43 protein-coding genes (2 of these 43 running past the window's edge) are annotated in these 57,671 nt (G+C 44.6%); 20 read left to right on the top strand and 23 right to left on the bottom strand.

From position 1 onward, the window contains the following. From BGK61_RS08165 to BGK61_RS08145, 5 genes are all read right to left on the bottom strand, one after another. Nucleotides 1-146, bottom strand: partial view of a GNAT family N-acetyltransferase gene (locus tag BGK61_RS08165; protein WP_014997818.1) — the start only. Its footprint begins 367 nt before the window's first position; only the first 146 of its 513 coding nucleotides appear in the window; its start codon is at nucleotides 144-146; its stop codon lies beyond the left edge, outside the window. Continuing rightward, on the bottom strand, nucleotides 134-916 hold the full coding sequence (locus BGK61_RS08160) for an SAM-dependent methyltransferase (RefSeq protein WP_076011783.1): 783 nt from the start codon (nucleotides 914-916) through the stop codon (nucleotides 134-136). Before BGK61_RS08160 ends, BGK61_RS08165 begins: the two co-directional genes overlap by 13 nt. 36 nt (nucleotides 917-952) lie before the next feature. Then, nucleotides 953-2,236, bottom strand: coding sequence for a pepsin-like aspartic protease (locus BGK61_RS08155; RefSeq protein WP_014997816.1), 1,284 nt, complete (start codon nucleotides 2,234-2,236; stop codon nucleotides 953-955). A gap of 45 nt (nucleotides 2,237-2,281) precedes the next feature. Beyond that, on the bottom strand, nucleotides 2,282-3,436 hold the full coding sequence (gene tyrA, locus BGK61_RS08150; RefSeq protein ID WP_014997815.1) for a bifunctional chorismate mutase/prephenate dehydrogenase: 1,155 nt from the start codon (nucleotides 3,434-3,436) through the stop codon (nucleotides 2,282-2,284). Between the two features lie 76 nt (nucleotides 3,437-3,512). Continuing rightward, a complete protein-coding gene (locus BGK61_RS08145; RefSeq protein WP_014948838.1) occupies nucleotides 3,513-4,601 on the bottom strand; it encodes a 3-deoxy-7-phosphoheptulonate synthase in 1,089 nt (362 codons plus the stop codon). A 427-nt stretch (nucleotides 4,602-5,028) separates the two neighbouring features. Here BGK61_RS08145 and BGK61_RS08140 point away from each other — a divergent pair, with 427 nt between their 5' ends. Continuing rightward, complete coding sequence (locus tag BGK61_RS08140; protein WP_014997814.1) at nucleotides 5,029-5,745, top strand: enoyl-CoA hydratase/isomerase family protein; 717 nt, start codon at nucleotides 5,029-5,031, stop codon at nucleotides 5,743-5,745. Between the two features lie 89 nt (nucleotides 5,746-5,834). On the opposite strand, the gene BGK61_RS08135 is transcribed toward BGK61_RS08140, so the two are convergent. After that, nucleotides 5,835-6,473 carry a trimeric intracellular cation channel family protein gene (locus BGK61_RS08135; RefSeq protein ID WP_014997813.1) on the bottom strand — a complete coding sequence of 213 codons (639 nt, stop codon included), beginning with the start codon at nucleotides 6,471-6,473 and terminating at the stop codon, nucleotides 5,835-5,837. A 155-nt stretch (nucleotides 6,474-6,628) separates the two neighbouring features. On the opposite strand from BGK61_RS08135, the gene BGK61_RS08130 reads away from it, so the two are divergent. After that, nucleotides 6,629-7,513, top strand: coding sequence for a hypothetical protein (locus BGK61_RS08130; RefSeq protein ID WP_076011784.1), 885 nt, complete (start codon nucleotides 6,629-6,631; stop codon nucleotides 7,511-7,513). Nucleotides 7,514-7,583: 70 nt separating this feature from the next. On the opposite strand, the gene rplS is transcribed toward BGK61_RS08130, so the two are convergent. The 5 genes from rplS to BGK61_RS08105 all read right to left on the bottom strand — a co-directional run bounded on the left by rplS (nucleotide 7,584) and on the right by BGK61_RS08105 (nucleotide 10,466). Then, nucleotides 7,584-7,943 (bottom strand): 50S ribosomal protein L19, encoded by a 360-nt coding sequence (gene rplS / locus BGK61_RS08125; protein WP_024015986.1) that lies wholly within the window; start codon nucleotides 7,941-7,943, stop codon nucleotides 7,584-7,586. A gap of 18 nt (nucleotides 7,944-7,961) precedes the next feature. Continuing rightward, nucleotides 7,962-8,723 (bottom strand): tRNA (guanosine(37)-N1)-methyltransferase TrmD, encoded by a 762-nt coding sequence (gene trmD / locus BGK61_RS08120; RefSeq protein ID WP_014948834.1) that lies wholly within the window; start codon nucleotides 8,721-8,723, stop codon nucleotides 7,962-7,964. Beyond that, nucleotides 8,724-9,245, bottom strand: coding sequence for a ribosome maturation factor RimM (gene rimM / locus BGK61_RS08115; protein WP_076011785.1), 522 nt, complete (start codon nucleotides 9,243-9,245; stop codon nucleotides 8,724-8,726). Between the two features lie 23 nt (nucleotides 9,246-9,268). Beyond that, nucleotides 9,269-9,520, bottom strand: a complete 252-nt coding sequence (gene rpsP / locus BGK61_RS08110; RefSeq protein WP_014948832.1) for a 30S ribosomal protein S16 — start codon at nucleotides 9,518-9,520, stop codon at nucleotides 9,269-9,271. A gap of 271 nt (nucleotides 9,521-9,791) precedes the next feature. Then, entirely contained in the window at nucleotides 9,792-10,466 is a 675-nt protein-coding gene (locus BGK61_RS08105; protein WP_014997809.1) for a DsbA family protein, read from the bottom strand. Nucleotides 10,467-10,657: 191 nt separating this feature from the next. Here BGK61_RS08105 and BGK61_RS08100 point away from each other — a divergent pair, with 191 nt between their 5' ends. The 3 genes from BGK61_RS08100 to BGK61_RS08090 all read left to right on the top strand — a co-directional run bounded on the left by BGK61_RS08100 (nucleotide 10,658) and on the right by BGK61_RS08090 (nucleotide 16,766). Next, on the top strand, nucleotides 10,658-12,466 hold the full coding sequence (locus BGK61_RS08100) for an ABC transporter transmembrane domain-containing protein (protein WP_014997808.1): 1,809 nt from the start codon (nucleotides 10,658-10,660) through the stop codon (nucleotides 12,464-12,466). Between the two features lie 132 nt (nucleotides 12,467-12,598). Next, complete coding sequence (locus tag BGK61_RS08095) at nucleotides 12,599-13,657, top strand: efflux RND transporter periplasmic adaptor subunit (protein ID WP_076011786.1); 1,059 nt, start codon at nucleotides 12,599-12,601, stop codon at nucleotides 13,655-13,657. Then, entirely contained in the window at nucleotides 13,650-16,766 is a 3,117-nt protein-coding gene (locus tag BGK61_RS08090) for an efflux RND transporter permease subunit (protein ID WP_014997806.1), read from the top strand. Before BGK61_RS08095 ends, BGK61_RS08090 begins: the two co-directional genes overlap by 8 nt. Nucleotides 16,767-16,985: 219 nt before the next feature. On the opposite strand, the gene BGK61_RS08085 is transcribed toward BGK61_RS08090, so the two are convergent. The 7 genes from BGK61_RS08085 to ffh all read right to left on the bottom strand — a co-directional run bounded on the left by BGK61_RS08085 (nucleotide 16,986) and on the right by ffh (nucleotide 28,741). After that, complete coding sequence (locus BGK61_RS08085) at nucleotides 16,986-18,242, bottom strand: alpha/beta hydrolase (protein ID WP_014997805.1); 1,257 nt, start codon at nucleotides 18,240-18,242, stop codon at nucleotides 16,986-16,988. 33 nt (nucleotides 18,243-18,275) lie between these two features. Further along, entirely contained in the window at nucleotides 18,276-18,668 is a 393-nt protein-coding gene (locus tag BGK61_RS08080; RefSeq protein WP_014997804.1) for a TerB family tellurite resistance protein, read from the bottom strand. 459 nt (nucleotides 18,669-19,127) lie between these two features. Next, on the bottom strand, nucleotides 19,128-20,345 hold the full coding sequence (locus BGK61_RS08075; protein ID WP_014997803.1) for a hypothetical protein: 1,218 nt from the start codon (nucleotides 20,343-20,345) through the stop codon (nucleotides 19,128-19,130). Then, on the bottom strand, nucleotides 20,342-20,977 hold the full coding sequence (locus tag BGK61_RS08070; protein WP_014978725.1) for a condensin complex protein MksE: 636 nt from the start codon (nucleotides 20,975-20,977) through the stop codon (nucleotides 20,342-20,344). The genes BGK61_RS08075 and BGK61_RS08070 overlap by 4 nt, the downstream gene beginning before the upstream one ends. Further along, the gene (locus BGK61_RS08065; RefSeq protein WP_076026047.1) at nucleotides 20,974-24,696 is read right to left on the bottom strand and encodes an ATP-binding protein; all 3,723 of its coding nucleotides are present in this window, start codon (nucleotides 24,694-24,696) and stop codon (nucleotides 20,974-20,976) included. The genes BGK61_RS08070 and BGK61_RS08065 overlap by 4 nt, the downstream gene beginning before the upstream one ends. Before the next feature lie 351 nt (nucleotides 24,697-25,047). Then, the gene (locus BGK61_RS08060; RefSeq protein WP_076026046.1) at nucleotides 25,048-27,114 is read right to left on the bottom strand and encodes a YncE family protein; all 2,067 of its coding nucleotides are present in this window, start codon (nucleotides 27,112-27,114) and stop codon (nucleotides 25,048-25,050) included. A 187-nt stretch (nucleotides 27,115-27,301) separates the two neighbouring features. Beyond that, entirely contained in the window at nucleotides 27,302-28,741 is a 1,440-nt protein-coding gene (gene ffh / locus BGK61_RS08055; protein ID WP_014948819.1) for a signal recognition particle protein, read from the bottom strand. A 298-nt stretch (nucleotides 28,742-29,039) separates the two neighbouring features. On the opposite strand from ffh, the gene BGK61_RS08050 reads away from it, so the two are divergent. Beyond that, complete coding sequence (locus BGK61_RS08050; RefSeq protein ID WP_014997800.1) at nucleotides 29,040-29,831, top strand: cytochrome C assembly family protein; 792 nt, start codon at nucleotides 29,040-29,042, stop codon at nucleotides 29,829-29,831. Between the two features lie 175 nt (nucleotides 29,832-30,006). Continuing rightward, entirely contained in the window at nucleotides 30,007-31,302 is a 1,296-nt protein-coding gene (locus BGK61_RS08045; RefSeq protein WP_014997799.1) for an HlyC/CorC family transporter, read from the top strand. A 37-nt stretch (nucleotides 31,303-31,339) separates the two neighbouring features. Here BGK61_RS08045 and BGK61_RS08040 read toward each other — a convergent pair whose 3' ends face one another. Beyond that, the gene (locus BGK61_RS08040) at nucleotides 31,340-31,534 is read right to left on the bottom strand and encodes a hypothetical protein (protein ID WP_014997798.1); all 195 of its coding nucleotides are present in this window, start codon (nucleotides 31,532-31,534) and stop codon (nucleotides 31,340-31,342) included. 122 nt (nucleotides 31,535-31,656) lie between these two features. Beyond that, entirely contained in the window at nucleotides 31,657-32,172 is a 516-nt protein-coding gene (gene sixA / locus BGK61_RS08035; RefSeq protein WP_232298277.1) for a phosphohistidine phosphatase SixA, read from the bottom strand. Between the two features lie 171 nt (nucleotides 32,173-32,343). Between sixA and BGK61_RS08030 the strand changes: the two genes are divergently transcribed. From BGK61_RS08030 to BGK61_RS19595, 3 genes are all read left to right on the top strand, one after another. Then, entirely contained in the window at nucleotides 32,344-35,091 is a 2,748-nt protein-coding gene (locus BGK61_RS08030) for an insulinase family protein (protein ID WP_076011935.1), read from the top strand. Between the two features lie 225 nt (nucleotides 35,092-35,316). Then, on the top strand, nucleotides 35,317-39,870 hold the full coding sequence (locus BGK61_RS08025; RefSeq protein WP_076011934.1) for an EAL domain-containing protein: 4,554 nt from the start codon (nucleotides 35,317-35,319) through the stop codon (nucleotides 39,868-39,870). A 301-nt stretch (nucleotides 39,871-40,171) separates the two neighbouring features. Beyond that, nucleotides 40,172-40,339, top strand: coding sequence for a hypothetical protein (locus tag BGK61_RS19595; protein ID WP_167369496.1), 168 nt, complete (start codon nucleotides 40,172-40,174; stop codon nucleotides 40,337-40,339). Nucleotides 40,340-40,440: 101 nt separating this feature from the next. On the opposite strand, the gene BGK61_RS08020 is transcribed toward BGK61_RS19595, so the two are convergent. From BGK61_RS08020 to fadI, 3 genes are all read right to left on the bottom strand, one after another. Then, nucleotides 40,441-40,638 carry a hypothetical protein gene (locus tag BGK61_RS08020; RefSeq protein ID WP_044556762.1) on the bottom strand — a complete coding sequence of 66 codons (198 nt, stop codon included), beginning with the start codon at nucleotides 40,636-40,638 and terminating at the stop codon, nucleotides 40,441-40,443. A gap of 206 nt (nucleotides 40,639-40,844) precedes the next feature. Then, nucleotides 40,845-42,986: a fatty acid oxidation complex subunit alpha FadJ gene (fadJ, locus tag BGK61_RS08015; protein WP_076011937.1), complete on the bottom strand. Its 2,142-nt coding sequence runs from the start codon at nucleotides 42,984-42,986 to the stop codon at nucleotides 40,845-40,847. Between the two features lie 19 nt (nucleotides 42,987-43,005). Then, the gene (gene fadI, locus BGK61_RS08010) at nucleotides 43,006-44,316 is read right to left on the bottom strand and encodes an acetyl-CoA C-acyltransferase FadI (protein ID WP_076011933.1); all 1,311 of its coding nucleotides are present in this window, start codon (nucleotides 44,314-44,316) and stop codon (nucleotides 43,006-43,008) included. Between the two features lie 443 nt (nucleotides 44,317-44,759). Between fadI and BGK61_RS08005 the strand changes: the two genes are divergently transcribed. The 10 genes from BGK61_RS08005 to BGK61_RS07960 form a co-directional block, all read left to right on the top strand. Then, the gene (locus BGK61_RS08005) at nucleotides 44,760-45,716 is read left to right on the top strand and encodes an AAA family ATPase (protein ID WP_014948808.1); all 957 of its coding nucleotides are present in this window, start codon (nucleotides 44,760-44,762) and stop codon (nucleotides 45,714-45,716) included. A 3-nt stretch (nucleotides 45,717-45,719) separates the two neighbouring features. After that, complete coding sequence (locus tag BGK61_RS08000; protein ID WP_076011932.1) at nucleotides 45,720-46,694, top strand: DUF58 domain-containing protein; 975 nt, start codon at nucleotides 45,720-45,722, stop codon at nucleotides 46,692-46,694. Further along, nucleotides 46,694-47,329 carry a DUF4381 domain-containing protein gene (locus BGK61_RS07995; RefSeq protein WP_076011931.1) on the top strand — a complete coding sequence of 212 codons (636 nt, stop codon included), beginning with the start codon at nucleotides 46,694-46,696 and terminating at the stop codon, nucleotides 47,327-47,329. Before BGK61_RS08000 ends, BGK61_RS07995 begins: the two co-directional genes overlap by 1 nt. After that, entirely contained in the window at nucleotides 47,322-48,398 is a 1,077-nt protein-coding gene (locus BGK61_RS07990; RefSeq protein WP_076011930.1) for a vWA domain-containing protein, read from the top strand. Before BGK61_RS07995 ends, BGK61_RS07990 begins: the two co-directional genes overlap by 8 nt. Next, complete coding sequence (locus tag BGK61_RS07985) at nucleotides 48,398-50,440, top strand: vWA domain-containing protein (RefSeq protein WP_076011929.1); 2,043 nt, start codon at nucleotides 48,398-48,400, stop codon at nucleotides 50,438-50,440. Before BGK61_RS07990 ends, BGK61_RS07985 begins: the two co-directional genes overlap by 1 nt. Then, on the top strand, nucleotides 50,441-52,261 hold the full coding sequence (locus BGK61_RS07980) for a BatD family protein (protein ID WP_076011928.1): 1,821 nt from the start codon (nucleotides 50,441-50,443) through the stop codon (nucleotides 52,259-52,261). A 205-nt stretch (nucleotides 52,262-52,466) separates the two neighbouring features. Next, nucleotides 52,467-54,320, top strand: a complete 1,854-nt coding sequence (locus BGK61_RS07975) for a DUF885 domain-containing protein (RefSeq protein ID WP_076011927.1) — start codon at nucleotides 52,467-52,469, stop codon at nucleotides 54,318-54,320. 116 nt (nucleotides 54,321-54,436) lie between these two features. Then, nucleotides 54,437-54,994: a sigma-70 family RNA polymerase sigma factor gene (locus BGK61_RS07970; protein WP_014997785.1), complete on the top strand. Its 558-nt coding sequence runs from the start codon at nucleotides 54,437-54,439 to the stop codon at nucleotides 54,992-54,994. Then, a complete protein-coding gene (locus BGK61_RS07965; protein WP_014997784.1) occupies nucleotides 54,987-55,691 on the top strand; it encodes a DUF3379 family protein in 705 nt (234 codons plus the stop codon). The genes BGK61_RS07970 and BGK61_RS07965 overlap by 8 nt, the downstream gene beginning before the upstream one ends. A 205-nt stretch (nucleotides 55,692-55,896) precedes the next feature. Next, nucleotides 55,897-57,671: the 5' portion of a GGDEF domain-containing protein gene (locus BGK61_RS07960; protein WP_076011926.1), read on the top strand. 202 nt of this gene lie beyond the right edge of the window; the window shows 1,775 of its 1,977 coding nt (coding positions 1-1,775); its start codon is at nucleotides 55,897-55,899; its stop codon lies off the right edge, out of view.

The following is a 57,671-nucleotide window of genomic DNA, read 5'->3' as shown; positions in this document are numbered from 1 at the left end:
CCACTAGTCACTCGCTCACTTTCGGCTTTAGTCAGGGGCGTGCCAATTAACCGCATTACTTTCTCATCTTGATACAGAGCTGCCGCCTCTGCAGCCCACTTAGCGTCAAGCAGTTCGCAAGTAAAACGATGCGTTACGAATTGCATAAATTACTATTTGCGGAGTAGTCAGTATCATCAAGCTTCAGTGTTTTTATCGGTGGAATAACCAGCGTTGTATGTTGATTAATTTCGTGTTCATGCAAGTCACCAATAGCAATACTTTCTGCTCTGAAACCTTCAATAGGTAACGTTGCTGCTTCGTACAAAATAGCAGTATCCTCGGCGTTATAAATTGACAGTAATTTATCTGTGAGCTTTTTTCGCTGAAGTGGCGTTGAAGTATATACAGCGCTTGAAAAGTCGCCGACAACACCCACTTGCCATAAAATTAAGTATGCAGCGGTATCTATTTCCCGTTTGAATTTAAGGAATTGGTTTGCTTCATAATGCTGGCAACCAACTGCCCCAGGGTCGACGCCCAAATCAGCATACAGGCACGATTCCGCGGAAATACCAGGTAGCATGTATGCTTCGAAGCCTTTTTGTTTGGCTCTGTTTATTGCATCTAGCGGCGCTTTTGCAAATACACTGGGGTGACCGTAAAACGCCCCAACAACTTTTTGGCCTTGTTGCACCTTATCTAGCATCGCATTTGTCATCTGGGCATACGTTTCGTGACGGTCTTTTCCATCTTCATAGAATGATTGAAGATTGACGGTATTATTGTTCAAAGACGTGATCCACGCTTCCATATAGTGTTCGGCTACGCATACAAATACGACGTCTGCCTGTTCTATATGACTTTGACATAATGGCGACATGTGCGCGCCAACCATCATGCCAGTTCCCACGCAAACCAAACTACCCCGCTGCATTAAAATTCCCTTATTGTTGTTATTTGATGTCAGTTATTATTTTTTAAAAATTTGCTTTAGTGTTTCAACTGTTTGGCCAGCAGTGACTTTGTGTGCGAAGGACACCACGCCAAATTCACCTCGTGCTCTGTCAAAAATTGTATAGTATTGAGAAATCAGCGGAAGCCCCAGAATAGTTTGATTTGGCCAGTGTTTTAAGGGAAACATTTTAAAGGACGCTTCGTTGTATGACGGCGCGTGTATCTGCCAATATGCATCAGGAGGAAGCCTTAGCGCTATGTCTTCCCCGTGCTCCCCCTCAAGTATAAACGTTAGCGTTGGCCATTTTGTAAGATCTAATTCCGTTAATGGAATACCTTGCTCTTGAAACGAAAAAGCCGTGAATGGCGCGAGCAACACATCGGCATTTCTAACGCACGCGTGAATCTGCCCCATCACATCATCATACAGCGACTCCGGTAAGCCTATGACAGTAGCACCTGTATCGACAATAGCATTTGAACACCAGCGAGCTTGATCGGAAGCTTTCAACACCGGCGCATTAGTGGCCACACCCTCGCACTCTATAGCTTTCAACGTGACGTTATAAAACTTGTCGTGAAGTACTTTCGCATTCAACAAAGGAGGCGAATATAAGTCTTTGTGAAATAGGGGTTCACCAACCACAAATAGCCCATAATTTGTTCGATGAGCTAGCGCAGCGGTAAGACAGTTACTGTCGACGTTATAAATACTTGAACGATGCAACCAGAACGCAAACTTATTCGCTGTTATATGTTGTTGCTCAAGATATGAAAAATAACTGGGCAACGTTGTGGCAATCGGCTTATCTACGTTTAGTTCAGCTTGTTCAGTTTCTACAGAATCCGAGAGTAAAACACTATAAAGATCATACTCACTTAGTTTTTCTTTGGTTTCATCACAGTAGCGATAAGCGTGATTTAGTGGTTGATACGCCAACCCCATAATTCCGTCAGCTTTCTTAAAGCAAGGTTGTTCGGGCGAATTTGGCTCTTTTGCAATCGCGACGAAAGTTTGAGGTAGCGTCACACTGTGACCAAAAATGCCAAGGCGCACTGTCGTTTTGACCACAGGGCCGTGCCAACTGCCTTCTGCATATTTTATGGATTGAGAGTAGTAGGTAAACTCAACATAATTATCTTTTTCTACATGATAGTGCGCGTGGCCCAAAGCAAGCGTAGCGCTTCCCGTATCTAGAATCAGATGAACTGCTTGCTGATCCGCGCCTACATGTGCTCTCACACTATAGCCGCCATCAGCGAAAGTATTGGTAATTGGCAATCGAAGAGAGCGAGTCACGTTGGCTACCTTAAATTAGCTTTGGCTCTTAACAGCCTGTTACAACTACTTATCTCTTAAAAGCTGACCATCGTCCGCTTTTAACAACATCTGTTTGCTGTCTACCAAGCATTTTTTGGCATAGTCTCCAAACCATGCGCCAACCTTCATGAACTGTTCGACAAACCCTTTTTTATCGCCATTTTCAAGTAATGACAATGCAATCCCAAAACGTTCATAAAAGCGGCGTAGAAGCGCGAAATTGTCGGGATTATTGAAGATAATATCTGCGTATAGTTGTGGTGACTGAGCGAACAGTCGACCTACCATCGCGAGTTCTAAGCGATATATAGGTGAGCTAAACATGGTGAGTGATTCAAGATTGGGATCTTCACCTTTTAGGTGCTGCCCGTACACAAACGTGTTGAAGTGACGCATTACCTGAATGTAAGCCATGGCTTGGTCATGTTCTTGTGCGCTTGAGTCATGAATTGTAGCTCCCCAAATTCGCATTTGCTCAATCAGCCAGCTGTACTTCTCACTGCCACGCCCATCACACACTACCACTACCTGTTTAATCATTCCGGGCGCATCAGGACCGAACATGGGGTGTAATCCAACAACGGGGCCAGCGTGCGCGGCAAGCATCGCTTCAAGCGGCTTAGCTTTAATACTGGTTATATCTGCAAGCACACAATCTTTTGGCAGCATAGTGAGCTTGCTTATTACAGCTTCTGTTAAGTTAATTGGAACTGCAACTACAACCAATGAAGCACTACTTAATAGAGATACTGCTCTTCCATTGTCCCAGTCATCTTTTTCCACAACCGAAACATTGTAATTACTGCGTTCGAACAAGCTCACGAACACACGGCCAAGCGCCCCTGCTCCACCAATTACAACAACGTTGTCGACATCAGGTTTCACACAGCGATATTTGTTGTTTTGCGTATGATAAGACTCTCGCATTACTCGACGTAATAAGTCTTCGGTGAGTTCGGGAGACACCCCTAGCGCTTCTGCCTGAGCACGGCGGGAGGCGATCAACGCTTTTTCGCGCTCTGGTACGTAAACGGGCATGCCAGCTTCAGCCTTAATTTGGCCGACCTGGGTTGTAATTTGATTGCGTTTTGCGAGTAATTCCACAAGCTGGGTATCCAGCTCGTCGATACCTTCACGCAGCGTATCTAACTTTTTTAAGTGCTGCGATAAATCGGCCATTCTGTCTTATCCTTGAATCAAATGGCACGGTGCTTAGAGGCAATAACTAAATTGCCTCTATGGGCGTTACTTGTACTTATGCCACCGTGCGCTTATTTTGGCGTAAGGGTAACACAGTTATCAACTTATCTCTGGTTTGAGATATTAAGTTCTCTGTGGTTTCCCAATCAATACATCCGTCAGTAATTGAAACGCCATACTCAAGTTCTTCTGGCTTTTTACCTTCAGCTTTTTGATTACCGGGTTTCAAGTGACTTTCCAACATAACGCCAATGATAGACTGATTGCCTTCTAGGATTTGATTAACCACGTTCTGAGCAACCAATGGCTGGCGGCGATAATCTTTCGATGAGTTTGCATGGCTGCAATCCACTACCAAGCCCGCCGTCAAACCTGCATCCTGTAGCTCAATTTCACATTCTGACACGCATACCGAGTCGTAGTTTGGCTGCTTTCCGCCGCGAAGAATAATATGACCATCTGGATTACCGCTCGTTCCGATAATACTAACCTGGCCTTGCTTGTTAATTCCCATAAAACGGTGACCCGATGCGGCAGATTTAAGCGCATTGATAGCAATATCCAAGCTTCCGTCAGTACCATTTTTGAAACCCACTGGCATAGACAAACCACTGGCCATTTCACGGTGTGTTTGCGATTCAGAGGTGCGCGCACCTATCGCAGCCCAGCTAAATAGCTCTGCAAGGTATTGCGGACTAATTGGATCTAGTGCTTCAGTGGCAACAGGCAGCTCTAATTCAGCAAGCCAAATTAACAGCTCTCTTGCTTTACGAAGACCGGTTTCGATATCAAATGTACCGTCAATATGCGGGTCGTTGATTAAACCTTTCCACCCAGTTGTAGTGCGCGGCTTTTCGAAGTACACGCGCATAACAATAAATAGCGTGTCTTTGCATGATTCATGAAGCTCTTTGAGCTTAAGCGCATATTCTTTCGCTGCTTCAACATCGTGTATAGAGCACGGTCCACACACAACAAGTAATCTATGATCGCGGCGATGAATGATGTCTGAAACAATTTTTCTAGACTCTGAGATAGCCGCTAACGCTTTGTCTGACACAGGCAATTCAGCACTAAGCGCTTCTGGAGTTATAAGTACATCTTCTGTACTTACGTGAACATTATTTACGGTGTCCTTGATCATGGGAGCTCTCTTACTCTCTTAACTACAAATAAAAAACGGAAAATAAAACGCCAAAAGAGTGTGCAATCTGCATGTAAACCTTATTGTACAACCAGCTTTTCTATATTTCTTTAACGTCGTTGACTTTTTAGCAACTAAAGCGTAATAGCGCAAGTAATAACGAATAATACTTTAATCTAGGCTAGATTCGAAGGATATGAGCATGACTGAATGTCAATAGCACGCATTAATAGCACAATTTTTAATCGGCAGTGAGGCTTATACGTAGAAACCTCTAGCGCAGAAGCCTTCGTCTACGTAACTCGCTCGCGTGCTTTTTTTGCTTAGCAAAAATAAAAAAATAATTGGCCAACATAAATAAGCTAAATTTCTCTTTCGGTGACAGGATTTTGTATCATTGCGGTAATGGAATAAAAACGAGAAAATAATGCAAAATCTAGCAATTACCTACACTGGCGATGTCGCCCTTTTAACCATGCAAAATGGTGAAAACCGCCATAACCCTCTTTTCGCTAAAGAAATGCTATCGGCTTTAAATACCATCAAAAGTAATGAAAACTGCAAAGCGCTAGTGATCACATCGAACGACGAGAAATGCTTTAGTTTAGGCATAGATACAGATTGGTTGATGCCGGCAATGAAAACCGGCCGTACTGAAGAAATAAAGCAATTCATGCACGATATGGACGAGGTATTTAAAACACTTCTTCTCTTCCCTCTTCCTGTTATTGCTGCTATCAATGGTCACGCCTTCGGCAATGGTGCAATTTTAGCGTGTGCTTGCGACTTCAGATTCATGCGCGCTGACAAAGGGTTCTTCTGCTTCCCTGAAGTGGATCTCTCCATTCCTTTCCTACCCGGCATGATTGAATTCGTTAAAAAAGCGATGCCATATTATAGGTTCAACGAAATGAAGCTATCCGGGAGACGTGTTTCCGGCAAAGAGTTAGAGCAAGACCATGTCGTAGAAAAGGCGTACGACACACAAGAAACACTGCTAGAAGGTGCGCTGAATTACGCTAAGACCTTTGATAAAAAGCGAGGTATTTTTGGCGAACACAAAAAGCGTCTGCACAAACATATTATCCACATTATCGATAGCGAGAATAAGCCTTTAATTGAAGCGCTTGCCCTAATGGCATAAGAATAATAGGCGCTTTGGTGAAGCGTCACTTAAGACGCTTCACCGATATTTGCTAATAAGACTCTTCACGGGCATATCAATGTTGGGCTCTATACTGTTTTTTTAGGTCTTGGTGTTCTCTTCCTAAAAAGATCGACTTTAACCCCCCAATGCAACGATGCAATTCTCAGTAAAACTGTTACAGAGATAGAGCCTAAAATGCACCAAATGTAAGGGATGTCTAGGGCAAACAAGGCGGCGTAGGTGAGACCACCTGCAAAACATGCACTTGCATAAACATCTCCACGCATAACGTAAGGTACTTCTCTGCAAACCACATCGCGCATCAAGCCCCCGAAGATACCGGTTGTCATGCCCATCGTTAAGGCGACAATCATTCCGGTTCCACTAATGAGTGCTTTCTCGATGCCTACGACATTAAAAATAGCAAGCCCTATGGTGTCGATAAGTATAAAGTAAAAATTGGAAGGTGAAGGCATATAGCGAATGAATAAGACTGTCGCGAATATAGCTGAATAAGTTGCTAGCAGATACTCTGAGGTTTCGACCCAGAAAATTGGTTTTCCTAATAGGAGGTCTCTTAAAGTACCTCCGCCAAGGGCTGTCATTACGCCGACAACAACAATGCCAAACCCATTGATACTTTTGTCATGCCCCAGCAATGCGCCCGATACAGCAAAAAATGCGACGCCAACGATATTTAAAAATAGAAAGTAGTCAGAACTCATAGTCTACTCAATGCGAAAATTTAATCTTAATGTAGTAGTAGTAACAGAGAAGTTCAAAAAGTCGATCAACTTCAGATAGCCTCAATTCAAACTAATTGTTAAACGAAAATGCTGAGTTGCCGATAGACTGATTATAAATTACAAAGAGAAAAATAATGAAAGAACAATTTCTGATGGAAAAAAATCCTTGGATCTCAAGGGCAAGCGATGGTCGATTTAGCGAAACACAACTAAGTGAAACATTGCTTCAACGATTGCGTGCTGAAGCAGTAAAAGAGGCTATTTGCTTTTATTCCAGTTTTTTTTCTGTGGACAAAAGAGCACTGAATGTACATGAGTTATGTGAAGCCTATAATCACTACCACTCTGAAGCAATACAACTTGGGCTATTTAAAAAGGGGGGAGTTCGAGAAAAGGACCATTTAAATTTTTGGTGCTTAAGTAAAGTGCTAAACCCTGATTTTTATGTAGAGTCAGGTGTATTTATAGGTAGCTCATTACATGCTTTTATAGATAATGAATCTCTTAAAAAAGTAGTAGCGATAGACCCGGACTTGTCAAAACTAAAACTTCCACTCGCAAAGGGCGAAAAGTTTACATTGATCGATGACAAAGATTTTTCCGAGTTGAGCTTCAATAACCTTCCTAGTAATTCTTTAGCCTACTTTGATGATCACATTGATTCAGCCAGAAGAATTATTCAATCTCAACGCTACGGTCTTAAATACATTATTTTTGATGACTCTACGGGAATGCAAGGTCTTACACAGAGGCTGTACCCAGCTTTTCCAACGATACCAATGATTTTAAAAAGTGAACTTTTTGAAGAGGGTGAAGAAATTAGTTGGTCGTTTACGCATCCCCAAAGTGGTATTACTAGACAAACCGTTACCATATCAGAAGAGTTGTTAGCGCATTGTCGCACAGCTGAGAAGCTTATCAAGCGAGTAGCCAAGCTTCCCGACTTAGGGGACTACATACCGTTGACTACGCCTACACCAATGTACGATATGACAAAGTACATAATTGAGCTTTATTAGTCTCAAACACAAAAAAGCCCGCTTGAAGCGGGCTTTTTCGAAGTTAACAATAACGCAAGGATTAGTAATCTTAGTTAAGCTTCTCTTTGATACGTGCAGATTTACCTGAACGCTCACGTAGATAGTAAAGCTTAGCACGACGAACCGCACCGCGACGTTTAACTTCAATTGAAGAAACTGCCGGGCTGTGTGTTTGGAACACACGCTCAACGCCTTCGCCGCTAGAAATTTTACGCACGGTAAAAGACGAGTGCAGACCACGGTTACGTTTAGCGATAACAACACCTTCATAAGCCTGAAGACGCTCTTTGTCACCTTCGGTAACGCGAACTTTAACAACTACTGTGTCACCTGGACCAAACGCAGGAACATCAGTCTTTAGCTGTGCTTCTTCGATTTTTTTGATGATATCTTGACTGACTTTGCTCATCATATCCTCTCGTCCTAGTTAACTGTCATCTTGCTGCAGTTGCGCTTGGAATAATTCAAGCAAACGCTGCTGCTCCTCAGTCAGAGCTAGGTGATTTAACAATTCAGGGCGACGCTGCCAGGTTCTACCTAATGATTGCATCAATCGCCACTGCCTAATTTTTTCATGGTCCCCACTTAACAACACATCAGGTACCTTTTGACCATCGAGTATTTCGGGCCGCGTATAGTGCGGACAATCCAAAAGACCGTCAGTGAAAGAATCTTCAACTGCTGAGGCTTTATGCCCCAACACGCCAGGAACTAATCGAGCAACCGCGTCCATAAGGACCATTGCTGGCAGTTCACCGCCGCTTAGCACGTAATCACCAATAGAGACTTCTTCATCTACATGGCTTTCGATTACTCGCTCGTCGATGCCTTCATATCGGCCGCAAATTAAAATTGTGCGGTCAATATTAGCAAGGCGCTGTACGCCTGCTTGGTCAAGGGGCTTCCCTTGTGGTGATAAGTAGATCACCTTACTTTTTTCGCCACCAACTTTCTTGGCAGCTTGTATTGCGTCGGTTAGCGGTTTTACCATCATCAGCATACCGGGTCCGCCTCCATAGGGGCGATCGTCTACTGTACGATGGCGATCATGTGTAAAGTCACGGGGGTTGAAGGTGTCAACCGATAACGTTCCAGACTTAACTGCTCGACCTATCACACCCTGTTGGGTAAAAGGGGCAAACATATCTGGAAACAGGCTAACAACGCCGAACCACTTTTCCGGTGTCACTTAAAACCCCGGGTCCCAGTCAACTTTAATGACCTTCGCTTCCTTATCCACCTCTTGTACGACTTCGTCGAACACAAAAGGCAATAGTCTTTCTTTTTGACCAAAAGCATCGCCTACATTCGCTTTAACGTGAATCACGTCGTTAGCACCTGTATTAAACACTTCTTTCACCAGACCCAAGTCGTAACCTTGCGTTGTTACCACTTTCATGCCGGTGAGCTCACGCCAATAAACCCCTTCGTCGCCTAAATCAGGCAGCTGTGAAGCGTTTATGTTGATATCCAAGTTTTTGATACGCTCGGCATCATCTCGACTATCAACGCCCACAATTTTTGCAACGAGATTTTTACCGTGCGGTCGCCACTGGTCAATTTGGTATTCTTTTTCATCGCCAAGAAACCATGGCGCGTACTCAAAAATACCTTCTGGCGTTTCTGTATAGCTGTTGATTTTGACCCAACCTTTAACACCGTACGGTGCGCCAATTTTGCCAACAATCACTTTGTCAGACGCTAGACTCATCTATACCACCAGTTAATAGCAGCTTACGCTGCAGATTTTTTCGCTTCTTTTACCAAGCTAGAAACGCGATCTGATAAGCTCGCGCCTACGCCAACCCAGTATTCAACACGCTCTAGATCTACGCGAAGACGTTCCGCTTGACCTTGTGCAGTTGGGTTGAAGAAACCGATGTTTTCAATGAAACGACCGTTTCTTGCACGACGGCTATCAGCCACCACTAGTTGATAAAATGGACGCTTTTTCGCGCCACCACGCTGTAAACGAATAGTAACCATAAATGCCTCAAACTCGTTGTAGCGTTACCGTTAACTTAAGCCTTCAACTCACGTCTAAAAATTAGACGCCAATTAGAAGGCCGCCGAATTATACGGATATCGCCACTCAATGCAAGTAAAAGTCTTGCTTAACTTATAATTAGCGCGTGCTCGGTGGCATTGCCTTAATCATTGCCGATAGCAGCACCACAACAAGCCAGGCTCAACAAATAAACAATTAACAGCAGGATATTTGTTGTATTCGTATTGAGAAAGGTAATCTCAGGAAATTTCAAAGACTCCGCAGGGTTACACTTGCGTCATTATAATCGTAGGGAACGTTTTGCCATTGGGCGCTTTTTACGTTTTTTGCTTTAACACCGTCTGCCTCGGCAAGTTTGTTCGAGTTGAGTATTAAACTGGGAAAGCCTTGTGCACCGATGCTGCGTGATAACTGAATTTCTTCTTTTAATTTCTCAATCGTACTTTCACTATTAAGCTCTAACTCAAAACGCTTAGCATCAAGCCCTATTTCTCTAGCAAATGCTATCAAGGTATCAAAATCCGAAGGGTTTCTTGCGTTCAAGTAATACCCTTCTTGAATTGCCTTGATTATTGCTTGCTCTAATACTTTTGCTTCATCACTATCTTTAGCCTGCGCTTTTGCTGCAAGAACCGCGCGACAAGAAGGATAGGTTGAACGACGAGGCTGACATTGCGTCCAAAAATCATAGTTGAATTGTGTTCCAGGCACACGATCTTGAATAGTTTGCCAATAGCCTGCAATAGTAAGTTTCATTTGTTCCGGCATAGGTAAATCACTATCCGGTGCGAGCCCGCCAAGCAAGTAGACAACCTCAATGTCGTTGGGTAACTCACGCTGTATTTGCTCCCAAGTAGGAACGAATGCCCAACACCAACTGCACATTGGATCATGAACATAATACAAAGTACGTGTTTCACTCATCGTTATTTTCCCGTTTTAACTATTTTGCTTCGTTTCAGCCACACTAACTTTCATCCCAGCTTAAATACTGCCGCTGTAATCGCATTGCTTACGTCCAATGTACATGCTTTACCGTATAATCCAAACAACGAATTATATTAAGCGTAGCGAAATCAACGCTATGAATAAGTTATGCGCATAAAGAGGTAATTTTGACAACACCACTCGCCAGTGTATCAACCAAACAAGTCTTACAGTGGATTGGCTCACATTTGCTTCGCTACAAAATGCGCGTTGTAGGTGCGGTTATAGCACTTTTTACGGCCGCAGTTGCATGGCTTTTACTTGGGCAAGGCATTAAGTACGCTATCGACAGCGGCTTCATAGAAAACGCAGCGGATACGTTAAACAAAGCCACAGTATTAGTGCTAGCCATTACTATCGTGGCCTGTTTAGCAACATACGCGCGCTTTTACTTAATGACTTGGCTTGGCGAGCGGGTTAGTGCTGATATCAGAAACCAGGTATATGCGCACTTGCTGTCTCTTCCGCCTTCATTTTTTGCGGAACTTAGAACTGGCGAAGTCATTTCTCGATTTACCAGCGACACCACAATTATACAGACCGTGGTGGGAATGAGTTTGTCGATGACCCTTCGCTCGGTTGTAACTTTCGTTGGTGCACTGGCGCTTATGACGTTTTCCAGTCCCCTACTTACCTTCTGTGTAATTGTCGCAGTTCCAGCTGTATTGGTTCCTATCAAGGTACTTGCGCCTCAGGTGCGCCGTTATGCCAAAGAGAGCCAAGACAAAGTGGCAGACTTGGGCGCACGAATTGATGAAAGTCTTCATGAAATTATGACTGTACAGGCCTATACCGCTGAAAATGCCGAACGACTACATTTTTCCAAAAAAGTAGAGCTTGCCATGGATGTGGCTAAAAAGCGTATTCACTATCGCTCACTACTTATCGGCTGCATCATGTGCATCAGTATGACGGCAATCATCTTTATTGCTTGGGTAGGGGCAAGACAAGTATTAGACGGCACTATGACAGTGGGTGAACTTTCCGCTTTCCTTTTTTATGCCGTAATGGCAGGCGGCAGTGTGGCCACAATCAGCGAAGTCATTGGTGAAGTACAGCGAGGTGTTGGTGCAAGTGAGCGTTTGTACGAGCTATTCACTACTGAGCCTGCTATTCGCTCTTTGAATGCTGACACAGCTGAAGCCTCTACTTCTTCAAAATACCCAACATTAAAAGAAGCAAGCGCTAAACCGATAATTTCCAAAGCAGCACCAAAAATAGAACTGGAAAATGTCAGCTTTGCTTACCCCAACAGCAAACCTTTGTTTAATAATTTGAACATTAACATTCAAGCGGGAGAACGCCTTGCTTTAGTGGGTGCAAGTGGAGCAGGAAAAACAACGCTGTTTCAATTATTAATGCGCTTCTACGACCCAAGTGCAGGACAAATACTGTTCAATGGAGCACCAATCAACAAAATGCCTGTAGATGTTCTGCGCCAACATATTGCCATAGTTACCCAAGAGCCCGTGGTATTTGCTGATACCGTGTTGGAAAACATTCGCTACGGCAGCCCACTTGCAAGTGACGACGCAGTGATTAATGCGGCGAAGCAAGCATTTGCCCACGAGTTTATCGATAACCTAGATGAGCGCTACAACACACAATTAGGCGAACGAGGCGTAAAACTTTCTGGCGGTCAAAAACAACGTATTGCTATTGCTCGCGCTATTTTGGCTGACCGCCCAATTTTACTCCTTGACGAAGCAACCAGTGCGCTTGATGCGATGAGTGAGCGTATGGTTCAGCGAGCCATAGATAGGCTTATGGTGGGCAAAACAAGTATTGTCATTGCTCACCGACTTGCGACAGTGCAGCACGCCGATCGCATATTAGTTATGGATAAAGGACAGGTTGTGGGTAGCGGCGATCACGCATCATTAATGAAAAGCGATACCTTGTACAGGGAATACGCTGAACTGCAATTGCTTAGCTGAACCGCCTGTGGTGCTATACGGTACAAATAACGGGTCGGCCAATCGACTACAAAACATACGTATTGGTAAAACAAAAATAAAGGGCCAGCAGATTTTTTTCTGTACCGGTTCTAATAACGCTACGGGTTTAAAATGAAAAATTCATTCTATGGTGCATCGAAGACATGGACAGTTCTTTGCGCTCTTCTTTTGGTGATGGTGCCAACTGCAAATGCACAATTTATGGGGGACAGACAAGCTAAACTTGTTGTAACCAAGCCCATTGAATTTATGAACGAAACGCGCAAAGTGGAAGCTGTAGGCAGTGCAGAAGCCGTTCGTTCAATCGTGTTATACCCTGCCGTTTCCGACGAAGTTACAGAAATTAACTTTGTACCCGGCCAAGCGGTGGAAAAAGGCAAAGTACTTGTTCGCCTTGACGACAGACGACAGCAAACGGCGTTAAAACGCGCAAAACTCACTTTGGAAGATGCGCAGCGCACTGTAGAACGATTAGCTTCAAGCTACAAACAAGGCGCAGTACCGGTTAGCGAATTAGATTTAGCTCGCACTCAACGCGACCTTGCAGAAGTTGCTCTGGAAGAAGCTCAGGCAGATTTAGAAGACAGACACATTGTTGCACCGTTTGACGGTGTGGTGGGCATTACCGACGTTGAAGTAGGCGACCGAATAAACGAACAAACGGTGATCACCACCTTGGACAACAGAAGTAAACTCTTTATTAACTTCAAAGCGCCTGAAGCTGCATTGCCTGTGTTACTTAACGCGCCAAATGTAACGCTGGAGCCTTGGAGTGATAAAGAGAAAGTAGTGAAAGCTGAAATAGCACAGGTCGATTCACGTATTAGTGAAACTGACAGAACCCTTCGCGCAAGAGCCCTACTGGATAACTCTTCTGATCAGTTCCGTCCTGGTATGAGCTTTCGAGTTAACTTAAGCATTGAAGGCGATCGCTTTGCTGCTATTCCTGAAGCTGCACTATTGTGGGGTGCTACGGGCGCTTATATTTGGCTTGCTGAGGACGGTAAGGCCAAGCGCGTAGATGTGAGCGTTCACCAACGTCTTAGAGGTACTATTCTTGTTTCGGGTGACATTAAAGAGGGTAACACACTAATTTCCGAAGGCGTACAGCGCTTACGTACCGGACAAGAAATTACCACCGAGCTGGCCGGAGGGCCTCAAGGTGAGTGATCCTAACCTATCTTCTTCAGTTAGCGACTTACCGTCTCTATCTATCCGACGCCCTGTACTGATTGTTGTATTAAACCTGCTTATTGCGATAGCCGGTTTAGCTGCATTAAGTGGTCTTGAAGTTCGTGAATTACCTGATGTAGACACTCCTCGCGTTACAGTGACTGCGGAATTTCCAGGCGCGTCTCCTGAAACGGTAGATGCGGAAGTTACTGGCCGTCTTGAAGGTGCTGTTGCACGCGTAAGTGGAGTGAAAGACATATACGCGCAAAGTGAAGAAAACTCAGCCCGCGTCCGCGTTGAATTTCGTCCCGGCGTTAATTTGGAAGACGCGGCTAATGAAGTGCGAGAGTCGGTCAGTCGAATACAGCGACAACTTCCAGAAGATGTCGAACAAGTCTCTATTATCCGAGCCGACAGCGACGCTCAGGCTGTTGTCAGCCTTGCTATTTCAAGCGATACATTGGACATGGAAACCCTCACCGAGCGCGTCGATACCGACGTTGCACCTTTATTCTTAAGTATCCCAGGCGTTGCCGATGTTACGTTAGATGGAGACAGAGAACGTGTGCTACGTGTTTCGGTAGACCCTCTGCGACTAACCAGTTTCGGTCTTTCAATGAGTGATATTGCGAATGCGCTGTCGCTTGCTCCCTTTGACGTGCCTGCGGGCAGTATTCAGTCTGCCGAGCAAGCACTCATAGTACGTGCAGATGCGACTTCGGTATCTGCAGAGGATGTGGGCAACATTGTTGTTAGCGGCGACATTCGCATTAATGATGTCGCGAGCGTGTACTTTGGTCCAGCCGACACCACCAGCGTAGTTCGCTTAGATGGAACACCGGTAATAGGCGTTGGTGTTATCCGTCAGGCTAGCTCCAATACTATAGAAATTTCAGACGAAGTGCTGGCCATGGTCGCAGACCTCGACCAGCGCTTCACTGATATGCACATCGTAGTCACCGCAGATGACGCAGAGTTTATCCGCGACTCAGTAAAAGAGGTGGTTGTCTCTCTCAGCCTTACCGTAGCGCTGGTTGTTGTTACATTGTTAGTATTTATCGGTTCGTGGCGCGCCACCATCGTACCTGCACTTTCAATTCCTGTATCACTTGCAGGCGCACTGGCAATTATTTGGGGTATGGGATTTTCCATTAATATCCTTACCCTTCTTGCCCTTGTATTAGCTACTGGCATGATAGTGGACGACGCTATTGTGGTTTCTGAAAATATTCAGCGTCGCAGAAGTATGGGTTTAGGCGCTCGTGCCGCAGCCGTGGTGGGCACACGCGAAGTTTTCTTCGCAGTGGTAGCAACAACCGCAGTACTCGCCTCGGTGTTCATTCCCATCGCTTTTCTTCCATCAACTGCAGGGCGTTTATTTAGGGAATTTGGTGGCGTGTTAGCTGGCGCCGTTGTTATTTCTTCCTTTGTCGCACTTTCACTGGTACCGGCGCTGACCGCTCGCCTTAAAGTGAAAGAAGCGAAAGAAAGTGGTCTGTTTAGCAAAACTTTCGGGCGCTTTGGGAATGCTTGTTTACGCCTGTATCAAGCCTCACTATTAAAAGCGCTCAAATATGGCTGGGTAGTCGGTATATTAAGTTTGGCAGCAGGCGGAGGCGCTTATATTTTATCGCAAAATATCGATAATGAATTACTGCCAAGTGAAGACAGAGGCACAATTCGTATTTTTGCACGTGGACCAGACGGTGCAGGCCTTAACTTTATGGACAGACAAGCCGAGAAAATGGAAGAGCTGCTGCTTCCCTATGTAGACAATGGCACTATAGATTCAATTTATACCGTGGTTGGCTCATGGGATCCCAATATCGTTTTTATCACAGCGCCTTTGAAGCATTGGGATGACCGAGATAAATCCCTTCAAGACGTGGTTAATGAAATACGTCCTAAGCTTCAGCAAATTCCTGGAGCGCCAGGTAGTGCCTTTGGCGGCAACAGCTTAAATCTGCGCGGTCAAAGCGGCGGACTTGAAATAGCGTTAACCGGCGATACTTATGAAAATATTTTCGAAGCTTCACAAGCATTCTCTCGTCAGATTGAAGAAGCACTACCTGAGCTAGGTAGACCGAGAATAAGTTACGACCCTACCCAACCTCAAATGAGGGTAAATATTGACAGGCGTCGCGCTGAAGAACTCGGCGTGCCGCTTACCGACATAGCAAGCACCCTGCGCGCTGCTGTAAATGGTGATGATATCGCTGACTTAAATGTAGGCGACCAATCTATCCCTATCATGCTGCAAACCAATAACCGCAGTACATTAGATCCATCCGAGCTTACTAGCTTGTATGTGAAAAGTACCGATGGAAATTTGGTGCCCCTTTCAAGCGTTGCGTTTATTAGTGAAGAAGGGGTTGCTGCTGAATTAGAGCGTCAGGCGCAGCGCCGCGCAATTAAACTGGAAATGGAGTTACCTGAAGACATAGCACTTAGTGATGTGGTCGAGAATATCCGCGATTTAGCTGCCGAGTCGTTACCTAGTGGTATAGGACTTGTGTTTCTTGGTGAGGCGCAAACTTATGAAGAAACGTCTAAGCAAGTAGCACTAACCTACGTCTTGGCTTTCGTTATCGTACTGCTTGTATTAGCTGCACAATTTGAGAGTGTGAACAGTGCGGTGGTGGTTATGCTTACCGTTCCTTTCGGTATTGCTGCCGCGGTCTACGCCCTGTTTTTAACGGGCACCAGTATCAACATTTACTCTCAAATTGGCTTAGTAATGTTGATAGGTCTTCTTGCTAAAAACGCTATCCTACTCATTGAATTTGCCGACCAGCTTCGCGATAAAGGCTATGATATTTACGACGCTATTGTTGAGGCCGGTAAAGTGCGTTTGCGCCCTATAATGATGACGTTGGTTTCAACAATTTTAGGCGGTCTACCGCTCATTCTATCTACTGGCGCTGGCGCAGAAGCTCGCAATGCTATTGGCTGGGTCGTATTTGGTGGATTGGGTATAGCCGTGGTATTTACCCTTTACCTCACGCCAGTGTTATATCTCGCTCTTGCCCGCTTTACCAAGCCTCGTGCAGACGAAAGCGCTAAACTTGAAAGGGAAATGGAAGAAGCAAACGCACAGCACTCATAGTATTGCGCCGCTTTAGTTGGCACTATGCTGGCTTAATAGCCGCTGTGTCGACTAAAGTGGTCATAGTACAGCTTAATTTGCTTCGAGCATTAGAAATACGCCCAAACCAACCGAGTGTTAACAGCCATCAACGCTGTTACACGCTTTGTGGCTTGGGCTTTTTTGTAATAGCTTGGAAAGGGTACACTTGAAAATGAACCTAACTTAGCCCCTTAGCATCTAGTAAGTTTTACAGAACGCTTTGACTTTGGCTTTACCGGTAAACGCCAGCAGTTGGTCGACCATCCTGCCGAAGTAAGGGTTATAAGTTAGCCTTGCGTACACTTTTTCATGCTTGCTATATGCCACCGTTTCATCAGTTTTGTCGGGCTTAAATCCCCACGGCCCGTACCACACTTCCTCGCCCGCTTTGCAGCGCGCTTCAGCTTCATTACCCTGCCCGTTATCACATATGCGAAAGTCACTCGCAGTACCATATAGCGGGTTCTTATCTGAAAAAAGTGTACTCATATGAGAGGCTGCGCTAATTCGCTGTTCGGGAACATTCATGGTTTGCATGATGAGCGTATTTTCAGGCACATCAGGTGTATCCTCACCCTGCCACAATAGACACTTATGGGGATGAGTAAAATTATCTCTGAACTGCGCAGCTACTTTTAAGGTATCAACTACACTGTCTTTTTCTGCCACCACCATAAGTACAGGTAAGTTCAATGTTCGCTTAGCTAACTCCGTTTGAGAAAATAAATCTTGAAGCACATTTACACTTTCTTGATAGGCAGCGAAACCCGGCATTGCGGTGGAGTTATAGCGACTTGGGTTATCTTCCTCTTCTACATTAGGCCAGGGAAATAATGAATCGATATAGGGTGCTAAACGAGATACAAAGAAGCGTGACTTAAAGGCTGGAGAAAAGTGCATTAACCCCTTTATTTCAATCTCCTCGGCCATCGTGAAGCTTGCAATAGTGGTCAAGTTAGCGCCCGTAGAAAAGCCGCCAATGTAGAGGTTGTCTACTTCTTCGGAAAATAGTCGTATGTGATGATTAGTTTCTGCCTGCCACTGCTGATAGCTAACGTTTAACATGTCTCCAGGTTTCGAGCCATGTCCCGGCAACAAGATGGTTCTTACGTGAATCCCCTCATTACACATGGCGTTGGCTACATCACTGAAAAAGTAAGGTGAATCACCTAATCCATGAACTAGCAAGACGCCGATGTTGCGGTATTGTGTTCCACATTCAAACGGCATGTTCATGGACATTTCTTGTACTTTATTGTCAGTAATAAACGCCCGATGTTCAAGCAAGTAACGTTCAACTTCATTTAGGTAATTATCGAAAGGCTGCACACCAACCGGGAAGGCCTGTGCACTGGCACTGAACTGAGAACTGTGTGACGAATGGCAACCGCTCAATAAGAACAGCGCAAAAGAAGCAGCACATAGGTGTGCCGCTTTGATTAGAAAGTTTGGCATTATGTATATAAAGATCTATGACTATAAAAACGATTATTGCAGAGTATCTTTACCCGAAACCAGTGCCTTGGCGAGTAATTTATGGGTAAGTAATGATAGAAGCTCGGTTTCTTCTTCGCTTCGCTCGCCGTCAACGCCCGTAATAGCCATCGCTACCTCTAGCGTTTTCTCGGCGTCAAACGACAGGTCCTGTTTTAAGCTACGTAAAAACGTAATTGCACCACCTGTGTCGATGGCCTTCCGAGTTTGATAAATCGTATCGTTTAGAAACGCTTCGCGGCAAATTGGACTTTGCCAGTCCAACGACTCCACCATCGCATTGAGGTAGTCTTGTTCCGACAACGTAACCATTCCGTCGACTTGATAAAGTAATACTGAAAGCTTGATAAGGGCTTGGTTAAAACTTTGTTGTTCTGATAATTGCATAACACTCTTCCTCTTCGTACTGTACGCGGCAGTACCACAACATGCTCTGCATCCTAGCAGTAGCGATAAATTTCAGTGTCTACACTAAGATATTCAACACCGGAATAATAAAAGCCGCTGATTAACAGCATTAGTACCAGAAAGCTTCACTGGTAGTGTAAAGGCTTAAGGAACTAACAATGTAGACCGCTGAATTGACGGTAGTGTTACGCAGCGATGAAGCTTTTAGTTCACAATGTTAAATAAGTGTAAACACCTATTGCATTATAGGTCTTTTTCAACAGGTTCCAAGTGTCACATATCGCAAAAAATGGCAAACAATTGATTAGAAAGTCAGTGATTAATTAGGGTAACAGAGGGATTAGTTAAAACCGCTAGAATAAGATGAAAGTCTGGCACACCTTTGTACACGTGGGCCAGACCCAATTTGTAGTCGATAGGTAAGATTAAAAAGACCCGTTAACGCAAGCCTAACGTGATATCGTTTATATAAAAATTACCCGTATAGACTTTATCGTTATTACCGTGAGATTCTAATGCAAAAAACTGCTTATCTTCATCGTTCAGGGCTTGATACCCCCCGATCACCTGATAAATCCACACTTCAGGGTCAAAGTCTAAAGCCTGTTCGTCAAAGTAATCCAGCGCCGTTTTAGGCTGACCGGAATCGATGACTTCACAGAAATACGCTTCTACCGCTTGCTGCAATGGATCTTTTTCAAGCGACAAAGTTGATTGCTCAGTCACATCAATGTCGACCGGTTTCGTGTCTTCGTGCTTAGTCTGACGTTTGTGTACGTGGGTTAACGACGCCACAATATTTTGATAATCGGCTTCATGCTCAACGTTGTTCACGTCTGGTGCTGCGTTAGCAATAATCGTGTCCGATTGATTAAACAACACAGGTACGTTAGTCAGGTTGGCGTAGTTGCCAGGCGCAAAATCAGGCTGCTGCTCCATATGTAGCAAGAAACCTTTAAGCAAGCGTGTACGGCCTTGGAACTCTCTAAACCGGCCTAACAAATCTAATAAGCGTGCTTGTACTACTGATAACTCCTGTGCGGCCTTGGCAAAGCGCTGCTGTAGCGACACCACCAGCAAGTGACGAAGTTCACGGTTAGAACCCGCCAGTTCACTTAACTCATCGAAGCGGAAACACTCAAGCTGGGCAAGTAAGTCGGTTACCTGTCCTTGCGCTAGCTCATTTTCGCGAATTTTAGCTTCAACCGAAGACACGTAGCCAAACTCATTGTTAATACGGCCAAACATGACACGCACGCTATTACTCAATGATTCTGAAAGTTGATAGACATGCTCGGTCAAATCGCCCATGTGGGCTGCCGCTTCATTGTACTTGTTGTAGTGAAGGGCTTCTTTATAGTGCTCGGTTAGGGTTTTAAGGCTTGCCAGCGACGCACCAATATTGGCGTTGATAGTTCGGTTGCGCTCGTCTTGTAAGCTCCCCTCTAAAAGGGTTCTCACCGCGCTTTTCAAACGCAGTTCGCTTTGCGCTTCTGGGCGCCACAGCACACCTAATTGAATAAGCTGTTCTAATACCTTAGGGCTGTGATCACGCTCTTTTACTGAACCATTAACGTACGCCTGCATGATAAGGTCGCTGTGACGCCCCAATGCGTTTAATAGTTTAGTTCCTGCCTGAATTAACACCTGGCTCATATCAAGCTACCTTGCGAAATAGCGGCCTCCGCCTGCTCAGATAAGCTCAGCGCTTCAGTTTCATCAATGAAACGTAGCATTTCGTAAAGGTGTTCAATTTTGCCAGTGCCCAAATAAATCTGTTTATCTGGGTTTGGCTTAATCAGATAACCCATTTCAGTTAAGCGTTTAAATACCTGCTTTAGCTGACCATCCAAATTCACACTGGTAGAACCAAACATGCGATAGCGCGATATTTTCTCTAACTGCTCAGCATAGGCGGGGGTGTCTTCAATGGTAGTTTGCAGCTCGTTTAATCGAATCGCGCTACCCATGGTAATGGGCATATCGGATTCATTGGCTTGCTGAACTAGCAGCAACCACTCTACCAGAGGCACTAGGTTAGATGCTGTATCTTGGAACTGCTGTGTAAGCACTTTGCGCTCGTTCTCACCAATAGTGAGGAAGCTGGCAAAGAATACGTCACCCTCAGCGGTGGTCGATAATGTACGATTTAATAACGCTAAATGAGGTTCTAACTGAGCAGCGTTGTCTCTTGATTTAAGAAAACGCCATGCCTCTTCATCGGTCACCTGACAAATAAACGCGCCTTGTAAAAGTGCACTCAGTACACGGCCTTGTTCTGTCATCATGCTGATGCCTCCTCACCTGCTACTTTACTGTTCTTTTCTGCTTCTTTTTTCAGTTTAATACGCGCCACTATTGAGCTTGCTTTTGGCTGAACCACCTGCAGTTGGCGGGTTACCTTATCTATTAAGTAGCGGTTTTCAAAAAGCGTCAATACTTCTGATTCTGGGTTAGGGAATGCGCCAACTACGCTGATGTTATTGTTTTGACACGCTTCAAAGATTTTCTTCACGTTGTTTTGGTGAAGTGTACCGAGTTCATCGATAGGCCAATGCACTGTGGCGTCGGCATCGCCGCGCAGCAGACGGGTGAAAGCGAGTAAGAATTTACACAGAATAAGGTAGGCCATACCGTGGCTTGATGACTCGTTAAGCTGGCGGTCAGTACGAATGACAAGGTCACTTTTACCCTCACGAAGGTGTAGCTCGATATCAAGTAGCTTGCTAATGCCGCCCGTAAGCGCTGCACGGCCAAGAATATCAAGAACCCGGCGCATACTTTGACCGTACTCTTCCTCTGGTAACTCGTTGGCCCCCTCTTCCATCCAGTGCTCATAGAGTTTTCTGAATTGCTCAAGTTCGGGCCAGAATTCAAGTTCACTAATACGTGAGCGAATTTTAACAGCCGAGTCTGATACACCATCAAGAGAAAGGTCGCCGTCGACCTCTTGGGTAATACGGCGGCTTTGCGACACAATGCGTTTGTCGATATCGGCAAGTACAAAGTAGTATTGCGAAAGATCGGCACCAAAGATACGGCCTTGCTCACGCAAGCCCTGTAGCTTCTGCGGAACGATCACGTTTAAAAGCTGTGCTAAATGCGACACCATACGGCGGTGATCAAAGCTCTTCACGCCGTGGGCGTTCAACGTTGCGCACTCTTCACGGGCGCGCTCCCACGTATCCGACAAACCTGTGCCCGCTTGCGCGGCAATAAGCTGATCGAATCTTTCTACATAGGCGCGAATATCGCTTAGTAAGTTTTCACGCTCTTGAAGCTGGCTTTGCACTTCTGAGATACGCTGACCAATACTTACATCGTCATGCTTAATTTCAGCCGTTTCATCACCCGCTTGAAGCGTAAGCTTGGCGAGAGATTTACTTAAGGTTTTAACCTGTTCCAGGTGCTCACTGGCAGTTTTAAGCGTAGTTTCAAGCTGCCCGTGCTGCTCTTGAAGCTGTTCGCGGTTAGCTTTATAGGTTGCTTGTTTACTGGCTAAATTACGCTCAGATTCGCCCAATAACTTACGCGACTTAGACAAGCCTTCCTGCCATACCACTTTTTGCTTAGTAAACACGTTAGTGTACCAACGTTCGTAGTCGGCCACTTTATGACGATGGGTTTCAGTGCGAGTAATGTCTTCTTTAAGCTTATTGATTTGCTTTTTAAGCTGACCTATTTCATCAACATCCACGCCGCGATTACTTAATTCGCTTTCCAGCCAGCTCTGCATATCTTTGCGGTCTTGTGCAGCGTTGTCTTTCGCCTTACGCATGTCGCTATCAAGCTGAGATATACGTGCTTCACTATCAGCGATAAGCTGCTGCCAATGGAATTTGTGTTCGGTTTCCGCTTCGCGCTGCTGATCTTTGATTTCGTCACGACTAAGCTCAAATTGTGCCTTCGCTTGCTTTTGCGACTGTTGATTCGCTTCAAGCTTAGTTTTGGCTTTTTGCTTACGTGCAGAAAGCGCCTGCTGATATTCGCTAAGTACCGTATCGCGGTCTTGCTGTGAGCGTTTACGGCTGGCTTCGGCACTTTTAACAGCGTTGTCTTTTTGGGTAACCACAAGCTCGGCGTTGCGCACATCTTCGTTCGCTTTCGCCAAGCGCTGTTCACATTCGTTTTGCGCGGCTAGGGCAGCGGCTTGACGAATTTCAGCTTCTTGCAGTTGCTGCTTAAGCGCTTGCTCGGTAAAAGCGTAATCTGGGGTATCAAGTTCAGTAAGTGCTAACTTAACACCCATAAAGGTATGGCTGTCGCCTTGTGCATCCTTTGCCATCAAAGGTGCTAAATCAGTGCGCTCTAGTAGCTCAGGTCGAATAACTTTACCTAAGGACAACTCCCAGTCATCAACGTTGGCACGCAAGAACTCAAGTAGCGAGCCTTCGCCAGGGTAAAGAAGCGCATTAATTTTGTTAACCGCTTTTTCTTCTTGTTGAAAGGCGTTGCGCGCTTTATCTAACGCATTTGAACATCCTTTGCGAAACTCAACTGATTTACTGTGCGCCTGTTGCGCTTGTCGCAGCTCACCGCGCGCTGCATCTTCATTGATAGATGCTTCTTTGATGGCCGCATCAAGAATATCTAGCTGAGATTGTTCAAACTCGTTGTAACCTGCATTGCTAAGTGACGCTTTAAGTTCAGCTTCAGCAACTTTTAGCTCATTCAAACTATTTTGGTAATCGTTCTGAAGCGCGCTTAGCTGGCTATTGTAGTCGCTCTGAATGCGACTTAATGCTTCACGCTCGCTCTGCTGCTGCTCAGCTTTATTCTCTGCAGCTTCTTGACGTGCAGCTGACATTTCTTCCAGGGTAATTGACAGCTTTTCACCTAGCTCAGCTAAGCGCTTGTTGTAGGCCGACTCAATATCTTGGTGTTTTTCAGTAAGCAGCACATAGCGACTATCGGCCATGGCCTTTTCATTTTGCCACTGCGACAAATTTGCCACATCTTCTTTAAGCTGCTCAATATTTTGGTCTTGCCACTTATCGAATTCACGCTCTACCGTATCAAGTTCACTGGTGAACTTCTCAACATCGGCGCGAGCAGATGAGATAACCTGATTTAGGTGATCGCGGGTATCACCCCACTCGCTGTCCGTTTGTTTGCGCTGGAAGCTATTCTCATCCAGTTCATTCTTTGTTGTTTCAACGCGCGCAGCCAAGTAGGTCTTATCAAGCTCGAAGCTATGCTTAAGGTTAGCAAGCACTTGCTCTGTTGTGGTTAGCGCCATGTCAGCTTGTTCGAGTTTAGAAAACTCAGGGCGAATTTTGTCGAATTGTTTAATTAAATGACATTCTTTAATCCAGTCATCGACGCGGTGGCGGCTTAGGCCTGAAGTAGGTGGCGTAACGCCATCCTCTTCTAAAATGGCGGCAATCATGGCCTTGATAGTTTCCATCTTGCCTTCTTTAGAGTGAACCGCTTTAGCCAACTTCTCAATGTGGCGCATGTGTTTCGACGGTTCGCAAAGGCTAAAGATTTTAGCGTAGCCTAATAACTCACGGGCATTGTTACTCTGGTTAAGCACACCGTGATCGTTTTGGATGATTGCGCGGAAGTCTTTCGTATTAAGTAAGCTCGTAACCAATATGTTGTTACGCTTCATGGCACGTGCAAGCTCGGCGCTGCTTACACTGGCGTGTTTGCCGTTTTTTTGCTCTATTAAGTAGTCACTGATTTCAAATGGCTTGCCGATTAAACGGTAATTAACGCCGGTACCACTTGAGCTTAACACTGCTTGGCACAGGTCACCTTCAGCACGCGTGTATTCATAGATAATAAAGCTAGACAAACGAGGCAAATACCAGCGTTCAAAGCTGTCACGGGTTGCCGGTACCACGCGACTTGGGTACTCGCCGTAAAACACGGGAATAAGTCGTTGAAGCGTGGTTTTACCCGACGCATTGGTACCACAAATATTGGTGTGTCCATCAAGCTTTAGTTCGACTACGCCTGGTAAATGCGTGTCGATAAGAATAATACGTTTTAAGCCTGCCATAGTGTTCCTGTATCAATAACTCTGCCGCGTGAACGCTCACACAGCACAAAACTGTACCTGCTTTGATAGGGTAAAAGTTGCCTACCTGAAAGAAAGCGAGCACATGCGCACGATGTAGCCCGTCAGTGTATTATGAATTCACGAATTTGCACAGATGCGCGGTGACTTGTTGGTTATAAAGCGCACTATTATTTAGAAGTTTCATTAACAACGCTTTTGATACCTAAATAACGCCACATAAATATAAAGCGGCACGTACTGATTAGGTACGTGCCGCTTTAGCGAAAGCATTGAGCTTTCATAGAACAGCGATGGAATGAACTGTTTCTACAAGGCTGTCTATCAGCTGTTTTACTTCACTGACAATACATTTACCGACTCTGGTGCGGGATACATCATGCTAAAGCTGGGCGTAATATCACCCGAGGTTGCATTTAGAATATTGTCGAAGCGCAGGATCATGCCATTTGATTTTTCAGCAACATATACATGACCATTGCTGAGCATCAAGTCTACCGGATTACCCAACATTGAGTTCGGTCCTGCAATATTAACCGATACATCAGTTATGCCATCGGCACTGCCTGCGCCAGGAATCAAGTACAATTTACCGTCAGTAGCATCCGCTGCGCTGCCTACATCGGAAATGACCAAGCTATCGCTTTGGCTATCATAGTCTATGCCATGGATGTTGGTCGGCGCGGCAAATGCTGTCCCACCACTTGCAGGAACAATCAGCCTGTCTTCACCCGTAATTACGGTTTCACCGCTTTCCATTTTGCGCATCACTTCTTCAAACACGGCAACCGAACCGTTAGTTAACGCCAGATAGGCGCTATCAGTCGATGGGTCGTAATCCACATCCCAAGGGCGCGCCCCGTTGGCCGCTTCAAGTGTTAATAGAGGCGCAACATTGCCTGACGCACAAGGCGAAAATACGCGAACGGCAGGAGTAGCTTCGTTGACATCTGCCACAAATACCACACCTGCTTCTGAGGCAATGTCTAACCCTTTAGGTGCAATCAGTCCGGTATCGCTACCCATAATCATGTGGTCGTAGCTATCGCTGTACGTCATTCCATTGCGCATAGTTTTCAAGCGGTTGATTACTAGTAAGCCACCTGTTGAGCTATCCACATCATCAAAGGTGATAACACCATCACCACTTGCGGTGAAAGCGGCACTCTCAATGCTCATACCAGCGTCAAAGGTGCTTAGCTCACTGGAAAGTACTGCGCTGTATTGCGCTACTTGCCCCGTGGTTGCACCTTCGCTTGCAGGGTTACTTGATACCGAAAGGCCCATAATAGGCATGGTTGTTATGCCATCGTCCGATGCGTCTTTCATCTCGTTCAGTTGAGTTAACTCGGCCAACGACTCTGGTTTTACTGAAGGCGTTGATAGCGTTGGTGCAACGTCGCCACTAGCACCGTTGAATATGTTTGAGAACACCAAAATGGCGTCATTGGATTTTTCCGCCACACGAAGATCAGAACCGGTTAAGACAATGTCTACCGGATTACCGAGCTGGGTCGATGCGCCGCCAATCACTCTGCTTGGTACCACAGCCCCATCAGCCGTAGAGACATTTTCTAAAACAAAAATTTGACCATCATCAGCAGTAGCAGCGTCACCTACGTCAGATAACACCATACGATTGGACATAGGCTCATAGACAATACCGTGCAGATTAATCGATATTTGATTTCCGTCTGCATCTGAAGGCACCACTGAACGCATAACTGTGGGCGAAAAATCAGAACCAGCGACATTATCGTAAACCGCAAGTGTCCCATCGGTCAGTGCAACAAATAACCTATCGCTTTGTTCGTCGTAGGCCAAATCCCACGGTTTTGCTGACGTCATTATTTCTGCAATCGGTGCAACATTGCCTGCTGCTTGGCCACCGAATACGCTAACCTTTTGACCATTAAAGTCTGCCACCATAACTAAGCCTGCATTTTCAGCAAAGGCAATACCTTTCGGGTTAACAAGCTCCGTAGTTGCGCCCGTTATCTCGTGCCCTGTACTCATCATGTAGTCGGTTTGAGCTTCAAAATTACAAAGCGTTCTTAATAACGGTAAATCACTGTCGCCAGCTTGTACCAAGCTTCCGCTTTGCGTGAATACAATACCCTCATTGGCTCCTGTGGTTACCGTGGATAAGGCGTTCGCGTTTTGGTCAATCGAGGTAACCGTATTGCGGTTGTCATCGCCATTGTTTGCGACCAAGAAAGTCGCTGACGCAAAGCCTGGGGTTCCATCCTGACCCGGTGCACCATCTTGGCCAGGCGCGCCATCAGTCCCATCGACACCATCTGTTCCGTCGTCACCGTCGCAGGCACTTAGCGCGAGAACCATTGCCGTCGCCAACAGTGACAGTTTTAATTTTTGCTGTGATGTTTTATTGAATTCCATCCTCATCTCCGTACTTGTTGATTCGTGAAGAGACGTCACTTAAACGCGCGATGCGATAAGTACTGCTCACGTCCTGTTCAACAAGCCAAACGATTGATGAGTGATACTGGATGCAAAAAAATAAAAAAACCTCAATGCATTGCTGCGATTGAGGTTTTTAAGCATTGCTAAGTAATGCGACAGCCTTTTAACGTGGTGGGAAGCCACCGCCTCCGCCAAACCCGCCAGGACCGCCGAATCCACCTGGCCCGCCTGGACCACCAGGGCCTCCAAAACCGCCACCCGGAGGCATCATGCCTTTCATCTGGCGCATCATCTTCTTCATGCCGCCGCCAGACATCTTTTTCATCATTTTCTGCATTTGCGTAAACTGTTTAAGCAAACGGTTTACGTCTTGAATTTGCGTACCTGAGCCTGCTGCAATACGGCGCTTACGCGACCCTTTAATCATATCTGGGCGCGCACGTTCAGCCGGTGTCATTGAATTAATGATGGCTTCCATTTGGTTGAACTGCTTGTCGTTTGCCTGATCTTTGATTTTATCAGACATACCGCCCATGCCAGGCAGCTTATCAAGCATCCCCATCATGCCGCCCATGTTCTTCATTTGCTCTAGCTGATCTTTAAAGTCTTGCAGGTCGAAGCCTTTACCTTTCTGTACCTTCTTGGCCAGCTTTTCCGCTTTCGACTTATCAACCTTACGCTCAACCTCTTCGATAAGGCTAAGTACGTCGCCCATGCCCAAGATACGAGACGCAATACGCTCAGGGTGGAAAGGCTCAAGTGCATCAACTTTTTCGCCCATACCGATAAACTTGATAGGTTTACCCGTGATGTGACGAACCGACAGTGCAGCACCACCTCGTGCATCACCATCAGCTTTGGTCAGTATTACACCCGTTAAAGGCAGTGCATCGTTAAACGCCTTTGCCGTATTCGCAGCATCCTGACCGGTCATGGCATCAACCACGAACAGAGTTTCAATTGGCTTAACTGCAGCGTGAAGCTCTTTAATTTCGTCCATCATGTCGTTGTCGACATGCAAACGACCCGCGGTATCTACTAGTAGAACATCGAAGAAATTTTTCTTCGCTTCAACAATAGCGTCGTTAACGATATCAATGGGCTTTTGTAAAATCGTAGACGGATGGAAAGCTACGTTCACTTCACCGGCGAGTGTTTCAAGCTGCTTGATAGCGGCCGGACGGTATACGTCGGCACTCACTACCATCACTTTCTTTTTCTCGCGCTCGGTTAAGTACTTGGCAAGTTTGCCTACAGACGTGGTTTTACCCGCACCTTGTAAGCCCGCCATAAGCACAACAGCTGGAGGTTGAGTTGCGAGGTTAAGCTTTTCGTTCGCCTCCCCCATCACCGACTCTAGTTCAGACTGAACGATTTTGATAAATACTTGGCCAGGCTTGAGGCTTTTGGTTACTTCGGTACCAACTGCACGTTCTTTTACCTGTGCAACAAACGCTTTTACTACGGGTAGCGCAACGTCGGCTTCAAGTAGCGCCATACGCACTTCGCGTAGCGTTTCTTTAATATTGTCTTCAGTAAGACGCCCTTTACCGCTGACATTTCGTAATGTCTGGCCTAAGCGTTCTGATAAATTCTCAAACATAGTATGAAACTTCTTTTTATTTCAGACGTAATGCCCGCATTGTAACGTAAAAGCGAACGGTAACGTACCCACAATTGCGGTTAAATTTTTAAACTTTTGCGCTAAGGGCTGTCGAACTTTGATGTACAAATTTCGAATTCAACATGGAGTAATAATTGGCTGTCCATGAACCTATACCCACACTAAAAGTGGGTGTGAAACAAACAAAATCAAGGAGATGGTTGAATTTACTTGCAAGTTGCAGTATCAATACCGACTCAGTCGGTGAAGACATCACCTACCTATTACAGGACGCATCATGAACACCCTTTTCGCCATTTCTGCTGCTTTACTCTACGCATTAGCTGCGGCAGTACTTATTGGCAAATTCGTACACCAAGACGGCCCGAATAAGCGATTAGGGCTATCCATCGCTAGTCTTGGGGCAATTGCACATATCGCTTTTCTTACTAAGGTTATTATTGTCGCGCCTGGGCAAGACATGAGCGTAACCAATGTGCTGTCATTAGTGTCGTGGATAATCACCGTTTCCATGCTTATTTTTGCCCGCGCCATTCCTAACCTGATTTTACTTCCTGTTGTATTTGGCTTTGCAAGCCTAACGGTGCTCGCATCGCAGTTTATTCCCGTGTCCTACATCATGCACATAGAGTTGCAGCCTGGTTTGGTTATCCATATTAGTTTGTCGTTGTTTGCTTACTGCACTTTGGTCATTGCATTCTTATACGCGCTGCAAATGTCCTACATTACCTACCGGTTAAAGCAAAAAGGCGCGGCGTTACTACACTCATCGCTGCCCCCTCTAATGCTGGTAGAAAATATCTTATTTAAGCTATTACTTGCGGGCACTTGTTTATTGACAGTTTCGCTTATTAGCGGGTTTGTTTTTTTAGAGGATATGTTTAATAAAACCTATGCGCACAAAACAGTGCTTTCCGCTGCAGCGCTTGTGGTATTTCTTATCCTTCTTATAGGCCAAAAGCTTCGAGGGTGGCGCGGACGACAGGTCATTGTAATGACAGTGTTGGGCGTGACTTTATTGTCTCTTGCGTATTTTGGTAGCAAGCTAGTTCGCGAGTTTCTTCTTTAAAACTCCCTGTATTTATTGCTAAGCTCGCTGCCGGGCTGGCTTTTTAGGCGGCTCGGCGGCGCTTGTCACTTTTTGGTGTTATCTAGTTAATTAGGGGCATATCAGCAATTTTCCCTTGAAACTCGCACTTCAAATCAATACATTTGAAGCCTAAGTTAAGACAGGAACCCATTAATTGGACGACATATCAACGAGTACGCTGTTTATCGCGCTCGGCGTACTCATATTACTATCTGCGTATTTTTCCAGTTCAGAAACTGGCATGATGTCGATAAACCGCTATCGACTCAAGCACTTGCAAGGAGAAGGCAACCGCTCAGCTATACGCGTTGCTAAACTTCTAGAACGACCTGATCGCCTTATAGGCCTTATTCTCATCGGTAACAACTTAGTAAACATTGCGGCATCCTCGCTTGCAACCATACTTTGTATTCGTTTATTCGGTGATTATTGGGGGCTTTTTGCTGCCACATTTGGCCTAACGCTAGTGTTACTTATTTTTGCAGAGGTAACACCTAAAACACTCGCTGCACTTTACCCAGAAAAAGTGGCGTTCCCTAGCTCTATCATTCTGCTTCCATTACTTACGCTACTGTACCCTTTCGTAGCCGCTATAAACGGTATTACCAACGGTATTCTTGCGCTTCTAAGAATTAGTCCAGCGAATGGAAGTGACGACTCGTTAAGTCGAGAAGAATTAAGAACCGTGGTTTTCGAAGCCGGTGCCATGATCCCTAAGCGACACCAAGATATGTTGGTTAGTATTCTAGACTTAGAGAGCGTAACTGCCGAAGACATCATGGTGCCGCGTGCTGAAATTTTTGCTATCGACATTAACGACGATTGGAAAAAAATTCAGAAAGCGTTGACCCATGCTCAGCACACTCGTGTTTTGTTATACCGCGACAGTGTTGATGATGCTGTAGGCTTTGTGCATGTGCGTGACGCCCTGCGTCTTCTATCAAAAGACCAGTTTACTAAATCAAGCTTGCTTCGCGCAGTTCGTGAGATTTATTACACACCTGAATCTACCCCGTTGCATACTCTGATGTACAAGTTTCAAGCTGAGAAAGAGCGTATTGCGCTAGTTGTGGACGAATACGGTGACATCATGGGTTTGGTTACCTTAGAAGATATTCTTGAAGAGATTATTGGTGACTTTACAACGAGTATGGTTCCTGATCACAGTAAAGAAGCCCACGTTCAGCAAGATGGGTCAGTACTGGTTGACGGAAGTGCTAACGTACGTGAGTTGAATCGAGAAATGGATTGGAACTTGCCGACGGAAGGTCCTAAAACCCTTAATGGTTTGTTACTTGAGTATCTCGAGGAAATTCCTGAGAACAAGGTAAGCGTACGTTTGGCGGGTTATCCGCTTGAAATAGTAGATATTTCAGAGAACATGATAAAAACCGTCAGAATATTGCCGGAATACTATATCGCTCCCAGAGAGTCGAGTAACGACCACTAAAGCCTTGGTTAGCTAATCTTCCCTTTTGCTTTGTTAGCTAACCTTTCGCTTCGTCAGCTAGACGCTGTGCTCTATTCGCCAGTGCTCTAGCTTTCGCAGCGGCGACCTTATCTGACAATTCAGATAATTTGGCAATAATATCCTGCGTCTCCTCATCTTCACGTAAATCAGCCTCCGCCATATGCGATTGCAATGAACGTTTAAGGAGCTCAGGAATAGATTTGCTGTCCATTTCCCAACCCTTCAATAGAATAAACTTTGACACTCTCAAAGATACTATCGACCGAGGGGAAATATACTTAACGATTAATTGTGCAATTTCGGAAATAAATCGCAGCAAGGAAAAAGGACGATTTAGAGGCCTTGATAATGCGTAACTAACGTACCTTTATGTTCCCTTAATGAATATTTGATAACAGCAATAGACGCAGTGGAAAATAAGCTGGTAGTGTAAGATTGACAAAGTTCATCAACCAAGTAGCTCACTAGCGGCATATGGCTGACGACAAGGAGTTTTTTGATCGGCTTTTTTGAATTTACCGCGGCGTGAAGAAGTCCATCAATATAATCACTCACAAGTCGTGGCGAGCCTTCCGGAACAATATCTTCGTTACTTTCAACTTTGTCCGCTACGATATCAAGCGATACCATATCGTGGGTTTGCTTCGCTCGACGATATGGACTAACAAGCGCTAAATCCACACTACCTTTCTCGCAATATTGGTCTTTTAACCATAAAGCTGCGGTTTTGGCTTGTTCCCTACCTAACGGTGTAAGTTGCCTACTTTTATCATCGAGTCTGGGCGCTTCTGCTTCACCGTGACGCATAATGAAAAGATAAATGTCGTCGTTGCTACTTTGACCTGACATAACATTGCGCATAGTATTAATGAAAGTATGCTAACGATATCAGAGAGCTGATACTACGCCTAGCGCTAAACGGCGAATAGTGAGAATTTTCGTACATTATTTAACGTTTTGTGAAGTTCCTCTTTATAGATGCTCCAGCAGTAAGGTGCTCTTGACCAAAAACGAGACAATGTGAACAACACCATAAACTTAGAAAACGCATATCACGTCACTTTACCAAATGGGTTGCGTGCTATGTTATGCCACACGCCAGAAGCGAGTGAGTCGTTTGTTTCTATGGCGGTAAAAGCTGGACACTTTTACGACCCTACCGATTGTCAAGGGCTAGCCCACCTTCTTGAACACATGCTTTTTATGGGAAGCCGTCACTTACCTAAGCCCAATGCGATTAATGGATTCATTGAACAGCACGGAGGCACAATAAACGCGTGGACGGGAACTGAATACGCTAATTATCATTTCAGTTGCAGTGGAGACACCATTGCGCAAACGTTGCCTGCGTTTGCTGATATGCTAAGGCAGCCTCTCTTTGAGGAGGACGCACTGACTAATGAAATAAAGAATATTCATTCAGAGTTTGAGTTTAAGAAAAAGGACGACCTTCGACGTCTTTATCAAATACACAAAGAAACTTGTAACCCCCAGCATCCTTTTGCAAAATTTTCGGTGGGCAATAGCGATACATTTTCCCAACATGAATGTGCAGAACTGAAGCGTCGCCTTAAGGCACTCCACCAATCTTATTATTGTGCTCAGAACATGCGACTGTGTGTAGCCAGCCCTATGCCAATACCACAACTCGAGGCATTAGTGCATCAATGCTTTGGTACGTTACCAAGCGGACAGTTAGCCTCTGACGACTGGCCTGAACTATATACTGAAAATGAGCTAGGCATTCAGATCAATATACATCCTCTGCAATCTGCTAGACGGATGATAGTAACGTTTGCCCTACCCGCTTTACAGAACGACTACAAAACCAAACCACTGAACTACATCAGCCATTTGATTGGTGATGAAGGCGAAGGAAGCCTACTTGCCTATTTGAAAGAAAAAGACTGGGCACTAAATCTAATCGCCGGTTCAGGTATAGAGGGCGATAAATTTAAAGACTTTAATGTGAGCTTTCAGCTCACTCAGGAAGGCCTTAAACATAAAGCGCAAGTGTTAGAGGCATTGTTTAGTTATATAGAATTAATAAAAGAAGCATCCACTGAAGAATGGCGCTTTCACGAGAAATCGCAGCTTAATGCGCTGGCACTAGAGTACGAAGAAAATGTGAAGCCACTTGGGATCATAACCGAGTATGCACAGCATCAATTTATATTTGAGCCGGAAGAATTAAATAGGCTACGTTCCACTATTGGTAGTTATGACAGAAGCGTTATTGAGCATGCCCTGTCGTTTTTTACACCGAAAAATCTTCGCTTAAAAGTAATATCGAAAGACGTAAAAACTACTCAAGTATGTGCATTTTATGAAGCTGAATATAGTGTCGAAAATATCGATGACTCTCTATTGCGCTCTCTTGAGTCTGCAAAAAGAATTTCTGCATTACGTCTTCCACCGCCTAATCCTTATTTGGCAAGTGAATACACCCTGATACTACCTGAAACAGGGTTTAACATTCCTAACAAATTAGTCGACGACGGTGGCTATCGTTTTTGGTTCGCTCAGGATCAGCAGTTTCATAGCCCTAAAGGAGATATTTATATTTCCTTCGACGCTGCTCGTTTTTCTGACTCACTGACCTCAGTCGCAGCAAAGAGAATTTGGTTGGGAGCTCTGAATGACCACCTTCAAGCGAAATATTATCGTGCAGAAATTGCTGGTCTTCACTATCGAATTTATGGGCATCAAGCAGGGTTTACGCTGCATACACGTGGTTTTACTAATCAACAAACCTTATTAGCCAGCCAGCTTCTTGATGCTGTTCTTGGGTTCACTCCCGACGAAAGAGTGTTTGAACATCACAAAGCGCTTCAAATTCAAAGCCTCCACAACTCACTGCTGAACAAGCCGACTAACCGTTTGTTCTCACGGTTAAGCGTTCTGATTCAACGCAATACACAAGCGCCTGTGGAACTGCTGGATGTGATAGAAAATATCTCTTATCAAGAGATGTTAAGTTGTCGAAACAATGCTTTTGAACATTATTTTGTAGAAGCATTTATGCATGGTAACTGGGCAAGTGAAGAGGCAAAGGCATTCTCAACGGAACTCCGTAACCATTGCAAAAATGCGGGGGGAGCACCACTTTCTCGTGCAGTATCAAAACTTCCCGTGGGAGGAACACTCTATCACGAGGTTTTGTGTAATCACGATGACTCCGCTGTTGTACTTTATTTACAAGCCCCCTCACCTAGCCTTACTGATACAGCGTTGTGTATGGTCCTAGAACAAATGCTGGCCGCACCATTCTTCAATTCATTGAGAACAGAACAGCAGCTTGGGTATATTGTGGGAACAGGCTACGTACCACACAATCAACACCCTGGAATGGCTTTTTATATTCAAAGTCCTCAGTGCAGCCCCAAGAAACTGTTGGATGCAATGACGGAATTTTTATTCCAGCAGCTAAATGAAATTGAGTTTTACCGCTTTTATTGGCCTACCATTCAACAGAATCTTATCAAGCAACTAGAAGAAAGAGATCTTACTCTCTCGATGAAATCACAACGTTTATGGGTAAGCTTGGGAACCCAAGATTTAGGGTTCAACCGTAATGCTAAGCTAGCCGAACGAATTAAAGGCCTGAGCTTCGAAGAAATTCAAGAATTCGCACACCAGCTGGCTAAAAGAGAACGCTGCGGCGAACTGGTACTTTTTTCACGGGGAAAGTTTGAGAGCATTTCAACGCAAGAAAAGCGAACCATTAACAGCATCTCTGAGTTTAAGAAGGAAATTCCCTACTATTAAGAGCGATACAATAAAACCCTCCAGCCGCGTTAAGAATTTCGTCAATCTGCCGATAAACAAAGGTATTCACGGACAAGGTTGGTCAATAAGTAAACCATCATACTTGTTATTTCTAAAAAGTCCTTGTAGAGGCTTAGTTAATTCGGCATATTTATTATTCTGGCTGTTAGGGATACCGCCAGTGAAATACAAAAATAATAAATGGCGTATGCCAAAGGTGTGTAGGTGCGCTCAACCCTAATTTATTCAATTTCTCTTCTTTTGTTGGCTTTGTCAGAGCTTTTCTTTTCTTCTGCAAAGGCGATAGAGGTTTCTGATCTTCATTTTACAGAATTAAATAAGCAGCAGGGATTATCTGACACTGCAGTATTGGACATTGTCGAAGATAACAAAGGTTACATCTGGCTCGCTACCTCTAATGGGCTCAACCGATATTCAGGTTATGAAGTAAAGCAATACCACCCTTCAGACGTCGATCCTAACTCACTACCAACTGGTTACATTCAGAATTTGTTCTTAGACTCCCGGGGAGATTTGTGGATAGGTACGCAAGCAGGACTCGCTAAATATCAATCAGAAAGCGACAACTTTAAAATTTTTAATCGACAAAATAGCGTAATTAAAGTTGACTTTATTACTGGTATTGGAGAGTCATACGAAGGAGACATCCTATTTGCCGACTTGAAGTTTCTTTACAAATTATCGAAAGACACCCATCAAATTGAAGTTGTAAAACAGATATACAGAGATCAGAGTTTTATTAAAGTCATTCATGATGAAGCGAATCGTACCTGGTTAGGATCAAACGAATTTGGTCTTTCGCTTATTGACAAATCTGACGAGTCTCTCTACTCAGCAACTAAGGTGAACCCGTGGGGTATCAACTTGGATGTTCGCTCCCTTCACGACATCGAAGTGATAAACGGAAATTACTGGCTTGCAACCAATGAAGGCATTTATGTAATGTCGGCTTCCGGCAAGATATTACAGCACATAAAAGACGAATTTACTTCAGAGTCTAGTGAAGCATTAAATGCACTTACGATTTTCGAAAAGGAAGATGACATTTGGATAGGAACCCAAGCAGGTCTCTTCATTTTCAGCGAAGCTGCTATCACTGATATAGATTCCAATTTTCATCCAGAGACTTTATTTTTAGCTCACAGCAACCAAGAGCTAACAGGCCTTCCTACGGCAACTATCATGAATCTAGTATCAGATAGACTTGGCGGTGTATGGGTCACAACAATAAAAAGCGGTGCATTCAGATTTCATCCTGAATATGCCACGACAAGGTATAAGTCTGTATATAACTCACCAAATGCAGCTGAAGATGATTACTCTGCAATATGGGGGTTTGCAGAAGATAAGAATCAAGATATTTTTGTGGTTGCTCAGCAGAGAGGTCTAGGTAAGCTCGACTCAAGCTCAGGTGACGTCAAATTTATTGAAGCTTTTAGCAATTTACCAAAGTCAATAACATATTGGGACTTGGAAATAGACCCATATGGTAAATTTTGGCTCGCATCATCAAATGGCATTTATGTTCTTGATAAGGTGAATAATTCACTGGAAATTACTAGCCATTTTTTTGAAGGGATTTTTATCGATTTCTTTTATCGAAACAATGATGAAATTTGGGTATGGGTAGATACGAAAGGGCCCCACAAACTGACTTTTGATCCTAAATCAAATCAAATCACAAAAGAGAAAATAGACGTTAAAATAGACTATTCACTTCTTGTCCCTATCTTCAAAGATTCAAATAACAGGCTTTGGTTAAGAAGTGAGTCTGGAGTTAGCATCTATTCATTAGCGGAAAAGCGACAAGTCTATTCACTTGAACAATCTAATGGATTCGATTCTCAAGTTTACCGAGTTTACGAATCAGACAATACCTATTGGCTGACCACCAGATCAAAAGGAATAATTGGTGTAGATAAAAATACCTGGGAAATAACAAAAAGGCAAAGTCGTCAAGAAAACTCAGGACAGATTATCTCTTCAGTCGGCGTGAATGACAGAATCTGGTATGCAGATACCGCAGGTGTTCATCAAATTCATCTACCAGATCTAACGGAATTAATCACAATACCGAACTCAGAATTAAATTTTAATTCACTGGGTGAAAGTTCCATATTCGTATCTTCCGACTCTAGTATTTACTTTGGTGGGATGACAGGCTACAACGTCGTAAATAGAAATCACCTGAAGACTGCGAAAGGCTTGTTAACAACTCTCACACCTGAGGTTTCTGAGTTGAAAGTCTTTGGCGTTTCAAACAACAAGTCAAATATCGTACAACGAGAGTATGGAACGGAAAAAAGTTACTTTTCATCCGCTCAAAATATCAATTACAAGGATGCTATTTATCTCGAGTATAACGAATCTAGATTCAGCATTTCCTTCAATTTACTTAATTCAGTCTATCCGCAGCACGTAGTTTATCGATATCGATTGTTAGGGTTTGATGATAATTGGATCGATAATGGAGATGACAGAGTTGCCCAATTTAATAATATAAATTTTGGAAGCTATATTTTTGAGGTCCAAGCTAAAGCGCCAGGAAAGCTATGGTCTGACAGCAAAAGAATTTCCGTGCACATTGCTAGGCCACCTTGGCTTCATACCGTTGCTATTGTTTTCTACTGTATTGTTGCATTTGCCATTTTTGCTTTTATCGTCCGACAATATCAAATTAGAAAAGCCAATCAGCTAGCCATCAAAGAGTCAGAAGAGCGCCTCAAACTTACGCTTTGGAGTTCAGGCGACGAATTGTGGGACTGGGATGTGTATCGAGGTCAGGTGTACCGTGCTAATACCTGGGGCACATTAGACTTCCCACAAGATGATATCCGCACTACCGGCGCCTACGACGCGAATATTCACCCTAACGACGTGAACCGAGTCAAGACTGCGTTAAGAGAACATCTTGAAGGAAATAGCGACTTCTATGAACTTGCTTACCGTGCCAAGACATTTAAAAATCAATGGATTTGGATATTGGATCGCGGAAAAGTCGTTGAAAGAGACCATAATGACCAGCCTGTGCGAATGACAGGAACCCTTAAAAATATTCATCACTTAAAAGAGGCAGAAGAGCAGCTTAATCTATTTAAGCGTTCAATCGAGAATATTTCTGAAGGTGTCTTTATCACGAATACCCAATTTAAATTCATTAGTGTTAACAACGCTTATTGTGGGTACACGGGTGAGACCCGTGATCAAGCTTTAGCTAGCTATATGCATTTCCATTTGTACCCGGACGCCTTTACGGAAGAGATTAAGAAAACCCTTAAGTCAAAAGGTAACTGGTCGGGCGAAGTAGAAAGCGTGCGCGTAAACGGCGAACGCTATGAGATGGAATTGAATATTGATGCCGTACATGATGACGACGGCAAGATAAGTCATTTCGTTGGCGTATTTAGTGATATTACGTCAAGAAAAAGTACCGAAAAAGAGCTGTTAAAACTGGCTAATACCGACCCTCTTACCGAGCTTCCAAATCGTTCGTTTTTCCAAGCTAGCCACCAAAACCTTGTTCGAAAAGGTGCTCAGCATACCCTGCTCTGCTTGGATATGGATAACTTCAAAAAGATTAACGACTCTTTGGGGCACCAAACCGGTGATATTTTAATTAAACAAATAGCAAAGCGTTTACAACGAATCACCGGAAAGAGTGCTACCTGTTACCGTTTAGGTGGTGATGAATTTAGTGTTTTAATGGAAGACAATGCCGATATCCACACGGTGACACATTACGCGCAAAACCTCTTAGACACGTTATCTCGCCCCTTCATCATTAATAAGCAAGAGTTTGTGTTAGGTGCCAGTATTGGAATTGCATTCTTCCCTGACGATGGCGCATCGCCTCAGGAAATGCTTAAGAATGCCGACACTGCCATGTACTTTGCTAAAAATAATGGCGGCAATAGCTATCAGTTCTTTAGCGGTGAGATGAATCAAAATGCTGTTAGACAGCTTCAAATAGAAAACCTTATTAGACAAGGTATTAAAGACGACCTCTTTACGGTTTATTACCAGCCGAAGGTAGATATCGCCTCTGGTAAGCTAGTCAGTATGGAGGCTTTAGTGCGCTTTGAACATCCGCAAAAAGGCATCGTTAGCCCAGGGCAATTTATTCCTCTTGCTGAACAGACTGGGCAAATTATAGAAATTGGTGAGCAAGTGCTCAGAAAAGCGTGCGCAGATACGAAACGTTGGGTAAACCAAGGGCTGTTTAGTGGCCGCGTAGCTGTAAACATATCTGCTAAGCAGTTCGAGTTGCCCGACTTAGATGACAGAATCAATAAGATCCTAAATGACATAGGCTTGTCTCCACTACACCTTGAGTGCGAAATAACTGAAGGCACGTTAATGGAAAGCCCTGAGAATGGCCTTCAAATGATGACTCGTCTCCGAGAAAGGGGTATTCACCTCGCGCTTGACGATTTCGGAACAGGTTATTCATCTTTGGCGTACTTAAAGCGTTTCCCACTAAACACGCTGAAAATAGACAAAGCATTCATTGACGATATTGCAAAGAGTAATGTCGACCGTCACATGGCAGCCGCTATTATAAATATCGCCCACAATTTGGGCTTGAAAGTAGTAGCAGAAGGGGTGGAAGAAGAAGCTCAGTTGGATATCTTGCGTCGCTACGATTGCGAAATGCTGCAAGGCTTCTTATACAGCCGACCTTTAAATGCCGAGCGTTTCGAGAAGCTTCTCACCGAAAACCAAAAGCTTCACACGCTACTTGGCCACTCTAATTTCTAATCGCCCTAACCTGTGCAACGCGTATAGGGCATCTACATTCCTCTGTTAAACGTCGTTAACTGAAGCGCTTGGCAAAGTTCTGCCTATTCAACCTTAGTGTATTAGACTTTAGTGCCATTAAAATGGCGCCGCCCCCCCCCTCAACAACAAAAGCTATAACAAAAAATTGTAACCAACTGATTATATTAAACATTTAAAAAATTTTTATTTCTGGCATGCATCTGGCTATGTAATAGATACCGATGACAAATATAAAAAATCGGTTTTGTTTGTTCGTTCAAAATAATCAGAGGAAATTAACATGTTAAAAGAGTACGCAGTTGCACTTGTACTTTCTACCGCTACCCCAGTTGCTGCCGACAAACAAGACGGCGCTAAGCAAGCTCCTGAGTCGCAAAAAGAAACGGTAACCCAGCCACAAACAGTTCGCCCTAAGACTGGTGGCAGTGGCATGGGAATTGGTCTTTAGTAGATACCCTAGAATTTCCAAAAAAAGAGAGCAACGCTCTCTTTTTTTATACCTGTAACCTATCTTTTACCTACACTCTTCACCAAAGCGCTTTAAAGGGGCTACGCGGCGATATAAAGATTGTTAAACCCAACTGCATTGCGCCAGTGGATATGGCGAGAGATAGAGAACATAGGAAGTAATATAGGGCCGAATACTAACCCTGCAATCGCCCACTTCTTCGCATTCATTCCCCATTTAAACGCTTCAACATAAAAATAGAGAGAAAAGAGAACGCTTAATACAACGAGTGAAATCACATGGCCCCCATTTGCAGTAACAAAATAAATTTAAAGATGGCACTAACCAATAACCTCCTTTAAGTCATTGATTACTTATGTCAATAAATTGACATGACCACTTTTTAACCGGAGGGATTTTACCCAAAATCGAACAATAAACCAGCTAAAATAAGCATTAGGCATAAAAAAACCGGGCAAAGCCCGGCTTTTAACATTTTATAAACTTAATTATAAAATTTCTGATCATTTTCCGCCATTTTCACTAACACTTCCGCAGGTGCAAATTTATCGCCCACAGCAGTAGCATAATGGTTTAAACGAGCAACAACGTGTTTAATTCCCAGCGTATCCATGTAGCGGAATGGACCGCCTAAGAATGGAGGGAAACCAATACCAAAGATAGCACCGATATCGCCGTCACGGGCACTGCGGATAACGCCCTCATCCAAACAGCGTGCCGCCTCGTTAAGCATCATTAATACGCAGCGTTCCGCTACTTCTTTTTCGCTTAACTTAGCAGAAGGTGAAAGACCCAGTAATTCGTAGATTGACTCGTCCACTTCTTTACCTGGCTTTTTACCTTCATAAGAATAAAACCCTTTTTGATTTTTCTTACCCTTTCTGCCATCTGCAAGTACTTTATCGAAAGCACTTGGGGCAGTGAAGCGCTCGCCGAACGCCTCTACAAGGAATGGGATAATCTTAGTACCAACATCAATGCCCACTTCATCAAGTAGTTTCACAGGGCCTACCGGGAAGCCAAACTTAACCAATGACTTATCGATGTGCTCAATAGGCTCACCGTCAAGAATGAGGTTTGCCGCTTCATTCATGTAAGGCGCTAAAATACGGTTTACGTAGAAACCCGCACCGTCTTTAACAACTACCGGCGTTTTGCCTTGCTTTTTAGCAAACTCTACCGTAGACGAAATAACTTGATCAGACGTTTTGTCGTGAGCAATAACTTCAGCCAATGGCATTTTGTCTACTGGCGAGAAGTAATGCAGACCAATCACGTTTTCGGGACGTGCTGCTTTAGCTGCAATTTGTGTGATTGGAATAGACGATGTATTAGACGCGAAGATCGTGCTTTCTTTGCAGTTCTCTTCAATATCCGCCACCATCTTTTGCTTAAGGTCGAGGTCTTCAAAAACCGCCTCAACCACGATATCAGCATCTTGATAGCCGCTGTAATCAAGTGTACCAGTGAGTAGCGCTAACTGCTTCTGCATTTCGCTGTTACGCATGAAACGCTTCTTCACCTTTTTGTTTAAGATGTCATAGCTGTACTTCATTGCATTGGCGATACCTTCCGCACGTACGTCTTTAATACGCACAGGTACACCTGCTTTGGTCGACGTTACATAGGCGATACCACCGCCCATTAAACCACCGCCAAGTACGCCTACTTTCTTCATCTTTTCGGGTTTAACACCCTCAACGCCGTTTTCTTTTTTCATTTCTGTTGTTGCGAAGAAAATCTGGCGTAATTGGAAAGACTCCGGTGTCATAACAAGCTTACCAAAGGCTTCAGCTTCGGCTTTAAGCCCCGCTTTCATCCCGTCGTTCATGCCTGTTTCGATGACATCAATTATGTAACCCGGCGCTGGATAATTACCTTTGGTTTTGGCAAATGTCGCTTCGCGAGCCTTTTTAAACATCATGCTGCGGCCTGGGCCAGTTTTCTCAAGCACTTTGTCCATTACGCTCTTCTGCGGCGCTTCACGTTCTGGTTTGCGTTTAAGCGCAAATTGCTCAGCAACTTTAAATAAAACACTGTGCGGTACTACATCATCTACAATGCCGTATTTTTTAGCTTGTTTAGCACGCGCAGGGGCTCCAGTAAGCATCATTTTCATTGCTTGCTGAATGCCGATTAGGCGAGGAAGACGCTGAGTGCCGCCACTGCCCGGCAATAAGCCAAGCTGCACTTCAGGTAAACCTAGCTGGGTGCTAGGTGAATCTGTACATACGCGATAATGACACGCCAAGGCAAGTTCTAAACCACCACCTAACGCTGGGCCATGGATAGCCGCAACGAAGGTAGCCTTCATATTTTCAATTCTATCGAAAATAGCTTGGCCGCCCGCAGCGATAGTTGTGGCGTCTTCAGCGGTTTTACACGCTGCTAGCATGGTGATATCGGCACCTGCTACGAATGAGCTTGGCTTGCCGCTCGTTAGTACAACACCTTTAATGCTGCTGTCGCGCTCAATATCATCAAGCATGGCAGATATCTCATCGCCGAACTCAGCTTTAAGCGTATTCATGCTCTCGCCAGGTACGTCCATGCTAAGAATAGCAACGCCATTATCTTGCTTGGTTAACGTAAATGCTCCTGATGTCGGCTGAACTTCATTTGTCATTTCTTGTTCCTGACTCATATTATTCTGTCTCCACGATCATTGCGGCACCAAGACCACCCGCAGCACATGCAGTCAGTAGACCTGTACCACCGCCACGGCGATTTAGTTCGTTAAGCATTTGCGTGATCATACGTGTACCGGTTGCGGCAAACGGGTGACCATAGGCAATTGAACTACCCATCACGTTGAATTTGTCCATATCAATTTCGCCAGTCGCTTTATCGCGACCTAGTTTCTCTTTGGCGAACTTGTCACTTGCGAACATCTTAACGTTTGCCAAGGTTTGCGCTGCGAACGCTTCGTGCATTTCAATTAGCGTTAAATCGTTTAGCGTCATTCCAGCGCGATCTAACGCGATAGGTGTCGCGTACGATGGTCCCATTAGCATGTCTTCCCAAACGTCGATTGCAGCAAACGCGTAGCTCTTAATGTAGCCCAATGGTGTGTAGCCTAGCTCTTTGGCTCGGCTCTCTGTCATCATAAGCACTGCAGAAGCACCATCGGTAAGTGGTGTGGCGTTTGCCGCAGTTACAGAGCCGTACTTTTTGTCAAATACTGGGCGAAGTTTCGCGTAGCCTTCAAGCTTTGAATCGAAACGTACGTTGTTGTCGCGTTCAAGCGCACCTTTATACGGTTCTGCATAAGCGGTCATCACTTCGCTAGACAACTTGCCGGCTTCCCAGCTTTCAGCCGCTAGGCTGTGCGAGCGATGTGCAAGCTTATCTTGCTCTTCACGAGAAATTTGATGCGTTTTCGCCATTTGCTCTGCCGTTTGTCCCATCGACAAACCTGTAGAGTACTCAGCTACAGCTGGAGGTACTGGCGCTAAGTCTTTTAAGCTTAAACGCTTAAAGATATTCAGCTTTTGACCCAAGGTCTTGGTTTTCTGTAAATCTACCAGCGCACGTGCAAGGTTCTTAGACACACCGATAGGTGATACCGATGTTGAGTCTGCACCACCAGCAATACCTACCTGTACCGTGCCTGCCATCATGCTTTCAGCGATGTTTACCGTTGACTGAAAGCTCGTCGCACATGCACGAGATACACTGTAAGCGTCGGTATGAACATTCATGCCAGTGCCAAGCACAATTTCTCGTGCGATGTTTGGCGCTTCAGGCATTTGCACTACCTGACCATAAACAACCTGATCAACCCATTCTTTTTGAACACCATGGCGAACCAGAAGTTCGTTTACGACCATTTTACCTAAATCAACAGCCGGAACACCGTGGAAATATGTAGCCATTTTCGCAAACGGAGTACGCAACCCCGCGACAATGGCGATGCGCTCACCCTCTCGGGTAGTAACTGATTGTTTTGTTGCCATAATGCACCTAAATTTATGACCAGCTTCACCTTTAGCTCATTACCAATGAAGTGGTCTGACCTGTAATAAACCCGATTTTTACAAACAATGAACAAAATAGCAAATAATGCAGGATTAAGGGCAATATAAATGAAACTAAAATTTGCAGCGTTCGTGCAGTTAGCCAATAGACTTGCTAGCTAAATTCGCTTGAGATTAAGGAAAGCAAGTTTCGCCCTCCACCACATATCGCATTTTTATTACTGTTTGACGACTTGAAGAAAGATAGAATGAACCTTATATGGAAATGAAAGTCTGTTTTGTGTCATTGTGACGGGCTAGAGCTATCTAAATTAATATGTAGTTTACTTTTTAGCTAAGCGATCACTTTATAAGAGATTTAATAAATCTATCGCTCAAATGACACTTCCTGATAACGAGAACTCAAACGGAAATTTTGCATTATGGCAGCAGCGCAATTTCAACAGTTACACGCTTATTTAGACCAGCAGATTATTGGTCAGCATGCGTTAACCAAAAGCCTTCTTATCGCTCTTTTGGCAGACGGCCACCTTCTGGTAGAAGGCCCTCCAGGGCTTGCAAAAACACGCGCAATCAATGCACTTGCTAACGGTATTGACGGCGACTTTCATCGCGTACAATTTACCCCTGACCTTTTGCCTGCCGACTTAACTGGGACAGACATATACCGCCCCGAGACTGGCGAGTTTGTTTTTCAAAAAGGCCCGCTTTTTCATAACCTAGTGCTAGCCGACGAAATCAACCGTGCACCTGCAAAAGTGCAGTCGGCCCTGCTCGAAGCCATGGCCGAACGTCAGATTACGGTGGGCAGTAAAACCTACCCTCTTCCTCCGCTATTTTTAGTAATGGCGACGCAAAACCCGCTAGAGCAGGAAGGAACTTATCCACTACCTGAAGCACAGCTAGACCGATTCTTGATGCACGTGGACATCGATTATCCTGGCGCTGAGACAGAATTGGAAATATTGCGCTTAACGCGAGGTGAGGCCCTCTCTGAGCCACCCGTTACGCCACCAACGCTAACTCAAGACGACATTTTTACGTCGCGTAAAGAAGCGCTGTCTTTGTATATGGCGCCTGAGTTAGAACAGTATTTAGTTCAATTGATTATGGCTACACGTCAGCCTGCAAATTTCGACGCTGAATTAGGCCAGTGGATAGCGATGGGAACAAGCCCCCGAGCAACCATAAGCTTAGATCGCTGTGCACGCGCTCACGCATGGCTTAGCGGCAGAGACTTTGTTGGTCCTGATGATATTCAAGCTGTGGTTCACAACGTGCTTCGCCACCGCATTATTCTGTCATATCAAGCCGAGGCTGAAGGCGTAACGATTAACGACGTACTTGATAAGATTGTTGCAACTGTCGCAGTTCCTTAAGTTATGGTGAATGTACAAGCGCAGCTAGACAAGCTGCAAAGTAACGGGGTGTCACTGTCTACCGCGGAGCTACTTCGCTATCAACAGTTGGCTAAGCTTTTTAGCTTAGCGCCTAAACGTATGCCACAAGCTAAACTTGCAGGGAGTTATCTCACCAAGCACAAAGGCCGAGGCATGGAGTTTGATGAGGCCCGTCATTATCAGCCTGGTGATGATATTCGCGCTATTGATTGGCGCGTTACTGCGCGCACGGGTAAAACTCACACTAAAGTGTATCGGGAAGAGCGAGAGCGCCCGGTTTTTCTATTCTGTGACTACCTACCGTCAATGGCATTTGGCACGCAACTGCTTACTAAAGCGGTGCAAGCCGCTCATGTATCTTCATTAATTAGCTGGTCAGCTGCCGCTCGCGGCGATAAAGTTGGCGCGCTAGTATTTAATCAGCTACAGCACAAAGAAATTAAACCACTAACTCGCAAAAAAGCCGTGTTGCACGTGTGTCATGAACTTATGGCATTGCACGAACAGAGCGCGCAATCTGAGCCGGACAAAGACAAAGACGAACAAGCGTTTGCCGATGCGTGTGCTAGGGCAAGACGTTTAGCAAGACCTGGGAGCTTGGTTTATCTCGTGTCAGACTTTCAGCATTTAAGTACCCAAGCTATTCAACACTTAAGTCACTTAACTCGACACTGTGAAGTGAGGGCTATCGTGATTAACGATCCAATAGAACACGCTTTGCCGCAAACCAGTTCATTACAAACCGTCAGCGTTTCTGATGGTCGAAACCAACAACGTTGGGTGTTAGGCGACAATACAGAGCAGCAGCACTATCAAAAATGGCGCAGCGAACACAATAGCGCGATTTATAGCACCTTGCGCAAAAACAATATCGCTCGATTCAGTGTTTCAGCGGGTCTTCCCCTAGACGAACAGCTTCAAAGTATGCAGCAAGAACAACGGTTGGAGCTTAATTAATGCAGAGCAACAATCTTTTATCAAGCCTTTTATCCAGTTCAGCTCAAACGACATCGGCTAATCAAATGCCAGTGCCACCTCAGCAGCAAGACCCACTTGCTCAGCTGCGCGATATACACGTACCTACAGAGGTCAACATTTGGCCATTAGATTGGGGTTGGTGGGTCGCTATCGCAGTGTTTTTACTTGCCCTATTTTGCCTATATAAAACTATCACTGCTCACATACGTCACAACAAGGCGCGCAAGCAAGCTTTAGCCTTACTTGAATCGATTTCAGCACAACAAAGCAATTGGCCCGTGGCGTTAAACTCAATTCTAAAACGCACGGCTATGAGCTATTACCCAACTCAGCAAGTAGCCGGGTTATACGGTAAACAGTGGCAAGCGTTCTTAACCTCTGCATTGAAAAGTAGTGATAGTAAACTTGAAAGTGATTTAGGTTTGTTAGTAAGTAATGTTTATCAAGCCACCCCCAACCCTAGTGATTTTGAAACCTGCAAAGGGGCAGTAAAAAACTGGCTTTCAAAAGCCAAACTGCCAAAAAACAAGGGGGCTTACGGCGGTGTGAATGATGGCGGTCTAAACGATGGTAGCGCTCATGATAAGCAAACCAAGGAGCCGCATCATGCTTAATTTTGCTTGGTGGTGGGTCTTTTTCGTACTCCCCTTACCTATTATCGTACGCTTGCTTTCTAAAAAAGCACAAGACACGCCCATGGCTGCTTTGCGGGTTCCTAGTTTGCGACCTGGTGATGTGTCAGAGCAAACCCAATTGAAGCAAACCAAAATTCCGCTAGTGGTAAGTAGCTTGATATGGCTGCTGCTCGTAACGGCTGCCGCACGGCCTCAATGGTTAGGAGAGCCTGTTAGCATACCAAACGAAGGTCGAGAAATGATGTTAGCGGTAGACTTATCGGGCAGTATGAAGATAGATGATATGCAGATAAATGGCCGACAAGTTAACCGTTTAACCATGACTAAGTCGGTGGTTTATGACTTTATTCAGCGTCGTGTAGGCGACAGAATTGGCCTTATCTTATTTGCCGATACTGCTTACGTTCAAGCGCCGCTTACCTATGACAGAGATACGGTTTCTACACTTCTGAGTGAAGCTGTCATTGGGTTGGTTGGCGAACAAACGGCCATAGGCGATGCGATAGGTTTAGCGGTGAAGCGCTTTGACGAACGGGAAGAGTCTAATAACGTATTAATTCTTCTTACCGATGGGCAAAATACTGCAGGAAATATTACCCCTGAACAGGCGAAAGAGTTGGCAATTAGTGAGGGTGTGAAGGTATACACTATTGGTGTGGGCGCAGATAAGATGCTGATCCAAAGCTTTTTCGGTAGCCGACAAATAAACCCATCGCAAGAACTTGATGAAGGCATGTTAACTGACATTGCGACTAGCACTGGCGGCCAATATTTTAGGGCTCGAAACGCCCAGGAACTTCAAGCTATTTATCAACAACTTGATGCGCTTGAGCCTATTGAAGGTGAAACGCGTAAGATGCGTCCATTGAGCGCACTGTTTTACTATCCCCTTGGTGCGGCAATATTACTGTCAGCACTATGGGCATTCTTGACGGTTCTTTTATCAACATTTCGTTGGTTCGCACAAAGACGAATTAACTCGTCCCAGCAACACCCGAACTCAGCTGATTCTATACAAGCAGCTCAAACAAACAGGGAGACGAAGTAATGGAATTTGACTTCTTAAACCAATTTCATTTTTTACGCCCCGAATGGTTTATCGCGCTCGTTCCCCTGATGCTGCTTGTGTTTTTAATTAGAAAAACCACGGCTAAGCAATCTGGCTGGCAATCTGTGATCCCTTCTCATCTATATCAATATATGGTGATTGGAAAAACCGAAATGGGCGCAAAACCTCCAATGTGGATGCTTGCTTTTGTGTGGATTATAAGTGTGATAGCACTCGCTGGTCCAACGTGGGAGCGCCTGCCGCAGCCGGTTTACCAGTTGAAAATGGGACACGTTATAGTCATAGATATGTCGCTTTCAATGCGCGCTACCGATATGACGCCAGACAGGCTAACTCGCGCTAAATATAAAGCGATAGACCTAGTCAACGCTATTGGTGAAGGAGAAATGGGCTTGGTTGCTTACGCTGGCGATGCGTTTGTCATTAGCCCCTTAACCGAAGACGCAGGAAATATCACAACCCTTATCCCAAGTCTTTCACCGGAAATTATGCCCGTGCCGGGCAGCGACCCACTCCTAGGCATAGAGAGTGCGTCAGAGCTTCTCACGAATGCCGGATATAACTCAGGCATGATCTACTGGATTACTGATGGTATAGAGTTAGAACAACAACAAGAGCTTCAAGAGTATGTGGCCTCTATTCCTTTTACAGTAAATGCACTTACCGTTGGAACATCTGAAGGCGCGCCTATTCGCCAGCAAAGCGGCGAGCTTCTAAAGGACTTCACTGGCAGCATCGTTATACCCAAGTTAAATGAAGGCGCAGTGAAAGGCGTGGTTAAAACCAGCGGCGGACGCTTTGAATCCTTTACATCAAACGACGCCGACATTGATGCCCTCGCCTCGGTATCTCTACTAGATAAAAGCGACAGCGAAGAGAACGAAGAAGAGAGTAATTTACAAGGAGACCAGTGGAAAGAAGTTGGCCCTTACTTGCTGCTTATACTTCTTCCGTTTGCCGCCTTTGCATTCAAACGCGGGGTAGTTTTCATCGTGTTAGTGGGTTTACTTAGCCCCTCTATGATTAAAAACGCCCATGCTTTGCAACGTGCCCAACCCTCAGAAATTGCTGGAACGTCACAAGACATAGACGCACCGGAAAGCGCAAAGGAGATGGCAAATAAACCCGATTCACTTTCATGGTGGCAAACGCCATTTATGAATGACAACCAAGAAGCATTAAACAGCTACCAAAGAGGCAAGTACAAAGACGCCGTTAACAAGTTTAATGATGAAGCGTGGAAAGCATCATCACTTTATAAATCAGGTGACTACGAAGGTGCATTAAATGCCTTCAAAAGCATTCCTGGTCCCGAGAGCCTTTACAATCAAGGCAATGCACTGGCAAAACTCGGTAAGCTTGAAGACGCTATTAATAAATATGATCAGGCGTTAAGCGAAGCCCCCGATTTTGACGATGCAAGAACCAACAAAAAGATTGTCGAGGATTTGCTGAAACAGCAGCAACAGGATCAAAACCAGAACGAAAATGGCGATGATGGCGAACAGAGTGACTCGCAGGATAATGGCCAAGATAGCTCTGATAACTCTCATAACAACCAGCAATCAAGCGACAAGAACAATCAGGAAGGTTCAAATGAGCAGAATGGTCAGCAAGACGATAATGAGGGTCAACAGTCTGACCAAAGCCAAGCTAACGATGAACAGCAAAGTGGCGGAGATAACTCACAACAGCCTGATGATTCCGAGATAAACAGTCAGAACGAGTCATCAGACTCTCAGCAGCAAAATGCAGAACAAGAGCAGTCTGACCAAGGTGATGGTGCGCAGCAAGACGGCGCGCAAGCACAAAAAGACGAACAACAAGCAGAGCAGGAAGCACAGGCAATGCAAGGTCAAGAAACCGAGCTTACCGACGCAGAAAAAGAAGAGCTGCAGCGAATGGAGAGTTTAATGCGCCGCGTGCCAGACGACCCTGCATTCCTACTAAAACGAAAAATGCAATTAGAAGCACAAAAACGTCAGCGTCAACGTATGCCTTCAAACCGGAGTGATTGGTAGATGAGAGCCTTATTACAGTCTACACGTATAGTTTTTTTATTAACCCTACTCTTAAGTACGGCGGCTTATGCCGATGTAAATTCGCTGGAAGCCACCATTGATAGAAACCCTGTCATGTTGGATGAAGCCATTCGCTTAACGGTTACCGCAGACGGCAGCGCGGACAGAGATGCATTCGACAGCTCTCCCCTGCTTAAAGACTTTGTGGTCGGAAGAACATCAGTAAGTAGCCAAACCTCAATCGTCAATTTTGACACCAAGCGTACCACCGTTTGGACCACTACGTTATTTCCTCGTAAGGAAGGCACGTTCACCATTCCTTCATTAACCATTGAAGGTAAATCAACCAAGCCTATTCAAGTCAAAGTAATACCAGTACAAGAACAAAGTAATGTCGCCCGAGACTATTTTGTTACCACTGACATCGACGTGAAAGAGGCCTATTTAAATCAGCAGCTGCTTTACACGGTTAAGCTGTTTCTTTCTAGCAATATTGAGCGCGGCAGCCTACAAGCGCCAGAAATGCAAAATGCGGAAATCACCCAGCTGGGAGAAGATAAACAGTATACAGATATCGTAAACGGGAGAAGGTATCAGATTATAGAGCGTCAATTTGCTGTTGTGCCTCAAGCATCCGGTGAATTCACGCTAAGAGGCCCTATTTTCACTGGCGAAGTTATGGCTGCCAATACCAACCAACGTTTTGGCTTCTTCAACCGTACCCAGCAAATCAATCGGGTTGGGCCCGACATTACGGTGAACATTAAGCCCATTCCTCAGGGTATAGACTACCCTTGGTTACCTTCTGAAATGGTGCGAGTAGATGAAGAATGGCCGCAAGGTGATAGCTTTGTAGCAGGTGAGCCAGTGACGCGTATTATTACGCTAACCGCATTGGGTGTAGTAGAAGAGCAGCTTCCTGATATTCCTGAGTTTTATCCGCCAAACTTTAAGCTGTACCCGGATCAATCAAACACAACGACAGTTGAAAAAGATCAAAGCTTAATTTCACAGCGCCAAACGTCGCTGGCGATTATACCTACGCAGCCGGGTAACTTTGTATTACCTGAAATTACTATCCCTTGGTTTAATACGCTTACTCAGCAAACTGAGTATGCCACTATTCCCGCTCGTTCAATTACGGTAGCGCCAGCGTCTAGCGCAAATAATGCTAATACTTCTAATATCCCAAATACTCCATTATCCAGTAGTACAGGTACTGACGCTATTCAAAACGATATACCTTCCACTGCAACAAAGCCTAGTGTTAGTACTAACGATGAGGGCAAACCATTAGGCTCTGCTTCAGGTGAAGTCAATACTGACAAAAATAACCAGCTTAATTGGATGGTAATTGGTGTACTACTTGCGCTGTTTGTTATTGCGCTTACAGGATGGCTGTTTACGTACAGAAAGCTTAAGCAGGCTCAGTCTACCGGACTTGGAATAACTCACAAAACCAGTTCTGCACAGCGCATCCACTCTAGTGCTCAGTGGGATGAAAAAGCACATTTTCAGAGCCTTATGTCTGTGATTAAAGCAAAGAATACACGTGAACTAACACCTGCCCTTAACAAATGGATAAAGGCGCTTACCTTAGGTAATGCGCAACTTTCACAATTTAAAGGTATCACCGATAGAGTAAATGAACTTTACGCACTTCGTTTCTCTGCCAATAAGGTTGATGTGAGCGCACAATCTAAACAAGTTACGAAGACTTTAGAGCAACTCTCGCATGAAATTAAGATAGCTCGTAGCGAATGGAAGCAGAAAAACACAAAGAACGCTCACACGCTATCTAACTTATATCCTGCTTCATAAAACGCATTTCATTTGCTAATACACTAGAATTTGCGTAATGAAAGCCCTTGCAACTAGCTAAATCACAGTGGCGAGGGCTTCTTAACAAAAATGTTTGCGTTCGAGAAACAGTCGAGCCTTCGAGCCTTATTGTCCTCTTTAAGGCTTATTAACCTTAGAAGCTTTAGCTTATAAAAATAATCAATTAAACGCGACGGGGAATAAAATGAAGAAAACACTATTAAAGCTAACGCCAATCGCGTTAGCCGTTACTACGTTAACCGCTTGCTCTCCAGCGAGCGAAACCGCTAAAACAGCGCCAGAGCCGATCAAAGCAGAGCAGCCCGCTGGGCAGTCTGAATCTGAACGCCTCAATGCTTTCTTTGAGCGCACATTTGAAGAAGATCTTAAACGCTCTCCACTATTTCAAAGCTACTTAGGTAAAAAGTGGGATTACGACAAGTGGGATGACATCAGTGACGAAGAGGCTGATGCCCGTATTGCTATCGCGAAAAATCGTTTAGAAAAGCTTGATACCTTCGACACCAGCAAGTTGAGTGATCAAGAAAAGTTAAGTTTGCGCCTTTATAAACTTGGTATTGAGCGCGATTTAGCTAACGATGAGTTTAGACACCATCGCTATATTGTGCATCAATTCCGTGCTGCGCACACTCAGGTTCCTAGCTTCCTTATCAATATTCACAGCGTAAAAAGCAAAGAGGACGCTCAGGCATATATTGGGAGATTAGACAACGTTCGTTCTTACTTTGACCAAGTAATTGAACAAATGAAGTTACGTGAAAAAGCAGGCGTATTCCCACCAGCATGGGCTTATGACCAAATGATTGATGCGTCAAAAAATGTAATAACTGGCGCGCCGTTTGATTCAAGCGAAACACCTTCTACTATTTGGGAAGATTTTCAAAACAAGGTAAACAAGCTTGATATAACAGAGGCCGAAAAAACCACATTATTAGGTGAGGCGAAAGCTGCACTAGTAACTTCGGTCATGCCATCTTACGAGAAGTTTATCGAAGAGCTCGCCCATCAAAGAGAAGTAACGCCTGAAGGCGACGGTGTGTGGCGCTTACCAAATGGTGATAAGTGGTATCAGAATCGCCTTAACTGGTTTACCACAACGGACCTTACCGCCGAAGAGGTGCATCAAATTGGCTTGGACAATGTTGAGCGCATACACAACGCGATGCGCGAGATTATGGAACAAGTAAAATTTGAAGGCACGCTACAAGAGTTTTTCGTTTTCATGCGTGAAGATGATCAATTCTATCTGCCTTCAACCGATGAAGGTAGACAGCAATACCTTGATATGGCTAAAACCGCCATAGACGACATGCGAGAAGCTATTCCTGAATACTTCGGCATTCTTCCTGAAGCGCCAATGATTGTTAAACGCGTTGAAGCGTTCCGCGAGCAATCGGCAGGTAAAGCGTTTTATCAAAGCCCAGCGCAAGATGGGAGCCGACCAGGTATTTATTACGCAAACCTTTATGATATGAAAGCTATGCCAACTTATCAGTTAGAGGCGCTTGCGTATCACGAGGGCATCCCTGGTCACCACATGCAGCGCGCTATTGCACAAGAGCTGGAAGGTGTGCCTCAATTCCAGAAGTTCTTGAGCTTCACCGCCTACACCGAAGGCTGGGGTCTGTATACCGAAGAACTCGCGAAAGATATGGGTTTCTATAAAGACCCTTATTCTGATTTCGGACGTTTAGCGATGGAACTATGGCGTGCTTGTAGGCTTGTGGTTGATACAGGTATCCACGCTAAAAAATGGACGCGTGAAGAGGCGGTAGATTACCTTGTTGAAAATACGCCGAACCCTGAATACGACGCGCAAAAAGCGATTGAGCGCTACATTGCTATGCCAGGTCAGGCCACGGCCTATATGATTGGTAAACTAAAAATCATGGAACTTAGAGAGCATGCGCAAAAGGAACTTGGCGACAAATTTGACTGGAAAGGCTTCCATGATGAAGTACTGAAGTACGGCCCTGTTCCACTTTCTATTCTAGAAGAAAATATTAATGCATGGGTCGCCACGCAGAAAGGTGCGTAGAAGCTTCGGCTAATTGCTCCGCCTACTTGCACTAAATTTAAAACGCGTCTTTCGGTTAACGAAATGACGCGTTTTTTATGCCATAGTGAAAATGTTCAGATTTTTTGGATTAATTTATGTTTGGGCGAAATAAATCTGGTAGTAGTCAGGTCTTATCGGATATGAAAGCAAAACACCATAGATATGAAGCGCTGGTAAAGGCATTTCATGCCGACATTTATCGTTATGCATACTGGTTGATTAAAGACCAGAGCATTGCCGAAGATGTCGTACAAGAAACCTTTTTACGTGCCTGGCGCTCGTTAGATGCGCTAAACGATGAGAAAGCTGCAAAGTCATGGTTAATTACCATACTGCGCCGTGAGAATGCCCGTCGTTTTGAACGCAAGCAATTTGATACCGTCGATATAGATGACGTTCATATTCAGGATGATACTCAGCAGGCCGATGGCGATCTTCGAGACAGAGAGCTTAGGCGGCTATTAGGGGGATTAAGTGTTGAATATCGTGAACCATTAATCCTCCAACTCATTTTTGGGTTTAGTGGTGAAGAGATAGCCAACCAATTAGGGCTCAATAAGAACACGGTGATGACTCGTCTTTTTCGTGCGAGGAATCAGCTTAAAGACGCGTTAGAAAAGCAAAGTGAACAGAGAGGTCGTGTAAATGGATGAGTTAGAATTTAGGCGTCGTATCTACGCCGATCCAGAAACGACTGACAGTGATGTTATAGAAGCGGCAAAAGCGGATGAAAACAAACGCAGTTTCTGGAATGAACAAAAGCAGCTAGATAAGCAGTTAAAGCAAGCGCTTAAAGTCGATGTACCAGAAGACCTTGCTAACAAATTAATTTGGCAGCAGTCAGCGGATGAATTTACCCGCTACAAGCGCAGAAGTCGCTGGTATTTAGCCATGGCTGCGTCTGTTGCCTTTACCGTTGGTATTGGGATTACAATGTGGTATCACCAGCCGCTAAGCATTGGTGGGCAGGCACTTGCCCATATGCAGTACGCAGAAGTGGAGCGTGCACATTCGCAGCTTCCTGTTGATCTGAATATGGTGAACGCAAAGTTAGCAAGCTTCGGCGGTAGTTTCAGCCAAATGCTCGAGGGTGTAGAAGTGGCTAACTATTGCCATTTAAGTACGGTAAGAAGCCTTCACCTTATTGTGAATACACCTCAAGGTAAAATGTCAGTTTTCGTAGTGCCTGAACGCACCGATATTAGCGTGCCTAGCGAGTTTTCCGATGGTAATTACCACGGGGAGAGTATAAAAATGAAACATGCTAACGTAATGATAGTAGGCGATAAAAACGCAGACTTAAGTGAAATGAAAAAAGCAGTTTCAGAAAGAATACAGTTCTCTGCCTAACCTCTGACAACGTTGACAATTCGTTCCAAAAAAGTGCTTTTCTAATGCACTTCCCTTCTTCGGCCCTGTGGGGCCGTTTTTTTTCACTTAAAATTAAGATGAAACCCTGTTCAATAAAACTTATACTTTCGCAGTAAAGTTAGAACATCTTTTTCAAACTTCAGTTAATCATTCCCGTATCCGCAGTACAGAGGTCGCTATCACAATGAGCGCTTGGTTTCGTTTTACAAGGCTAATGGTATGCCTACTGTTACCTGTCATTGCAGGCTTTTCTGTACAAGTACACAGTTCAGATATACCTAACGCTCTTAGGCTGAAGAAACTTAATGGTTACAGCCAAATCGCAGCCACAACTATCTATCATTGGAACACCCCAAGTGAAGTGACTAATGATGACATTATTACGATGATTGAAAGCTCGGGCTTACAGGATGATACGCGAAGTGAAGGGGTGATTTTTAGACACTTATTAGCGACTTACACTGCAAATGATGTTGACACTCCGAGGGTTCCACTTTTCGTCAAGGAGCCACTATTAGATAAGCATTGGCAAGAGCTAAAAGAACTCATGCCAGAACTCTTTGCGGCAACTAAGGCGTATTATATTTATGCAAGAGCAGTTAATGACTTTGAAGGCTCAGATCATAGAGTGGACTTTTCTGTTCCAGAGCTTCGTCGCTTAAAGTTAGAGGCTTTAGAAACGGGAAATAAGCAAGCAACAGCTATTGCTAGTATATGGTTGGCTATGGAGCTTACTCTTGCGAATCCTATTCAAGCAATAAACGAAATTGAATATGCTTTACCATACCTTCCAGAGTACTCTTCAGACAAGACTTTACAAAATGCACTTTCAAATGTAATCGCTCACGACTGGCTACGAGGTGCCTACCTTGAACTCTTCGTTCCCAGTAGAGCGTATTATCATTCGCAGCAAATTATCGAAAATAATAAACGGAATAAAAGCACAATGGTCACAACTTGGGCTTATTTTTCTGCAATTGATACTTTGTTGATTCAAAATAATTATAAGGATGCGTTAGCTTTATTAGACGACGCTTTAAATCATGTATCCAAGGTGACTTCAGTACATGAGAAATTATTGATATATGTCCAAAGGCTTAGGGTCATTGTCTTTCAAAAAGCCGATGGATATGAAAAATCTGCACAAAAAACCATGGAGCAAATTAGGCAGCTCGACACTACTCAGGTCAAGCAAAGAACTGAGGAGCTCTCAGTTTACGCAGAAGCGCTTTTCGCAGCAGTACTGAATGATGAATTAAAGTTTAAAGACTCAACTGCGCAATACAAAGAAATCGTTTTAGCAACTATCCCGAATTCAGGTTTTAAAGAGAAGATTAAACTCAGACTAGAACTTGAATTATCGAGACTTTATGACGCAGCGGGCGACTATGAAAAAGCGTATGAACATTCGAAGTTATACAATAAGCTACTCGTCGATAAAAACACTGAACAATTTAAATTGTCGAACTCTTCCTTTACCGACGGCATCGCGAAAGACATTGAATTAGCTCACTACCGGCAGAAAGAGCTAACTACACTACGAAACGAAAAAATTGGGCTTTCTACCGATAAAGAGGCAATGAAAACCACCATCTTTGCATTGATCATCACTATTCTCACTATTCTCATTATTCTTGCACTATGGCTATGGATTTCTAAAAGGCAGAGCGATTTATTGGCAGAGCGTGACTCGCTAACTGGCGCACTCACGCGGCGGGCTATGTTAAATAGTTTGAAAAAGGCTCTGAAGGGAAACAAAGCGTCATGTATCGCCCTTCTTGATGTTGACAACTTTAAGAAAATCAATGACAAGTACGGCCATGTTGTCGGTGATGAAGTATTAACTACCTTCACGCAAATCATCAAAAATCGAATACGAAAGTCTGACAAACTATGCCGTTACGGTGGCGAAGAGTTTTTGATTTACTTTTCAGACTCCGACCAAAAGTCTGCCAAACG

This window comes from Alteromonas abrolhosensis (assembly GCF_001953635.1).
Lineage (GTDB): Bacteria > Pseudomonadota > Gammaproteobacteria > Enterobacterales > Alteromonadaceae > Alteromonas > Alteromonas abrolhosensis.
This window is presented reverse-complemented; position numbering and strand designations above follow the sequence as displayed.

Excerpts from the sequence above, each read along its gene's own strand:
- fadJ (WP_076011937.1), bottom strand. The coding sequence starts at position 42,986 with ATGACAAATGAAGTTCAGCCGACATCAGGAGCATTTACGTTAACCAAG.
- sixA (WP_232298277.1), bottom strand. The coding sequence starts at position 32,172 with ATGTCAGGTCAAAGTAGCAACGACGACATTTATCTTTTCATTATGCGT.
- rplS (WP_024015986.1), bottom strand. The coding sequence starts at position 7,943 with ATGAGCAAAGTCAGTCAAGATATCATCAAAAAAATCGAAGAAGCACAG.
- BGK61_RS07965 (WP_014997784.1), top strand. The coding sequence starts at position 54,987 with ATGGATGAGTTAGAATTTAGGCGTCGTATCTACGCCGATCCAGAAACG.
- BGK61_RS08050 (WP_014997800.1), top strand. The coding sequence starts at position 29,040 with ATGAACACCCTTTTCGCCATTTCTGCTGCTTTACTCTACGCATTAGCT.
- BGK61_RS07975 (WP_076011927.1), top strand. The coding sequence starts at position 52,467 with ATGAAGAAAACACTATTAAAGCTAACGCCAATCGCGTTAGCCGTTACT.
- BGK61_RS08085 (WP_014997805.1), bottom strand. The coding sequence starts at position 18,242 with ATGCCAAACTTTCTAATCAAAGCGGCACACCTATGTGCTGCTTCTTTT.
- BGK61_RS08040 (WP_014997798.1), bottom strand. The coding sequence starts at position 31,534 with ATGGACAGCAAATCTATTCCTGAGCTCCTTAAACGTTCATTGCAATCG.
- ffh (WP_014948819.1), bottom strand. The coding sequence starts at position 28,741 with ATGTTTGAGAATTTATCAGAACGCTTAGGCCAGACATTACGAAATGTC.
- BGK61_RS08095 (WP_076011786.1), top strand. The coding sequence starts at position 12,599 with ATGAAAAATTCATTCTATGGTGCATCGAAGACATGGACAGTTCTTTGC.
- BGK61_RS07970 (WP_014997785.1), top strand. The coding sequence starts at position 54,437 with ATGTTTGGGCGAAATAAATCTGGTAGTAGTCAGGTCTTATCGGATATG.
- BGK61_RS07995 (WP_076011931.1), top strand. The coding sequence starts at position 46,694 with ATGCAGAGCAACAATCTTTTATCAAGCCTTTTATCCAGTTCAGCTCAA.
- tyrA (WP_014997815.1), bottom strand. The coding sequence starts at position 3,436 with ATGGCCGATTTATCGCAGCACTTAAAAAAGTTAGATACGCTGCGTGAA.
- BGK61_RS07990 (WP_076011930.1), top strand. The coding sequence starts at position 47,322 with ATGCTTAATTTTGCTTGGTGGTGGGTCTTTTTCGTACTCCCCTTACCT.
- BGK61_RS08075 (WP_014997803.1), bottom strand. The coding sequence starts at position 20,345 with ATGAGCCAGGTGTTAATTCAGGCAGGAACTAAACTATTAAACGCATTG.
- BGK61_RS08000 (WP_076011932.1), top strand. The coding sequence starts at position 45,720 with ATGGTGAATGTACAAGCGCAGCTAGACAAGCTGCAAAGTAACGGGGTG.
- BGK61_RS08070 (WP_014978725.1), bottom strand. The coding sequence starts at position 20,977 with ATGATGACAGAACAAGGCCGTGTACTGAGTGCACTTTTACAAGGCGCG.
- rpsP (WP_014948832.1), bottom strand. The coding sequence starts at position 9,520 with ATGGTTACTATTCGTTTACAGCGTGGTGGCGCGAAAAAGCGTCCATTT.
- BGK61_RS08005 (WP_014948808.1), top strand. The coding sequence starts at position 44,760 with ATGGCAGCAGCGCAATTTCAACAGTTACACGCTTATTTAGACCAGCAG.
- rimM (WP_076011785.1), bottom strand. The coding sequence starts at position 9,245 with ATGAGTCTAGCGTCTGACAAAGTGATTGTTGGCAAAATTGGCGCACCG.
- BGK61_RS08060 (WP_076026046.1), bottom strand. The coding sequence starts at position 27,114 with ATGGAATTCAATAAAACATCACAGCAAAAATTAAAACTGTCACTGTTG.
- BGK61_RS07980 (WP_076011928.1), top strand. The coding sequence starts at position 50,441 with ATGAGAGCCTTATTACAGTCTACACGTATAGTTTTTTTATTAACCCTA.
- BGK61_RS08135 (WP_014997813.1), bottom strand. The coding sequence starts at position 6,473 with ATGAGTTCTGACTACTTTCTATTTTTAAATATCGTTGGCGTCGCATTT.
- BGK61_RS08160 (WP_076011783.1), bottom strand. The coding sequence starts at position 916 with ATGCAGCGGGGTAGTTTGGTTTGCGTGGGAACTGGCATGATGGTTGGC.
- BGK61_RS08130 (WP_076011784.1), top strand. The coding sequence starts at position 6,629 with ATGAAAGAACAATTTCTGATGGAAAAAAATCCTTGGATCTCAAGGGCA.
- BGK61_RS19595 (WP_167369496.1), top strand. The coding sequence starts at position 40,172 with ATGTTAAAAGAGTACGCAGTTGCACTTGTACTTTCTACCGCTACCCCA.
- BGK61_RS08065 (WP_076026047.1), bottom strand. The coding sequence starts at position 24,696 with ATGGCAGGCTTAAAACGTATTATTCTTATCGACACGCATTTACCAGGC.
- BGK61_RS08105 (WP_014997809.1), bottom strand. The coding sequence starts at position 10,466 with ATGAGTGAAACACGTACTTTGTATTATGTTCATGATCCAATGTGCAGT.
- BGK61_RS08140 (WP_014997814.1), top strand. The coding sequence starts at position 5,029 with ATGCAAAATCTAGCAATTACCTACACTGGCGATGTCGCCCTTTTAACC.
- BGK61_RS07985 (WP_076011929.1), top strand. The coding sequence starts at position 48,398 with ATGGAATTTGACTTCTTAAACCAATTTCATTTTTTACGCCCCGAATGG.
- BGK61_RS08145 (WP_014948838.1), bottom strand. The coding sequence starts at position 4,601 with ATGATCAAGGACACCGTAAATAATGTTCACGTAAGTACAGAAGATGTA.
- BGK61_RS08080 (WP_014997804.1), bottom strand. The coding sequence starts at position 18,668 with ATGCAATTATCAGAACAACAAAGTTTTAACCAAGCCCTTATCAAGCTT.
- fadI (WP_076011933.1), bottom strand. The coding sequence starts at position 44,316 with ATGGCAACAAAACAATCAGTTACTACCCGAGAGGGTGAGCGCATCGCC.